At 37.8% G+C, this 57,671-nt stretch carries 54 protein-coding genes and 1 pseudogene (1 of these 55 running past the window's edge); 33 read left to right on the top strand and 22 right to left on the bottom strand.

All coding sequences use genetic code 11. The annotated features are described in order from the left end of the window. The 8 genes in view from gspD to FBQ94_RS04505 are tightly spaced (at most 44 nt apart) and all read left to right on the top strand, a layout consistent with a single transcriptional unit that may run on beyond the window. Window positions 1-1,431 carry the 3' portion of a type II secretion system secretin GspD gene (gspD, locus tag FBQ94_RS04540; protein WP_007223086.1) on the top strand. It extends 588 nt beyond the left edge of the window, so the window shows 1,431 of its 2,019 coding nt (coding positions 589-2,019); the start codon falls outside the window, past its left edge; its stop codon occupies window positions 1,429-1,431. Between the two features lie 32 nt (window positions 1,432-1,463). Continuing rightward, window positions 1,464-2,051 carry a type IV pilus modification PilV family protein gene (locus FBQ94_RS04535; protein ID WP_007223085.1) on the top strand — a complete coding sequence of 196 codons (588 nt, stop codon included), beginning with the start codon at window positions 1,464-1,466 and terminating at the stop codon, window positions 2,049-2,051. A gap of 44 nt (window positions 2,052-2,095) precedes the next feature. Next, window positions 2,096-2,818: a PulJ/GspJ family protein gene (locus FBQ94_RS04530; RefSeq protein ID WP_040544547.1), complete on the top strand. Its 723-nt coding sequence runs from the start codon at window positions 2,096-2,098 to the stop codon at window positions 2,816-2,818. After that, window positions 2,713-3,780 carry a type II secretion system minor pseudopilin gene (locus FBQ94_RS04525; RefSeq protein ID WP_083849329.1) on the top strand — a complete coding sequence of 356 codons (1,068 nt, stop codon included), beginning with the start codon at window positions 2,713-2,715 and terminating at the stop codon, window positions 3,778-3,780. Before FBQ94_RS04530 ends, FBQ94_RS04525 begins: the two co-directional genes overlap by 106 nt. Window positions 3,781-3,804: 24 nt before the next feature. Beyond that, window positions 3,805-5,091, top strand: coding sequence for a PilN domain-containing protein (locus FBQ94_RS04520; protein ID WP_007223082.1), 1,287 nt, complete (start codon window positions 3,805-3,807; stop codon window positions 5,089-5,091). Window positions 5,092-5,098: 7 nt separating this feature from the next. After that, window positions 5,099-5,701, top strand: a complete 603-nt coding sequence (locus FBQ94_RS04515; protein ID WP_007223081.1) for a GspMb/PilO family protein — start codon at window positions 5,099-5,101, stop codon at window positions 5,699-5,701. Between the two features lie 19 nt (window positions 5,702-5,720). Further along, entirely contained in the window at window positions 5,721-6,359 is a 639-nt protein-coding gene (locus FBQ94_RS04510; protein ID WP_285442006.1) for a hypothetical protein, read from the top strand. Between the two features lie 23 nt (window positions 6,360-6,382). Continuing rightward, window positions 6,383-7,585, top strand: coding sequence for a type II secretion system F family protein (locus FBQ94_RS04505; protein WP_007223079.1), 1,203 nt, complete (start codon window positions 6,383-6,385; stop codon window positions 7,583-7,585). A 20-nt stretch (window positions 7,586-7,605) separates the two neighbouring features. Here the strand turns inward: FBQ94_RS04505 and tsaB are convergent, their stop codons facing one another. Continuing rightward, the gene (gene tsaB / locus FBQ94_RS04500) at window positions 7,606-8,316 is read right to left on the bottom strand and encodes a tRNA (adenosine(37)-N6)-threonylcarbamoyltransferase complex dimerization subunit type 1 TsaB (RefSeq protein WP_007223078.1); all 711 of its coding nucleotides are present in this window, start codon (window positions 8,314-8,316) and stop codon (window positions 7,606-7,608) included. A 219-nt stretch (window positions 8,317-8,535) separates the two neighbouring features. Between tsaB and hsdR the strand changes: the two genes are divergently transcribed. The 9 genes and pseudogenes from hsdR to FBQ94_RS04450 all read left to right on the top strand — a co-directional run bounded on the left by hsdR (window position 8,536) and on the right by FBQ94_RS04450 (window position 19,053). Continuing rightward, the gene (hsdR, locus tag FBQ94_RS04495; protein ID WP_040544958.1) at window positions 8,536-10,941 is read left to right on the top strand and encodes an EcoAI/FtnUII family type I restriction enzme subunit R; all 2,406 of its coding nucleotides are present in this window, start codon (window positions 8,536-8,538) and stop codon (window positions 10,939-10,941) included. 38 nt (window positions 10,942-10,979) lie between these two features. Further along, window positions 10,980-11,360, top strand: a complete 381-nt coding sequence (locus FBQ94_RS04490; protein WP_007223076.1) for a GxxExxY protein — start codon at window positions 10,980-10,982, stop codon at window positions 11,358-11,360. A gap of 47 nt (window positions 11,361-11,407) precedes the next feature. Then, window positions 11,408-12,841, top strand: coding sequence for a class I SAM-dependent DNA methyltransferase (locus FBQ94_RS04485; protein WP_007223075.1), 1,434 nt, complete (start codon window positions 11,408-11,410; stop codon window positions 12,839-12,841). Beyond that, a pseudogene (locus FBQ94_RS04480) lies at window positions 12,834-13,885 on the top strand (virulence RhuM family protein). The gene FBQ94_RS04485 and the pseudogene FBQ94_RS04480 overlap by 8 nt, the downstream one beginning before the upstream one ends. Beyond that, on the top strand, window positions 13,878-15,242 hold the full coding sequence (locus FBQ94_RS04470) for a restriction endonuclease subunit S (RefSeq protein ID WP_007223072.1): 1,365 nt from the start codon (window positions 13,878-13,880) through the stop codon (window positions 15,240-15,242). Before FBQ94_RS04480 ends, FBQ94_RS04470 begins: the two are co-directional and overlap by 8 nt. A gap of 29 nt (window positions 15,243-15,271) precedes the next feature. After that, window positions 15,272-16,783, top strand: a complete 1,512-nt coding sequence (locus FBQ94_RS04465; protein ID WP_007223071.1) for a PIN domain-containing protein — start codon at window positions 15,272-15,274, stop codon at window positions 16,781-16,783. Then, window positions 16,761-17,129 (top strand): ASCH domain-containing protein, encoded by a 369-nt coding sequence (locus FBQ94_RS04460; RefSeq protein WP_040544545.1) that lies wholly within the window; start codon window positions 16,761-16,763, stop codon window positions 17,127-17,129. The genes FBQ94_RS04465 and FBQ94_RS04460 overlap by 23 nt, the downstream gene beginning before the upstream one ends. Before the next feature lie 384 nt (window positions 17,130-17,513). After that, a complete protein-coding gene (locus tag FBQ94_RS04455; RefSeq protein ID WP_007223069.1) occupies window positions 17,514-18,653 on the top strand; it encodes a DUF6119 family protein in 1,140 nt (379 codons plus the stop codon). Next, window positions 18,622-19,053 (top strand): hypothetical protein, encoded by a 432-nt coding sequence (locus FBQ94_RS04450; RefSeq protein ID WP_285442005.1) that lies wholly within the window; start codon window positions 18,622-18,624, stop codon window positions 19,051-19,053. Before FBQ94_RS04455 ends, FBQ94_RS04450 begins: the two co-directional genes overlap by 32 nt. A gap of 82 nt (window positions 19,054-19,135) precedes the next feature. Here the strand turns inward: FBQ94_RS04450 and FBQ94_RS04445 are convergent, their stop codons facing one another. Then, window positions 19,136-19,429, bottom strand: coding sequence for a hypothetical protein (locus tag FBQ94_RS04445; RefSeq protein WP_007223068.1), 294 nt, complete (start codon window positions 19,427-19,429; stop codon window positions 19,136-19,138). 170 nt (window positions 19,430-19,599) lie between these two features. Here FBQ94_RS04445 and FBQ94_RS04440 point away from each other — a divergent pair, with 170 nt between their 5' ends. Continuing rightward, window positions 19,600-21,081, top strand: a complete 1,482-nt coding sequence (locus tag FBQ94_RS04440; protein ID WP_007223067.1) for an aldehyde dehydrogenase family protein — start codon at window positions 19,600-19,602, stop codon at window positions 21,079-21,081. A 527-nt stretch (window positions 21,082-21,608) separates the two neighbouring features. On the opposite strand, the gene FBQ94_RS04435 is transcribed toward FBQ94_RS04440, so the two are convergent. Beyond that, window positions 21,609-22,529 carry a Lon protease family protein gene (locus tag FBQ94_RS04435; RefSeq protein ID WP_007223066.1) on the bottom strand — a complete coding sequence of 307 codons (921 nt, stop codon included), beginning with the start codon at window positions 22,527-22,529 and terminating at the stop codon, window positions 21,609-21,611. A 190-nt stretch (window positions 22,530-22,719) separates the two neighbouring features. On the opposite strand from FBQ94_RS04435, the gene FBQ94_RS04430 reads away from it, so the two are divergent. Further along, window positions 22,720-22,896 carry a hypothetical protein gene (locus FBQ94_RS04430; RefSeq protein ID WP_007223065.1) on the top strand — a complete coding sequence of 59 codons (177 nt, stop codon included), beginning with the start codon at window positions 22,720-22,722 and terminating at the stop codon, window positions 22,894-22,896. Between the two features lie 111 nt (window positions 22,897-23,007). Beyond that, on the top strand, window positions 23,008-23,643 hold the full coding sequence (locus FBQ94_RS04425; RefSeq protein WP_007223064.1) for an MBL fold metallo-hydrolase: 636 nt from the start codon (window positions 23,008-23,010) through the stop codon (window positions 23,641-23,643). A gap of 129 nt (window positions 23,644-23,772) precedes the next feature. Here the strand turns inward: FBQ94_RS04425 and FBQ94_RS04420 are convergent, their stop codons facing one another. Beyond that, the gene (locus FBQ94_RS04420) at window positions 23,773-24,462 is read right to left on the bottom strand and encodes a hypothetical protein (RefSeq protein ID WP_007223063.1); all 690 of its coding nucleotides are present in this window, start codon (window positions 24,460-24,462) and stop codon (window positions 23,773-23,775) included. Between the two features lie 385 nt (window positions 24,463-24,847). Here FBQ94_RS04420 and FBQ94_RS04415 point away from each other — a divergent pair, with 385 nt between their 5' ends. After that, window positions 24,848-26,362: a hybrid sensor histidine kinase/response regulator gene (locus tag FBQ94_RS04415; protein WP_007223062.1), complete on the top strand. Its 1,515-nt coding sequence runs from the start codon at window positions 24,848-24,850 to the stop codon at window positions 26,360-26,362. A gap of 93 nt (window positions 26,363-26,455) precedes the next feature. On the opposite strand, the gene FBQ94_RS04410 is transcribed toward FBQ94_RS04415, so the two are convergent. Continuing rightward, entirely contained in the window at window positions 26,456-28,186 is a 1,731-nt protein-coding gene (locus FBQ94_RS04410; RefSeq protein ID WP_007223061.1) for a tetratricopeptide repeat protein, read from the bottom strand. Between the two features lie 630 nt (window positions 28,187-28,816). After that, the gene (locus tag FBQ94_RS04405) at window positions 28,817-29,644 is read right to left on the bottom strand and encodes a hypothetical protein (RefSeq protein WP_007223060.1); all 828 of its coding nucleotides are present in this window, start codon (window positions 29,642-29,644) and stop codon (window positions 28,817-28,819) included. A 469-nt stretch (window positions 29,645-30,113) separates the two neighbouring features. On the opposite strand from FBQ94_RS04405, the gene FBQ94_RS04400 reads away from it, so the two are divergent. The 3 genes from FBQ94_RS04400 to FBQ94_RS04390 all read left to right on the top strand — a co-directional run bounded on the left by FBQ94_RS04400 (window position 30,114) and on the right by FBQ94_RS04390 (window position 33,804). After that, window positions 30,114-31,646, top strand: a complete 1,533-nt coding sequence (locus tag FBQ94_RS04400) for a 2-isopropylmalate synthase (protein ID WP_007223059.1) — start codon at window positions 30,114-30,116, stop codon at window positions 31,644-31,646. Window positions 31,647-31,757: 111 nt separating this feature from the next. Continuing rightward, window positions 31,758-33,236 (top strand): shikimate dehydrogenase, encoded by a 1,479-nt coding sequence (locus tag FBQ94_RS04395; RefSeq protein ID WP_007223058.1) that lies wholly within the window; start codon window positions 31,758-31,760, stop codon window positions 33,234-33,236. Between the two features lie 19 nt (window positions 33,237-33,255). Next, complete coding sequence (locus FBQ94_RS04390; protein WP_007223057.1) at window positions 33,256-33,804, top strand: shikimate kinase; 549 nt, start codon at window positions 33,256-33,258, stop codon at window positions 33,802-33,804. A 26-nt stretch (window positions 33,805-33,830) separates the two neighbouring features. On the opposite strand, the gene FBQ94_RS04385 is transcribed toward FBQ94_RS04390, so the two are convergent. From FBQ94_RS04385 to FBQ94_RS04340, 10 genes are all read right to left on the bottom strand, one after another. Continuing rightward, window positions 33,831-34,127 carry a hypothetical protein gene (locus tag FBQ94_RS04385; RefSeq protein WP_007223056.1) on the bottom strand — a complete coding sequence of 99 codons (297 nt, stop codon included), beginning with the start codon at window positions 34,125-34,127 and terminating at the stop codon, window positions 33,831-33,833. Window positions 34,128-34,180: 53 nt separating this feature from the next. Further along, window positions 34,181-34,663, bottom strand: coding sequence for a Na/Pi cotransporter family protein (locus tag FBQ94_RS04380; protein ID WP_007223055.1), 483 nt, complete (start codon window positions 34,661-34,663; stop codon window positions 34,181-34,183). A gap of 399 nt (window positions 34,664-35,062) precedes the next feature. Then, window positions 35,063-36,760 carry a YvcK family protein gene (locus FBQ94_RS04375; RefSeq protein ID WP_007223054.1) on the bottom strand — a complete coding sequence of 566 codons (1,698 nt, stop codon included), beginning with the start codon at window positions 36,758-36,760 and terminating at the stop codon, window positions 35,063-35,065. Between the two features lie 11 nt (window positions 36,761-36,771). After that, the gene (nfi, locus tag FBQ94_RS04370) at window positions 36,772-37,461 is read right to left on the bottom strand and encodes a deoxyribonuclease V (protein ID WP_007223053.1); all 690 of its coding nucleotides are present in this window, start codon (window positions 37,459-37,461) and stop codon (window positions 36,772-36,774) included. An 88-nt stretch (window positions 37,462-37,549) separates the two neighbouring features. Continuing rightward, entirely contained in the window at window positions 37,550-38,077 is a 528-nt protein-coding gene (scpB, locus tag FBQ94_RS04365; RefSeq protein ID WP_007223052.1) for an SMC-Scp complex subunit ScpB, read from the bottom strand. A gap of 24 nt (window positions 38,078-38,101) precedes the next feature. After that, complete coding sequence (locus tag FBQ94_RS04360) at window positions 38,102-38,830, bottom strand: RnfABCDGE type electron transport complex subunit G (RefSeq protein ID WP_007223051.1); 729 nt, start codon at window positions 38,828-38,830, stop codon at window positions 38,102-38,104. Between the two features lies 1 nt (window position 38,831). Next, on the bottom strand, window positions 38,832-39,863 hold the full coding sequence (locus FBQ94_RS04355) for an RnfABCDGE type electron transport complex subunit D (RefSeq protein ID WP_007223050.1): 1,032 nt from the start codon (window positions 39,861-39,863) through the stop codon (window positions 38,832-38,834). Window positions 39,864-39,865: 2 nt separating this feature from the next. Then, window positions 39,866-41,227 carry an electron transport complex subunit RsxC gene (rsxC, locus tag FBQ94_RS04350; RefSeq protein WP_007223049.1) on the bottom strand — a complete coding sequence of 454 codons (1,362 nt, stop codon included), beginning with the start codon at window positions 41,225-41,227 and terminating at the stop codon, window positions 39,866-39,868. Window positions 41,228-41,255: 28 nt separating this feature from the next. Continuing rightward, the gene (locus FBQ94_RS04345; RefSeq protein ID WP_007223048.1) at window positions 41,256-42,443 is read right to left on the bottom strand and encodes an aminotransferase class I/II-fold pyridoxal phosphate-dependent enzyme; all 1,188 of its coding nucleotides are present in this window, start codon (window positions 42,441-42,443) and stop codon (window positions 41,256-41,258) included. 84 nt (window positions 42,444-42,527) lie between these two features. Continuing rightward, window positions 42,528-43,490, bottom strand: coding sequence for a peptidylprolyl isomerase (locus tag FBQ94_RS04340; RefSeq protein ID WP_007223047.1), 963 nt, complete (start codon window positions 43,488-43,490; stop codon window positions 42,528-42,530). Window positions 43,491-43,618: 128 nt separating this feature from the next. Here FBQ94_RS04340 and FBQ94_RS04335 point away from each other — a divergent pair, with 128 nt between their 5' ends. Further along, window positions 43,619-44,194 carry a molybdenum cofactor guanylyltransferase gene (locus FBQ94_RS04335; protein WP_007223046.1) on the top strand — a complete coding sequence of 192 codons (576 nt, stop codon included), beginning with the start codon at window positions 43,619-43,621 and terminating at the stop codon, window positions 44,192-44,194. A 172-nt stretch (window positions 44,195-44,366) separates the two neighbouring features. Here FBQ94_RS04335 and FBQ94_RS04330 read toward each other — a convergent pair whose 3' ends face one another. Then, a complete protein-coding gene (locus FBQ94_RS04330; RefSeq protein WP_007223045.1) occupies window positions 44,367-45,248 on the bottom strand; it encodes a tetratricopeptide repeat protein in 882 nt (293 codons plus the stop codon). A 258-nt stretch (window positions 45,249-45,506) separates the two neighbouring features. Here FBQ94_RS04330 and FBQ94_RS04325 point away from each other — a divergent pair, with 258 nt between their 5' ends. The 3 genes from FBQ94_RS04325 to lspA all read left to right on the top strand — a co-directional run bounded on the left by FBQ94_RS04325 (window position 45,507) and on the right by lspA (window position 46,882). Beyond that, entirely contained in the window at window positions 45,507-45,698 is a 192-nt protein-coding gene (locus tag FBQ94_RS04325; protein ID WP_007223044.1) for a hypothetical protein, read from the top strand. 324 nt (window positions 45,699-46,022) lie between these two features. Next, the gene (locus FBQ94_RS04320; RefSeq protein WP_051006233.1) at window positions 46,023-46,397 is read left to right on the top strand and encodes a TraR/DksA family transcriptional regulator; all 375 of its coding nucleotides are present in this window, start codon (window positions 46,023-46,025) and stop codon (window positions 46,395-46,397) included. Window positions 46,398-46,405: 8 nt separating this feature from the next. Further along, window positions 46,406-46,882 carry a signal peptidase II gene (gene lspA / locus FBQ94_RS04315; RefSeq protein ID WP_007223042.1) on the top strand — a complete coding sequence of 159 codons (477 nt, stop codon included), beginning with the start codon at window positions 46,406-46,408 and terminating at the stop codon, window positions 46,880-46,882. Here lspA and ilvE read toward each other — a convergent pair. The 3 genes from ilvE to FBQ94_RS04300 form a co-directional block, all read right to left on the bottom strand. Then, on the bottom strand, window positions 46,879-47,742 hold the full coding sequence (ilvE, locus tag FBQ94_RS04310; protein WP_007223041.1) for a branched-chain-amino-acid transaminase: 864 nt from the start codon (window positions 47,740-47,742) through the stop codon (window positions 46,879-46,881). The genes lspA and ilvE overlap by 4 nt on opposite strands. Before the next feature lie 29 nt (window positions 47,743-47,771). Continuing rightward, window positions 47,772-48,467, bottom strand: a complete 696-nt coding sequence (locus FBQ94_RS04305) for an ABC transporter ATP-binding protein (RefSeq protein ID WP_007223040.1) — start codon at window positions 48,465-48,467, stop codon at window positions 47,772-47,774. 97 nt (window positions 48,468-48,564) lie between these two features. Beyond that, complete coding sequence (locus FBQ94_RS04300) at window positions 48,565-49,176, bottom strand: ribonuclease HI family protein (protein WP_007223039.1); 612 nt, start codon at window positions 49,174-49,176, stop codon at window positions 48,565-48,567. 439 nt (window positions 49,177-49,615) lie between these two features. Here FBQ94_RS04300 and FBQ94_RS04295 point away from each other — a divergent pair, with 439 nt between their 5' ends. Further along, the gene (locus tag FBQ94_RS04295) at window positions 49,616-52,237 is read left to right on the top strand and encodes a LamG-like jellyroll fold domain-containing protein (protein ID WP_007223038.1); all 2,622 of its coding nucleotides are present in this window, start codon (window positions 49,616-49,618) and stop codon (window positions 52,235-52,237) included. A 225-nt stretch (window positions 52,238-52,462) separates the two neighbouring features. Here the strand turns inward: FBQ94_RS04295 and FBQ94_RS04290 are convergent, their stop codons facing one another. Beyond that, window positions 52,463-53,449, bottom strand: coding sequence for a magnesium transporter (locus FBQ94_RS04290; RefSeq protein WP_007223037.1), 987 nt, complete (start codon window positions 53,447-53,449; stop codon window positions 52,463-52,465). Window positions 53,450-53,946: 497 nt separating this feature from the next. On the opposite strand from FBQ94_RS04290, the gene FBQ94_RS04285 reads away from it, so the two are divergent. The 4 genes from FBQ94_RS04285 (at window position 53,947) to rd (ending at window position 57,286) form a co-directional block, all read left to right on the top strand. Continuing rightward, window positions 53,947-55,341 carry an ABC transporter substrate-binding protein/permease gene (locus FBQ94_RS04285; protein WP_285442004.1) on the top strand — a complete coding sequence of 465 codons (1,395 nt, stop codon included), beginning with the start codon at window positions 53,947-53,949 and terminating at the stop codon, window positions 55,339-55,341. 80 nt (window positions 55,342-55,421) lie between these two features. Then, on the top strand, window positions 55,422-56,177 hold the full coding sequence (locus tag FBQ94_RS04280) for an amino acid ABC transporter ATP-binding protein (RefSeq protein ID WP_007223035.1): 756 nt from the start codon (window positions 55,422-55,424) through the stop codon (window positions 56,175-56,177). Window positions 56,178-56,818: 641 nt separating this feature from the next. Beyond that, complete coding sequence (locus FBQ94_RS04275) at window positions 56,819-57,007, top strand: ferredoxin (RefSeq protein ID WP_007223032.1); 189 nt, start codon at window positions 56,819-56,821, stop codon at window positions 57,005-57,007. Window positions 57,008-57,127: 120 nt separating this feature from the next. Then, window positions 57,128-57,286, top strand: coding sequence for a rubredoxin (rd, locus tag FBQ94_RS04270; protein WP_007223031.1), 159 nt, complete (start codon window positions 57,128-57,130; stop codon window positions 57,284-57,286). Window positions 57,287-57,366: 80 nt separating this feature from the next. Here the strand turns inward: rd and FBQ94_RS04265 are convergent. Then, window positions 57,367-57,671: hypothetical protein (locus tag FBQ94_RS04265; RefSeq protein WP_285442003.1), on the bottom strand; the 305-nt coding region annotated here is incomplete at its 5' end.

Genomic DNA, 57,671 nt, shown 5'->3' with positions numbered 1-57,671 from the left:
ATTCAAATAGTCCCCCTGGAGTATGAAAGTCCAAAAAATTTGCAGGCGACATTACGGCCCTTCATTTCCAGTATAGGGAATATCGTTACTCATAGTGAATCTCAATTTATCATCCTTATCGAATCTGCGTCAAATATGGAGAAACTCCTTACCCTGATAAAAACCTTTGATGTTCCCTTCTTTGCTGGCAAGGCGGTAAAGTTCTACGATTTTAAATATGTAGATGCAAGAAATATGGCGAAGGATCTTACGACCTTTGCACAATCACTGGGTGGAAAGGTAGGCGCTGAAGGTGGGTTTAATTTCATACCATTTTCGGATACAAATAAGATGTTAGTTATTACCAGGCTACCGGAGCTCTTGCCAAAAATTGATCTCTGGATAAAAAATGTTGATGTGGCGCCCACGGCATTAGAAGAGGAAACGAGGATATATGTTTATAAAATGCAGCATCAAAAAGCAGAGACAATAGTACCGGTCCTGACACAGATTTACGCTGAAAAAATGGCAGCACAACCGAAAGTAGTGGGGAAAGAACAGCTTGAGGCTATGAAAATTGTAGCCGATCCGAAAACAAATTCAATTGTGGTTAAGGCGTTACCGAGCGATTACCGGGGTATCAAAGCAATCATAGAAGCCGTAGATGCTACCCCGGAACAAGTTTTTATTGAAGCCTTAATCCTGGAAGTCAATTTGAGGGACGATTTGGATTACGGGGCAGAATGGGCAGTTGATGTAGGGAGTAGTGTAGAGTTACGGGGATTGGGCGATCTCCTCCCTACAGCAGGCCGGCCGTTTGTAAAGATTGATAGAGGGGATTTTGATCTTTTATTGCAAATCCTTGCAATAAATTCAAGGGCAAGGATATTATCCGCTCCCCATATCCTTGTACGGGATGAGCAACCTGCAAATATACAAGTTGGTAGTGAAGTGCCCATTCTTACAAGTTCAGGTCAGCAAACAGGAACCACGGTAACATTTGAGCAAGTTCAGTATCGTCCAACCGGTATTATTCTTACGGTAACTCCTCATATTGCAGAAAACGATTTTATTACCCTGGATATAAAACAAGAAGTAAGTGATGCACAAACAACCACGACAGGGGTTACTAATTCACCAACATTCTCTACCCGACAGGCAGAGACATCGCTTGTTATAAAAAGCGGGCATACCATTAGTTTAGGTGGTATAATTGAGCAAAGAAATGAAAAAACAGTGGAGAAGATCCCAATCTTGGGAGATATCCCTTTTTTAGGAAACTTGTTTAAAACTACATCTATTCGAAATAGAAGGACAGAATTATTAATGTTATTAACCCCTTATATTGCAGCTACTGCAGAAGAAGCGGATTCATTAACGGACGCCTTTGAAAAGAAACTCAGGGAGATAGAGCCATTACTAAGGGGAAAAGCAAACGATGTTGAAAGATAGGAGTATCAAATCGGTATTTACCCTACGCACAGATGAATAATCAACACGGCTATACCATAGGAGAAAAAGAACTATATTCTGCACGGCAGAATGAAAGTGATAGAAAGTTTGGGCAGGATATAAAATCTCGCCAAGAGCTTTTAACAGGGTTTACTGTTCTTGAAGTTATGGTAGCCCTGGCAATTATGGCTGTTTCTCTAAGTATTTTTTTTAGTTTAGTGGGAAATTCCTCAAAATTACGAGGAAGAATTGATGATCACATAAAGCTGGTACTGCTCGCCAGAACTAAAACGGAAGAAGCATTCCTGGGTATTCTGGAGAAGACCCCTATTAATCTCGATGAAAAGAAAATTTTTGAGGGTAAAACAAAAAACGGGATCCAATGGAAAGTAGTTGAAGTTGATACCTATAAAGAAGAGAAAGAAAAATTACGTTCAAATATATTGAGTAGAGAAGAAGATAACAAAGTATTTCTTCCGAAAGGGATTATATTATTGAATACAGAAGTTGGAGGGATAATTATCGATACCGTTTTTTCTTCTCCTGAATCTAAGGATATTGAATCTGAGGATAATAAAAAGATAACAAAAGATAAAAAAGAAAAATCTCTATCTGAATAAACCAGTTATTCACAAGAGGTATTTGTTCTGGAATAGAATTATACATGGAACGTAACGGAGGATTCACATTATTCGAATTACTTATAGCGGTTTTTATTGGTACAATTTTAATTATGTCCAGTGCTTACGCTATAAGATTGGGCCTATTTTCGATGGAAAGGGAGGAAATTTGGTTTAATAATTCAACAAAAGAAAAAGCTTCCTTCGATTTCTTCTGGCAACAAGTATCTTCGTTGTATATTTTAAAAGCCACAAGTGATAACACCAATGATAAGAAGAATACCCCTGCGCCATCTCTTATGGAAAGCAAAAAAAAAGAAAGTTTTTATTTTTCAGGAGAGAAAGATGTACTGATTTTTGTATCACCACTTTCTCTAAAGAAACATTATGGACAAGGAATGATAATTGCTACGTATAAAATTGTACTTCGCGAGAATGGTAAATACGATCTTATGTATACTGAGTCGAAGGGAAATCCGGCGCTTATCAAACTATTTGAGGAAATTGAAAACAAGTTAATTATGGATAGAGACACTACAACTTTTTTTAAGGATTGTGATACGATATCGTTTGAATATCTTGATAAAGAGGATAGCGATAACGAAAAAGACTTTAAAGCGATGGATCGGGACTCTGTTAGTATAAAAGGCACAGATTTAAAATGGAAAGAGAAAATAAGTGGAAAAATTCCCAAGGCAATAAAACTCAAGGTATCAAGATATGGGGAGGAGCAAGAGATTATATCGCCGATCATGGTTACGTACTAATTTTTAGCCTTTGGACAATAGTAATTTTGGGTTTTGTTGCATTAAGTTTTACACGAAATACGAGTGTTGCCATAAAAACAGAAATTACTTCTACAGAACGTATAAAAAATATTTACGCAGCACGAGGAGCATGTATTTATGCTACCCGGATGCTTGTGGGGACAGGAATCGAAGAAAAAGATACAGGGGATAAAGATGTCAAAAAGATAAAAGGGAATCGGTTGTTATATGATAATAAAAAAAATAAGAATATAGCTGGCAGACGCCCCTGGAAACCAAGGAGTAGACCCTATTCTGTAAAAATAGGAGAGAGAAATTGTGATGTATTTATTAGTGATGAGAGTGGAAAGATAAATATAAACAAAATAACAGATGATACGAAGGATACTTTTGTTAAATTTCTTACTTTTTGCAAATTAGATATACTTACTGCAGAAACGATAACAGATTCTCTCCTGGATTGGCTTGATAAAGATGATTTACACCATATTAACGGCGCCGAAAAAGATTATTATAGTTCTTTACCAGATCCCTATGAGCCAAAAAATGGATCATTTGAATCTATCGAGGAAATGGCATTGGTGAAAGGTGTTACTCCACACATCTTTGAGATGATAAGAGAACACTTAACTATTTACGGTGCAGGGAAAATAAATGTGAACTTTGCATCGAGAGAAGTTTTTTCCTCTGTTCCTATGTTTACTTCCGAAATTGCTGAAGCGATAATTCAATTTAGGAAAAAATGGGGGAGTGTTAAAAGGATAGATTCTTTGAAAGATCTCTTATCACAGTTTGGTATTGTAGGTAAGGATTATCAGAAGATTTTAAATTATTTAACAATCTCTGATTCAAATTATATGACAATTTATGCAATTGCTTCTTCAGATAAGATAAAAAATTCTTATAAAATCGTTATTCAGAAAAGTCTGGATAATTGTAAAGTTATTGCAGCGTATCCTTAACAGTAGTAGAGATTTCAAGCAAGTATGAATAGAATACCATTTGTAAATATGTTTTTTCAAAGGGCGATGGGATTATCGCTCAGAGGGGACGATCTTATTATAACGGTTGTCCATAAAAAACTCATTCATTATTCTCATGAGACTTATACCATCAAGGATTTTATGCTCAAGGATACCCAGCAACTGGAATCTCTATCGCTGCCATTGGAAAAATTTGAAGGAGAAATTATCTTCTCCTGGCCGAGAGAATATACGATTGTGAGAGAGATGAATTATCCTCATGCGAATCTCAAAGAGTTAAGAGAAGCGCTTGAATATCAATTAGACAGTTTTATACCTTTTAGTAATGAGAATGTTTATTTCGATATTCATTTCGATTCTTATTCAGTCTCTCAAACCAGGCAAGATACCAGAGTTCTTGTTATTGCAGTAAAAAAAATGGAATTGGATACTATTCTCTCTAAATTGCACATCTTAAAGATTAACCCTTCACGGGTTATTATTTCACCTTTTGCTTTTCTGCCTATACTGGAGGAAGAGGAAAAGGAAGATCTTACTGTGTTGATTGGTAAGAATACGGAAAGTTACAGTTATAATCTCTATGAAAAAGACCGTTTGATTTTATCAGCTATGATAAAAACAGAGGCTGAATTAGCCAATTGGCTGAAAGCGAATCCTCCCGAAGAGATATTGTTAACGAGCGCTAATAATGGGGTTTTCTCACTCGATAAATACAAAATTCCTTATCGATTGATGGATGATTATTCTGAATCCTATGGATGCGCGCTTTATGGTCTATCTGACTACTCATGTAATATGAGTCTTGTTAAGACACGCAAGAAACGATTAAATCCTCAGATTGTATTGATGTGTTTCATTATGGGTTTTTTACTATTTTTTGCATTTCTTGTTCCTTATATTCAAAAGATGAACAATATGGCAACACTAAAAACCATAAACGCTCAGGCTAAATCAATTAAAAAAGATGTGCTTGCTGTTGAGAAATTACAAGAGCGTATAACAATGCTAGAGGAATCCGTTACTAAGATAGATGAAATAAAGGGGAAATATGTATCAAGGATCGATGTAATCTTAGAATTAGCAAAGGTATTGCCAAACGATGCATGGGTAAAAGCCATGAACATTGAGAAAAATACTTTTGAGATAGAAGGCGATGCGGTATCTTCTACAAACCTGATACCGATTCTGGAAAATTCACCACTTTTTTTTGGAGTAGGTTTAATATCGCCCGTTACGAAGACACAAAGCGGACGGGAAAAGTTCCGCATAAAAGTAAATATTAAGATGTAGATAAATTATGGAAAAACTCTTAGAGATCTTTAGAAAATTCAAGTTAAGAGAAAGGATACTGCTGATTGTAGCTCTCAGCGTTCTTTTTTATATCGCTATTGATAAAGTTCTTATTACCCCCTTTTTTGAATCAATTCACGAAACGAAAGAGCGATTAGAGACGCAAAAGAACCTGCTGAAGAAATACTATTCATTTGTTTCCAATAAAAATTACTATGAGGGCAGGTTAAATGATCTGGAAGAATATTATACAAAACTCCAGGGAAAATTTTTGTCTGAGGAAACCGAAGAACTTGCTTTTGCAAAATTACAGGAGATAGTAAATAACCTTGCTGTCAAGAATGGATTAAGCGTTTCAAGAAGTACAGCCTTAAAGAAAGAAGTAATTAATAAAAAACCGTATCTCGTTACGGTATCAATTAATTTTGAAATAACCGAATTGGATAGTTCTCAAAAGTTACAAAATTTTTTATATGATATAGAATATAATGATGATAAATTCCTTTTTATAGATAATTTAAGGATCAAAACCTTAGGTTTTGATGTTATAAAAGGTGCAAATATTTCATCTACTTTAACGGCAGTTGCCTCTATAGAAAAGAAGCTGTGATTCCATGAAATTTATTCATATGAATACGAAATCAGTGTGGGTTGTTATAGAAATCTTTAAAAAAAAGATAAAACAGTGGAAATATTATTTACCCATAATAAATCTCAGTCTTTTTGTAAGTGTTGCCGTCCTTGCCATTCTTTGCGTATGGTTAGTGTATCGTCCAACTGAGGATGTCGTGAGATCAGAAAAATACAAAGAGGGACCGCCGGTTAATAAAAATATGTTGCCTTCTCTGGTTACAAATGCGAAAGAGATAAATTATTATGAGCATATACTATCAAGTAACCCATTCTCGCCGAACCGTGCCGCCTGGGTTTCTTCTGAGATACAAAAAGATTCAAAACAAGAGGTATATAAAGAAGAGGAGGACGATGATGAAGAAGAAGAAAGAATTGGACAGACTGTGGTGAGCCAGCAAAAGCCAAGAGGGACTCCCGCGAAAATAGTACTGCAAGGGATATTGATTCTGGGAAATACAAAAAAAGCATTAATCGAAAATCCAAATAAGGTGGCTAATAAAAAACCTTTTATTTTTGTTGAAGAAGGTGATGAAATAGCGGAATATAAAGTAAAAAATATAGAATCAAATCTCATTAAACTTGATTGGTATGGTGAAGAACAAACCGTTGTAATGAGACCAGGCATGAAAGAATAATTCCATAACATCAGCAATTATTTATGAGTACATTTAAATACAGATTATTGACTTCTTCCAGTAGTATTATTGAAGGGGAGAAAGAGGCTGCCAGTAAGGTAGACTTAATTAATGATTTCCGCAAGTCAGGACATATCATTTTACATGTTTATCAGGTAGATAAGAATAAAAAATTTGGCTTACTCTTAAATCGCGCAAATAAGAAAGCCGTTTTACCCTTTACTCAGGAACTTGCAACACTTCTTGAGGGAGGCATTCCTATCGATAAAAGCTTATCTATCTTAATATCATCTCAAAATAATAATAGCATGAAAGGTGTTATTGAAGATGTGCTCAACGGAATTAAGTCCGGAAAGTCTTTTGCTGAATCCCTCACAAATCATATTAAGATGTTTTCGAGTGTTTATGTAAATATGATACGTGCAGGGGAGGAAGGCGGGGTATTGCCGCAGGTACTCAAGAGATTAGGATCATATCAGGAAAAAATACAAAAAGTGAGGGGTGAAATCATTTCAGCGATGGTATACCCTTTATTACTGAGTGTTACTGGTCTCGTATCAATAAGTGCTCTTGTTATTTATGTTATACCTAAATTCTCTCAGATATTCGAGGGTATGGGAATTTCTCTTCCCTTCTCAACCCAGGTGCTTATCGGTATGAGTCATTATTCCATTCGATACGGTTGGGTCTTAATTATTGTAGCGATTGCCGTATTCTTCTTGTATAAGAGAGCTATGAGGGATAAGAAGACATCAATAAAAATAGATCAGAAAAAGTTAAAGTTGCCTGTTATTGGTAATCTTCTCTGGAAAGTACAAATATCGCGATTTGCCAGGACATTAGGTACATTACTGGAAAACGGTGTATCATTACTTAAATCTATGGATATTGTTAAAGACGTGTTATCGAATCACTATCTTGCCGATATTCTTGGAAGTGTAAAAGGTAATGTAAAAGAGGGGTCTGGTCTTACCGTATCACTTGCCAAAAGGGGTTTTCTGCCAGAGATTGCCGTGCATTTATTGAAAGTTGGTGAAGAGACGGGAAATTTAGACAAGATGCTTCTGAAAGTTGCTGATAATTTTGACGCTGACGTAGAGCAGCGTATGAAGAGACTTGTAACGGCAGTAGAGCCTGTGCTTATATTACTTATGGGTACTATTGTTGGTGTAATTGTCATCTCTATGTTAACGGCAATACTCAGTGTGAATGACCTGCGGTTTTGATACCGTTAGTAATCTGGAAGTTAAAATTTCTTATTTTCCAATTTCTCAGCAGCTTCTGCTCGTCGCAGGTACATTGGCAGTAATTGATCTGCTTCACATCGCCTTCCCGATTCGTATGCCATCTCACCCAAAAAAGCCACATACTTTGCCTTTGGTATTGCTTTCTCTTCTTCATCTATAAAAATATCCTTCTGTTGAAATATATCTTTATATGCCGAAACGCCATCCCCAAAAACAACCACAGGCCGCGGGAGGATAGATAAAAGTTCCTCAGGCTGCATTACCAGAAATTCGGATACCCTTTTCTTCTGAACAACTTTCACCCCATGATCAAGACGAATAGGGACTGGTTGATAGATACAGGCATAGACATGATTCCGTCTCGCATCGAGAATAGGGCATACAGGTATGGAATCCATGATATAGTTTTCAATGATACTATCGAATATGGGTACATCAATAACCGGTTTTTGTAATGCGTAAGCCATAGTCTTTGCACATGTTACTCCTATGCGCAATCCCGTATACGATCCCGGTCCTACGTCGACAGCAATAAGATCGATATCACTAAATTTCCAACCAATCTGTTGAAAGATATCCTTAATGGTTGGTACTAATTCTCTACCATGCTGCATACCAGCCTCTAAATCCCTGGCAGCAATAACATGCTTATTCTCACAAACAGCAACACCTCCGATACTTCCCGATGTTTCTATTCCAAGTACTTTCATAAGTTTATAGCGATTTCATAATGTTGTTACTCAAAATAATGATGGATTATCATGGTATTATTTGTAGGGGCGTATTACTCTATACGCCCTACCACACAAAATATCAGAAATAATGGAAAAAAGAAACATTTAAAATAAAGGAAAATGCCATATTTTTGTTTCTTGACAGGAGTAAATCATATTTGTAAAGTATGGCATCATTTTACAGATCAGAAACAAATGAGTAATAAAAAAGATTTGTCTGAAAGAGATATATGCACGCAGTTCATTCTGCCGGCACTGGTTAAAGCCGGATGGGATGTTGAGAAGCAAGTCCGGGAAGAGGTCTTTTTTACTGACGGACGAATCTTTGTCAAAGGTAACAAGACTGCCCGGGGGAAAAGAAAACGTGCCGATTTTATTCTCTACCTCAAGCCGAATATTCCTATTGCCGTTATTGAAGCAAAGGACAACAATCATTCCGTAGGAGCCGGATTACAGCAGGCGTTAGGCTATGCAGAGACACTTGATGTTCCGGTTGCGTTCAGCTCAAATGGCGATGGTTTTGTTCAACATGATCGCTCCGGTTTCTCTGAGCAAATCGAGAAAGAATTGTCTTTAGACGCTTTCCCTTCTTCTGCCGAGCTTTGGAAGATGTATAAAAGGTATAAGAAGATTGAAACGCCCCGGCAGGAAGAGATTGCTTCTTTTGATTACTTCTTTGACGGATCAGGACGGTTGCCTCGTTATTATCAGCAAATAGCCATTAACCGAACCGTGGAAGTTATCGCACGCGGGCAGAACAGAATTCTTCTTGTAATGGCTACCGGAACGGGAAAGACATATACCGCTTTCCAGATTATTTACCGTCTTTGGAAAAACGGACACAAAAAACGAATCCTATTCCTGGCCGACCGCAATGTGCTTATTGATCAAACCAGGCGCAATGATTTTAAGCACTTTAAAAAAAAGATGACTGTCATAAAAAAGAAAAAGATTGATAAGGCGTTCGAGATTTATCTTGCCCTTTATCAGGGATTAACAAACTACAATGAAGACAAGGATGCTTACAAAGAGTTTAGCCGTGATTTTTTTGATCTGGTGATCGTTGATGAGTGCCATCGTGGGAGTGCGGCCGCTGATAGCGCATGGAGGGCGATACTTGATTATTTTCGTTCCGCCACGCATATTGGCTTTACTGCAACACCGAGGGAGACAAAGGAAGTATCAAACATCACATACTTCGGTGATCCGATTTATACCTATACGCTCAGACAAGGCATTGAAGACGGATTTCTGGCCCCATACAAAGTCATTCGGGTTGGGCTTAATACCGATCTTGAAGGCTGGCGGCCTGAAGCGGGTAAAAAAGACAGGGATGGCAATGAGGTTGAGGATCATGTTTATAACATCAAAGACTTTGATAGAAATTTGGTGATTGATGAACGGACAAAACTGGTAGCCAAAAGGGTGTCGGAATATTTACGGAAAACAAACCGATTCGATAAAACGATAGTTTTCTGTGTGGATATAGAGCATGCCGAACGAATAAGGCAGGCTATCGCCAACGAAAATGCCGATGTGGTTCGGGAAAACTATAAATATGTCATGCGCATTACCGGTGATGATGAACAAGGTAAACGCGAAGTGGACAATTTCATAAATCCTGAGGAGCGTTATCCGGTTATCACTGCCACGTCGAAATTGATGACCACCGGCGTTGATGCACAGACATGCAAACTAATCGTGCTTGATTCAAACATCAAATCAATGACCGAATTCAAGCAGATCATCGGACGCGGAACTCGTATTAATGAAGAGTATGGCAAGACCTTCTTCGCCATTATGGATTTCCGTAATGTGACGGATCTTTTCGCTGATCCGGCTTTTGACGGCGACCCGGTTATGATCAAAGAAGTTACGGGCGAACAGGAATTAACGGATCAGGATATTTATCCGGAAGAAGACCAGGAAGTCATTGACCCGGAAACCGGCCAACCGGTGGATTTTGAAGAAGAAACATCGGTCGAATACCCCACACAACCGGAAATTATCCAGGGTGGTACAATTGTATCTGAACCTCGTCAGAAAGTATATGTGGCCGGAGTGGATGTTTCAGTGTTAAACGAACGGGTTCAGCATCTGGACGCAGATGGAAAACTTATTACCGAAAGCCTCAAGGACTACACAAAGAAGGGCATCTTGCAGGAGTTTCAATCACTCGATAATTTTCTTGCCCGATGGAACGGTGCTCATAAAAAAAAAGCAGTTATCGAGGAGTTAGAATCACAAGGGATTATTCCGGAAAACCTGATGGCAGAGGTAAAGAAGGATTTGGATGTATTTGACCTTATCTGCCACATTGCTTTGGATATGCCTGCACTTACCCGACGGGAGCGCGCGGAAAATATAAAGAAACGCAATTATTTCTCTAAATATGGGGAGAAAGCGCGGAAGGTTATTGATGCCCTCCTGGATAAATATGCTGATGAGGGTATTGAAAATATAGAAGACCTTACGATTTTGAGAATAGAACCATTTAATCAAATCGGGACACCCACGGAAATCGTGCAGATGTTTTGCGGGAGGGATCAGTATCTTCATGTTATTGAAGAACTGGAGCATGAACTATATACAGCAGCGTAAAGAGTTCTCACAAAGAACACAAAGCTCACGAAGAAAAAATGAATGAAAATGAATTAAGTGAAAAAATTATTGGGTTGGCTATTAAGGTTCATTCTGCCTTGGGCCCAGGTCTGCCGGAATCCGCGTATGAAAAAGCGCTTGTTTTTGAGTTGAGCAGAAATGGTTATAAAGCAGAGGTGCAAAAAAGTATTTCAATAAATTATGAGGGAATAATCATAGATGAAGGATATCGGGCAGATATCGTCGTAAATGATAGCGTTTTGATAGAGTTACAATCTGTTAAACAAATTGAAGATATTCATTTGAAACAACTTCTTACCTATATACGTCTTTCAAATAAGAAATTGGGTTTACTCATCAATTTTAATGAAATTTTACTAAAGAATGGTATTCGGCGAGTTATTAACGGGACTATTTAAAACTTTGTGATCTCTGTGTGCTTTGTGAGAGAAACAAGTGAAACAAGATGAAAAACATCGGGAATATTATAAAAACATTACAGAACATTATGCGCAAGGATCCGGGCGTGTCCGGAGATGCACAGCGCATTGAGCAGTTGGGATGGATGATTAGTCTCAAAATCCTTGATGACAAGGACAAGGAGATTGAGCTTCTCAACGACAAATATGTTTCCCCGATGCCGAAGAAATTGCAATGGCGCAATTGGGCGGCTGATGACGAGGGCATGACCGGTGATGAGTTGAAAAACTTCATTGACGGCACATTGATCCCGCAGTTAAAAAACCTCGATGTGAGTTCCGGCAATAAGCGCGCCCTCATTATCCGCGAGATATTCGATGGCACCAATAACTACATGAAGAACGGGACGATCATCCGACAGGTGCTCAATGAGTTAAATCAGATTGATTTTAATAGTTCGGAAGACCGTCATGTCTTTGCCGATATTTACGAAACGATCTTGCGTGACCTTCAAAGCGCAGGAAATTATGGGGAATTTTATACTCCCCGTGCCTTGACAGAGTTTATCACGGAAATGATCAATCCTCGCCTGGGAGAAAAAGTGCTGGACCCTGCCTGCGGTACCGGCGGGTTCTTAACCAGCGCTATAGAAAATATCCGTAAACAGGACATCAAAGGCATTGAGGATCTTAGGGCACTTGAAAAAAGCATTCACGGTATGGAATTCAAACCACTTCCCTTCATGCTCTGTGTAACCAATTTGATATTGTACGATATCGAAGTGCCGAATGTAGATTATACCGACAGCTTAAACCGTGAATATACCTCAATCGGACAAAAAGACAGGGTGGATGTCATCCTTGCCAATCCGCCTTTTGGCGCCTCGGTTACTGATGGGGTAGAGACTAACTTTCCCCAAAATTTCCGCACGACGGAAAGCGCTGATTTGTTCTTAATGCTCATGGTGCGGTATTTGAAAGAAGGAGGTCGTGCCGGTATTGTTTTACCGGATGGATCGATGACCGGCGACGGCGTAAAACAGCGTATTCGCCAGCATTTGTTGGAAAATTGTAATCTGCACACCATCGTGCGGTTGCCAAATTCAGTCTTTCAGCCGTATGCCAGCGTTGCAACGAATCTGCTTTTCTTTGAAAAAGGTAAACCGACCAAAGAAATATGGTACTGGGAACACAAACTGCCCGAAGGCGTTAAGGCATATAGCAAGACGAAACCGATACAGAAAAGCGAGTTTGACGATCTTAAGAAGTGGTGGAAGAAGCGAAATGAGAATAAACAGGCGTGGAAGGTCTCTATTGATACGATTGCCTCCAATGGCTATAATCTCGACATAAAAAATCCGCATACACCTGAAGAAAAACACGCGTATTCAAGTGTGGAACTGGTGACGATGATTCACGAATCATTTCGAAAGAGTGATGAGCTTCTTCAACAATTGAGAAAGGAGTTGGAGCATGGATAACGCAGAAAATAAATCCCAGCTCATTATTTACCAGGCGGAAGATGGACAAACAAAGCTTGAAGTACGGTTGGAAGATGAGACCATCTGGTTAACTCAGGCGGCTATGGCGGACTTGTTCCAGACGACACCGCAGAATATTACGATTCATCTCAAAGAGATTTACGCAGAAGGAGAATTGCCTCAAGAATCAACTTGTAAGGAAAACTTAAAAGTTCAAGTCGAGGGTGGGAGACAGGTCAGCCGCGCGCGGAAATTTTATAGCCTTCCGGTCATTCTTGCAGTTGGCTATCGTGTCCGTTCTCATCGGGGTACCCAATTCCGCCGGTGGGCTACGGAACGGCTTAATGAGTACTTAGTCAAGGGCTTCACGATGGATGATGAACGGCTTAAGCAGGCCGTAAACATCGGCTCTGATTATTTTGATGAAATCCTTGAGCGTATTCGCGACATCCGTTCCAGCGAGAAGCGGTTTTATCAGAAAATCTGGGATATTTATAAGCTGGCAGTGGATTATGACCCGAAGGCGGAAGAGACCCTGGAGTTTTTCAAAATAGTTCAGAACAAACTCCATTTCGCTGTCTCCGGCAAGACGGCAGCAGAGATAATTTCCGAGCGGGCAGATGCATCAAAACCCAATATGGGTCTTACCGCATGGAAAGGCGTCAAGGTGCGTCAGGGCGATGGACCACTGCTAAGAATTACCTCAATGAAAAAGAAATGGAACAGCTTAACAGAATCGTGATCATGTACCTTGATTATGCTGAAGACCAGGCGAGACGCCACCGGCAGGTCTTCATGCGCGACTGGCGCAAAAAGCTTGACGCGTTTCTCAAGTTTCATGAACGTGATATCCTTGAGCATGCCGGAACCGTAACCAAAGAAGTTGCTGATGCACTGGCTTTGGAACATTATGAGGTTTTTAATAAAAATCGTTTGAAGAGTGAGGCTGAAGCAGAAACGCTTGCCGATGATGAGGCTTTAAAAATGATAGAACAGGAAGCGGCAAAACACCTTCCGAAGAAAAAGGGGCGGAAGAATGGGTGAGTGGAAGAAGGTAAAAATCAGTCAGTTTTTGAAAGAACGGGAAGGCAGATATGACCCGGATGATGAAGCTGTGCAGGGCTTGAAAAGGCTGAATAAGATCGACTTTTTCGGTAAAATTCACCTTTCTAATAAAGGTTCAAAGACAGATATGATCATTATCGAACCCGGAGATCTTGTTATTTCTGGGATCAATGTTTCAAAGGGTGCTCTTGCTGTTTATCATGGAGAAGAACCGATTACGGCGACTATTCATTACTCGTCCTACATTTTTGATGAAAGGCAAATAGATATAGATTACTTTCAGCGATTTGTCAGGAGTCAATCTTTTGTACAAACACTTAAAGATCAGGTTAAGGGCGGTATAAAAACAGAAATAAAACCTAAACATTTTCTGCCTCTTGAAATTTACTTGCCGGATATTGAGTTCCAAAAAAAGGTCGTTTCCTTTTTCAAAAGAATTGAAAATGAAATGGATCATTTGGGCAGTGAGATAACTCACCAGCAGTCTTTTCTCAAACAACTTCGCCTAAGAATATTGCAAGAGGCTATTGAAGGAAAGCTGACGGCCAAATGGCGCGAGCAACATCCTGATCTTATCAGCGGAGATAATCACGCCTCAAAATTGCTTGAGAAGATCAAAGCCGAAAAAGAGCGACTGATAAAAGAAGGAAACCCTTCGACTTCGCTCAGGATAAGAATTAAGAAAGATAAACCGATTGCACCGATTGCTGAAGCAGAAAAGCCTTTTGATTTGCCCGATAGATGGGTATGGTGCCGGGTGGTAGAGATATGTGAAGAACTCTCTACAGGGCCGTTTGGCTCAATGCTTCATAAATCAGACTATGTTAGCGGTGGAATACCCGTTGTCAATCCTATGAATATTCTTGATGGGAAAATATGTGCAGATGAACGGATGTGTATCTCACAAAAAACCAAAGAGAGATTGGAAAGATACTCCCTAAAACAAGGCGATTTAATTATTGCCAGACGTGGTAACCTCAGCAAATGTGCGATTGTTCAAGAACTGCAAAATGGGTGGTTATGCGGTACGGGCTCTTTTTTCCTTAGAGTTTTATGTGTAGATAAAGTGTATTTTCGAATGGCGTATTGCTCCACAAAATCGCAAGCTTATCTGTTGCAAGATTCAGTTGGTCAAACAATGGATAATCTCAACCAGAAGCTCTTATGCAAATTGCCGGTAGCTCTTCCCCCCATTGCTGAACAAAAAGCTATTGTTGAGCGGGTGGATAAACTTATGACCATGATAGACGAATTGGAAAAACGAATATGCGAACGCAAGGAACAAGCCAAAATGCTGATGCAGTCTGTTTTGCGAGAGGCATTTGTTAAGGGATAATTTTAGATTTTAAATGGAATAATGAGTTGATGAAAGTGTTACTGGACACAAACATAGTTATTCATAGGGAGGCAGGAAATGTAGTAAATCCCGATATAGGCATTTTATTTAAATGGCTTGATGACTTGCATTATCAGAAATGTGTTCATCCAGTGACAGTCGAGGAAATAAACAAGCACAAAGATCCGAAAACGGTTGCAACGTTTAATATTAAGTTGGGTAATTATCACCAGCTTAAGACCAAAGCCCCGATAAATCACACAGTACAACAAGTATGTTCGAAAATTGACAATGACAAAAATGATTTAAGTGATACCACCTTGTTAAATGAATTGGTTAATAATCGGGTTGATATTTTGATTAGCGAAGATAAGCAAATTTTCCACAAGGCTTTGCTTCTGGGTGTATGTGATCGCGTATTTACTATCGATTCCTTTCTCGAAAAAGTTACGGTGGAGAACCCCAAACTTCAAAACTATAAAGTCCTTTCGGTCAAGCAAGAGCATTTTGGCAATTTAAATCTTGCTGATGAATTCTTTTCTACATTAAAACAAGACTATCCCGGTTTTGATAAATGGTTCAATAGGAAAGCAGATGAAATAGCCTATGTTTGTAAGCAAGATAATAAACTACTGGCATTTCTGTATCTTAAAATAGAACGGGGGACTGAAGATTATTCAGATATTATCCCTGCTTTTTCTAAAAAGAAAAGGCTTAAGATCGGAACGTTCAAGGTTGATTATAACGGTTTTAAACTTGGCGAACGATTTCTCAAGATTATTTTTGATAACGCAATTCAAGCAAAGACTGAAGAGATATACGTTACCATATTCAATAAGCGTCTTGAACAGCAACGTCTGATTGCTTTGTTGGAAACTTATGGTTTTGTGTTTCATGGGCATAAAAAATCCGGTTCTAATGAAGAACTGGTTTATGTTCGTAATTTTTCAAAAAAAGCAAACAGAGATGTTCCCAAAGTAACATTCCCTTATATTTCAACAAAGGGAAGTATATTTATTGTCCCAATATATCCGGAATATCACACCAATCTGCTTCCCGATTCTATCTTAAAGACAGAATTCCCCGCCGATTATGTAGAAAATGAGCCATTTCGAAATGCAATAAGCAAGGTGTATATTTCCAGATCGATTGAGAGAAATCTTGAATCGGGGGATATGATTGCTTTTTATCGTACGGGAGGACTTTATAAGGGCGTAGTGACAACTTTAGGTATCGTTGAAAGTGTTATAACCAATATTAAAGATGAACATGAGTTTATACATTTGTGCGGAAAACGAAGCGTCTTTTCGATTCAGGAATTATTAGAGCATTGGAATTATAAACGTAATAATCGGCCTTTTATTGTTAATTTTTTATATGCATATTCTTTTCCAAAAAGGATTACGTTAAACGATCTGATTAATTTGAAGATTATCCCCAACGTTAATTCTGCTCCTAGAGGTTTTGCCAAGATAAGTTTTGATGATTTTAAATTAATAGTAAGGGAGACAAAGACGGATGAAAGTATTATTGTCTATTAAACCAGAATTTGTGGATAAAATATTCTGCGGAGAGAAAAAGTACGAATTTAGAAGATCGATTTTTAAAAGGCAAGAAGTTAAAAAAATAGTGGTATATGCCTCGGCGCCAATTAGCAAAGTTATCGGAGAATTTGAAGTAGATCATATCTTGGCTGGGGATATATTTGATCTATGGGAGCAGACCAAAAAGTTTGCTGGCATTACAGAAGAGTATTTTTTTAATTATTTTAGCGGGCTTGAAAACGGGTATGCAATAAAGATAAAAAAATACGTAAGATATTTGAAGCCATATTGTATTGAAGAGCAGTTTGGTTTAAAACCACCACAGTCATTTGTTTATATTTAGGATGAATCAGATGTGTAAATACAAAGTTAAGTAGTATGGGTTAATTGGAGCGAACCTATCAATGCCTTTTTTGTTGGGTATACTTCCAGACTGGGTCAAATGGACATTTTTTATTCATATATAGTAGTTATTAATTCATACACTACAATATACTGTATAGAAAATGCCGTTAAAAGTTCATTTGACCCAGTCTGTTCGCTTCACCCAACCTTACTACTTTACTTAAAATATCCTTGTTATCGAGGTAAAGTGAGAAACCAGCCAAGTATCATGAAGTTACAAATTTAATCTTTTAACCCTTTTGGCTAATTTAGCCATCAGTTGAGCTGGTGGTATAATAGAGACTTTTCTAGTATTAGAGGTTATTGGATTTTAACTGAAGGTATGGCCAAATACAATATTTACAAAATCGAAAAGGTCAAAGAGTCGAAATTGCTTGAAAAACTACAAACCGTCGGCCTCTCTCTTGCCGGACAGAAAAGTGTTAACGGCTTTACCCTTTCATTTTATTTTTCAAAAGAACCGGAGGACATTGATATTTGGTGGGCCGATCTGTACGAAGGTTATTTTGGTTTGGATAGTAAACCAAAGAACAAGGTTTATTTTGGAGTATTTTTGATCTCAAATTCATCGTTGTCTTATGCAATCAGCATGGGAAAATCGCACTTTTATCTCAAGGATTTTTGCGATACAGATTTTGGGATCAATCTTGCCGAGAGGATAGCTGACAACAATCTCAAGCTCAAAAATTCGAAATTGTTTGGTGGCAAGAAAAGCAAAACAATCATTTCTTATCAGGAAAATAGCGAGTTTGAATATGATAGCGGAGAATCTATACACTATGTTAAGGCCAAGACGATTGATAAGGATAAATGGGGAGAGGTTGCAAGTTTTGGCAATTCGGCACAGTTGCATTTAGAAATATTGCCAGATGATCTACCTGAATTAGTCCAGGCTATTGATGAAGAACTACTGAAAAGCCCTAAGATAATTTTACCCAGAGCAACAGCTATTGCAGATAAGATAAAAATAGCAGAACTGGATCAAATACTTGTGCAAGAAATTCTAAACAGTACGAACGCTGGTCTACAGCCAGCAGAGGCGACAGTTTCTGGTGTTGATTTTGTTTTTCTGGGTAAAAATCAGTATCGCTTTATACTTGACCGACAAGGGCAGGATGTAGAAGGAGAACTCAATTTTTCTGTTCTTCACGATTTTATAAACCGACACAATATTGATCTTGCGACTAACATTAACAAACTCAAAATTAAAGTTTCAGACGAGCATAACAAGGGTTATACAAAACCACTGAAATATTTTCTTGATTATGTCGATGACGAGAGGCATTTTCTCCGTGATGGCGATTGGCATATTTTCAACCAAAACTATATTGAATTTCTGAAGAAACAAATTGATGATAGAATTGTCTTTGAAAACCCAAATATCAACTTTTCTAATTCGGTATTTAAGCAGTGGCGAAACGACCTTTCTGATGAAGAAAAGGGGTGCTCACGGTTATGCTGAATATCATTTCAACTCTTTGAGAGAAAATGATGGCTACATGAATTTAGATAGGCATGTAACCACTTTACAACAGTACAAAATAGAAAAACTGGATTTGTTCAAAGACAATACAGCGTTTTTTGTTAAAATTGGTACTCCGCAAAAGTTTGCCTATGCAATAGATCAGGCAGTTGCGACAGTTAAAATTTTACAAACTCGAACCTCCTCAATCCAAATCGACGGACAAGACATCAGACCAAAAAAGATATGCCTTTGGCTTATTTTTGAACGAAAAACACAATTCACAAAGATTTCTGAAATCAAATCATTGATTTTCTTGATGAAACTTGCTGAGTGGCAAAGACAATGCTCTAACGCTGGATATGAGTCAATTGTTCGTGTGGGATATAGGCAGCACTAGGCTCTATCGAGTTAGCAAATTGGCCTATTCAGCAGCCATTTTGCTTGTGTTTTATAAGTCAAGTAAGATAGGTTATGCGGAGCTAACCCATCAATGTTTTTTTGTTGGATGTGCTTCGCTTCTCATAGCCTAATTCTTTTTCAATTCGCAGCAGTGGGAGAAGAATCTCACGCCAATCATCAATTGAGCCGTTCACCCCGTTTATTTCTAGTCCTTCTTCATCGTAGTATATCTCGAGCTTTCCATCGCAACAACCACACTTCAAAAGATAGCGTGGCATTTTCTTCCCTGCCCCTTTTTTATGGTGAACCCTGATTTGAGGATAACCATCTGGTCTTGTATAATAAAAGCGATTGATCCTTTTTTGTATATGCATGTATTCTCACTCCATGTCTCTGATAGACTTCCTTGATATTTAATTGATAGTTTAGACAGAATTTGCTAAATAATACTATATCAAAAAAACTTGGAAGTTAGTATACTTTTTAATGTCTGCCAATTTGCAAGGTAAAACCTCTATAAATTTATGAGGGAGGAAGAAGGACTATGGAAGGGAAAAATTATATTAATGGGGCATTTGTTGATGGGGCATCTGGTGAACGGTTTGAAAGCAGAAGTCCCGCTAGTTTTGATGAAGTGTTGGGGACATTCCCGCTTTCATCTGAGAAAGATGTAAATGATGCCGTTAACGCTGCACAAGCGGCTTACGATGGTTGGAGGCATCTATCGCGGATTAAACGGGGTGAATACCTTGATGAGTTTACCCAGTTAATAAAAAAAGATCGAGAAGAGATTGCCCGCTTAATGGCAAAAGAGTGTGGAAAAGGAATCGTAGAAAGCCGTGCAGATGTAACAGAAGGTATCCACATGGCCCAATATGTATTTGGTACCGTTCGGATGCCTCACGGTGATGTGGTTGACTCTGAAATTCCGGAAAAAGATTCTTTCATGCGCAGAAAGCCGAAGGGGGTTGTTGCGGCGATTACTGCGTGGAATTTTCCTTTTGCTGTTCCCCTGTGGCTGGTCTGTCCATCAGTAGTAGAAGGGAATACGGTTATTCTTAAGCCTTCCCGGGAAACGGCATGCGTAGGTAATGTGATTGCCGAATATGCGCATAAGGCTGGTTTTCCACCAGGTGTGATTAATATCATACATGGGAGTTGTGGAGACCTGTTAGTGAAACATCCGGATACCCATGTCGTGCTGTTCGTTGGTTCTAATGCTGTGGGAGCAGAAATAAAGAGGACTGTCGCCGGGTTTGATAATAAAATGGCTGCCTGTGAGATGGGAGGAAAAAATGCACTCATTGTGCTCGATGATGCCAGTCTGGATATTGCTGTGAATGCGGCTGTTATCAGCGCCTTTAAGACCTCAGGGCAGCGATGCACCTCTGCAAGCCGGTTCATTGTACATGAGAAGGTGTTTACAGAATTTGAAAAGAGGTTTATTGAAATAACAAAGAGGATAAAGATCGGTGATCCTCTGGATGAATCTGTATTCATGGGCCCTGTAATCAATCAGGCAGCAACGGAAAAGATTGCACAATACAACGAACTTGCTAAAAAAGAGGGTGCAAAGGTGTTGTTGGATGGTGGAAGGCTTATGGACAATCCGTATAAAAAAGGTTATTTTATGTCTCCTTTTGTATATCGCATGCAGAATAATCCGAAAAGCCGTGTACTCCATGAGGAGGTTTTCGGGCCACATGTTGCCATTATTCCGGTAAAAGATGTTGACGAGGCTATAGAGGTTCATAATGATACCGGTTATGGTCTTACCTGTGCCGTAATTACCGAAGATTATCGAAAGGCGAGAAGGATCCGGGAAGATTGTGAATACGGACTTGGCTATGTGAATTTGCCTACTATTGGAGCAGAGGTGCATTTACCCTTTGGCGGTGTTAAAAAGAGTGGAACGGGATTGCCATCGGGCAGCACACTCATTGATGTGGTGACGCATCGCACGGCCTGGACAGTTAACCATGCTATGGAGATTAAGATGGCTCAGGGATTAACCGTGAAATTATAAATCAATAGTAAACGCTCATGTCATATTAGTCCTTACATATCAATACCTGATTTTTCGCATTGTGCATTCTCGAACGGCATGATAAGCACGCGCTTCTTTTCCGCCATGTCGTTCGGTTTTCAATCATTAATTACTATACTTCAAGCCCGAAGGGCTGTCATGATTATAGGCATGGAACAACCATAATGAATAACCCTGAAGGGGTGAAATGATGCTAATAGAATATTACCATACCATCAAATCCTGAATGATATATCAACACAGGTTTTTCCTATGTCACCCCTTCGGGGTTTAAGGGTTTTTTTCTAATTTTTGCTATAATCATGACATCCCTACGGGATTATAGTGTGCAAAGGATGAAATCGGACATTATTATGATAAGGTGGCACGAACAAACCCAGTCTCATTGTGTTCAGTTTTATTTTTGGATTACTATAGTTTTTGAAATAACCCCCATAGGGGCATATGCGTTACCGTAAGAAGTAAAATAAATCTTACCTTGGGACTATAACCGCATCTCTATTGAATTAATTAGTATTTTTAAAGACACTGTCTATTGCTTGTTCGAGATCGCTTACCTCAATTATACATATATTACCGGGAATAGGAATGCTCAATAATGAACCCTTAGGGATGATGATCTTGTCTATAAAATGTAACTCCCTTAAGACTGTTTCTATTTTGCTATCCAGCGATGCTCCTGGTAATACCCTTCCTTGACCGTCCAATCCACCTGTTACCGCTATATTCTCCGGGATTAATGATTTTGTAAGTACGGCATAGTAGCATAAAGCGGTTGCAAGCCCTATATCGTTTCTATCACACTTTTCTAATATTTCATTCATTTCTTTCTCAAGACAGTACTTTATATGATTTATCGCAGGGGGAATTATAATGTCGGTATGTCTTCTTTGTGCAAATTGATTTACCATCATGGTATTATTCGGGATAAACCCGCAGTGCAAAGTCTTTAATGTCTCTGGCACGATGTCATTATTATTTGGATAGAGGCATGTTAAGTAGATAGAAAAACTAATGTTGGCGTTATAGGTAAGTAATGTCCGGATTTTCCCTATTTTTGCTTCAGGTTTATAGAATTGATTGGCAAGCTTTTTATCAAGTAATATATTGAGAATGCTATTTTCCCAAATGTCTCGTTCATGAATAGGCGATTCAGCTATATAGTTTTTGATATGTGTCCTAAGATTCTCCCTCTTGTCAGGGTTTAAAAATCCAGGGATTTTATTAAGAGCATATTGAATGGCAGTCAGGATATCTGATACGGTCGAACCTTTTAGTCCGAAGTCATCTTTTTCTAATTCTGCGCATACAAACTCGTTAGGACATATCTTACAGTACTCAATTCCTTTATCGCATTTATGAAGAATCTCGTCTATGTATTTTATATAATTGCCAATTTCCAGATGTTGTTTTGGAATAAAGTTCATAAAAATTATCTTAATTTTTTGCCTTCTTGCTTCGTAATTGGTATAATGACTGTTTATTTGTAAAAATAAACAATACGTTAATTGGATTTTATATGTTTTTTTCAGAATAATTTTTATTTTACCTTAGTATAATTATAGAAATCCAGGAGATTATAAATACTATTATTCTTAACAAGTAGGTAAACATTTTATGATTATTATGAAAAATTTGAAAACTGCTGGTTCTGAAATTTGTACGTATGCTCGTGCTTTAAATATGGAATTTCAGGAGTTTGAGATATGGATAAAAAATATGAATTATAAGTTATTTCTGGAACATACTCATTCAAGTGAATATTATAAGCGAAAGCAGGTGCCTCTCAGTTAATAGAAAAAATCTTCACAAAAATAATGTAAGCTAGTGAGGGTTTTTCTATATGATAAGGATACAAATTGATTTATTAATATTAGTATTGAGGAACAAATAGTTTTTTGATCAATGAAATTACAGAATATCATTTTTGAGACGCTGACAGTCGGTCCCCTTGAAGTGAATTGTTACATTCTTGGTTCCAAAAAGGACCATAATGCAATAGTAATAGACGCTGGTGGTAATCCAGAAGAAATTCTCGATTTCTTAAAAAAGCACAATCTTACCTTGCAATATATTTTGAATACCCATGCACATTTTGATCATGTGGGGGGAGTAAGATCTTTACAAGATTCGACCGGTGCAAAATTCCTGCTTCATTCAGGGGATATACCCCTGTTAAATTATTTGGATGATCAGACACATACATTTGGAATGCCCTCTATTCCCCTGCCAACAGTAGATAGGCCACTGGTAGATAATGAAGAAATTCCTCTTGGAGACGAGGTCTTACGGGTTATACATACTCCAGGGCATTCTCCTGGCAGTGTATGTTTCCTCATAGATAATGCTGTATTTGTTGGCGACACGCTCTTTGCAGGCTCAATTGGCAGGACAGACCTCTACGGTGGTTCTTATGTTAAGATAATTAACTCAATAAAAACTTGTCTGTTTACTTTGGGAGACAGCGTAATTGTCTATCCGGGGCATGGATTACCTACTACTATAGGTGAAGAAAAACAGCATAATCCCTTTTTCTCATAGAAAATTTTACGATAAAGAGAATCAATAATAAAATTTACCTTATGAGCTGGTTCTCAGTATCCTGTAGTAAAATCCCCCCTTGTTGATTTTATAAAGGGGGATTTTACTATTTTTTCAGATTAAATTTGTTTATTTGGTTTCCTGGATTACCAGATCATCAAAAAGTGTAGAGGAGTCGGACTTTGTCCACATGCCTACATTTCCACTATCAAAGGTATCATCTGTTATTTCTATTACCTTTGTATTATCAAGAAAACATTGAATCTTATCTTCCTTACAAACAGCTTTTAATAAGTGCCATTCACCCAAAGTTACTTTTGTATTTTTACCTCCAATTTGCTTCCGGCTTCCATTAACAACTTTATATAGTCTGACATTATTTTCCAAAGCGTTTGCCCCGAGTACATAATAGTTGTTGTTGTCTTTATATCTGAAGACCAATCCACCTGCCTGATCAACTTTGCCCGTTTCAGCTCTGAATCTTACAAATACCATGAGATCTTTATAGGATAGGTTATCCAGTATCAAAAGTGGAAAATGATAATCTGTATCATCTGTTCCGGTTTGTACAACTACATTATCAGGCGAAGTTGCTTTTTCTGTTTTCATAACCATCCAACGTCCTGCTTTACCCTTGCCTGTTAGAGTACTTTGAAATCCTGCGGGCATTTCATCAACTTTATCATCATCGAAATAATATTCCCTTCTTTCCCCAAGGATTTCTGAGGGTGTAATTTTTTGACCTTGTTGTGCCAGGGCATAATGAGAAATTGACGGATACAATAAGCAAATAGAAATTGTAATAAGCAGTTTTTTCATACATTTGACCTCATCTTGTAAAAATACCTGTTAATTTAATTACATGCGAATTAATATCTCAATACAATCTTAAATAGTAAACCCTCCTTTCTCCAAATGTTATTTAACCGTGTTCATATTTTTATTAATAATTTGACTAAAACTTTATTGTTAATTATAAATATTCAAGTTTACCAAATACTTAATTTTACAAACAGTTGTATTTAAAATAATTTGTAAATTTTGGTCTTGATACTATAATAATTACTTATATTTATACGGGAAATTGATACGCTCCTTAATGAAAACGCTAGTATCGGCCGGGGTCTTGTGATGTGAACTCATCTATATCAATCATAAAAGATTGATTTTAACAAAAACTCATTATTACAGAAGGGTAATTAAAATGGGTAAGCCGCTTCGCGTTTTAATTGTCGATGATTCATTACATGATGTTGATTTAGTGCTTTGTGAATTAAGACGAGGTGGCTATGATCCGATATTTGAAAGGGTCGAAACAGCTTCAGCGATGAAGATGGAACTTGAAAGGCAAGTATGGGATATTGTCCTTTCTGAACATTCCATGCCATTTTTCAGTGGAATTGGTGCACTGATACAATTGCAATTAAGTAAAATGGATCTGCCATTTATTATCATATCAGGTGTTATAAGTGGGGATGTAGTGGTAGAATACATGAAAGCTGGCGCTCAAGATTATGTGAGAAAGAATAATCTGACATCGCTAGTTGCTTCCATTGAGCGGGCATTAAGCGAGGCAGAGGAACGGATGAATCAAAGGCAAGCAGAGGAATTACTCCGTATGAATGAGAGTAGACATAGATTGTTACTTGAAAATCTTCCCCAAAGGATATTTTATAAAGATAAAAATTTAATGTATGTATCCTGTAATGAGAGTTTAGCTAAGGATTTGCGCATCAGACCAGATGAAATCTATGGAAGGACAGATTATGAGTTTTTTCCTAAAGAGCTTGCTGAAAAATACCGGGCAGGAGATAAAAGGGTTATAGAATCAGGACAGGCTGAGGATAGAGAAGAGAAATATATCAAAGACGGGCAAGAATTGATCATCCGTATGGTGGAAACCCCTATGAAAGATGAAAAGGGTGATATTATTGGAATATCAGGTATTTTTTGGGATATTACTGAAAAGGTATTATTATCAAGGGAGGCTGAACGCTCCAGGCATTTGGCATCATTAGGTGAACTGGCGGCAGGGGTAGCTCATGAGATTAATAATCCTATAAATGGTATTATCAATTGTGCCCAAATATTGTTTAATGAGAGCAAAGAAGGGAGTAGCGAACAAGATCTTGCCAGGCGAATTATCAAGGAAGGCGATCGTGTTGCCGGCATAGTGCACAGCCTCCTTTCTTTCTCCAGGCCAAGTGATACAAAAGAAAAAAAGAGTGATGTTTGCATGCATACAATCCTGTCTGATACGCTTATACTGACAAAGGCTCAATTGCAAAAAGAGGGTATTCAGATAAAGGCGAATGTTCCAAAGAGCCTGCCAAAAATAGTTGCAAATCCACATCAAATACAACAGGTCTTCTTAAATACCATAAGTAATGCACGATATGCCCTGAACCAAAAATATCCGAAAATACATGATAACAAGATTCTTGAAATCCTAGGTGAAGAGATAATGTTAAATAATTATCCTTATGTAAAAATCACGTTTTATGATCATGGTATCGGCATACCTGCTCATATCGTGCATAAAGTAATGGATCCATTTTTTACCACAAAACCGAGAGATAAAGGAACGGGATTAGGTTTAAGCGTAAGCCATGGTATTGTTACTGCTCACGGTGGCAAATTTATTATTGATAGTGTAGAGGGAGAATTTGCGAAATTTTCAGTAGTTTTGCCGGTAAAGCCTGTTGCAGATAGCTTGTAAATTTTAGATAAACTGTAGTGAGTTTTACCTATTGCATTGCTGCTCCATCGCTTTCGATTGAGCCAGCGAATTATTTACCGGAAAGATGTTTCTTTATTCGTATTCAGGTATGCTTATGGATGAACGGGTAGATTTTAACATCTTATAAATGGCAAATTCTGATTCGGCCTCAACGTGCATATCCTTTTCCTTGTAAAGGAGTCCTAGATTTCTGTGTGCATCAATATCATCTGCGTTAATATCTAAAACTTTCTTATATGCCTCAATAGCATCATCCCATTTGCCAATCTTTTGGTAAGTGAGTCCGAGGTTATAATAAGCGTTCACAAGGTTAGGGTCGATCTCTATTGCCTTTTCCCACTGGACAAGGGCAGTGTTATACATATTTTTCTTTGCATAGGCATTGCCTAATTTATAGTATAACCCTGCATGGTTTGGATAAACTTCGGTAATCTTCTCCCATGTTTGTATAGTTTTGTCTAATAAACCTTTTGCATTATATGCATCTGCAAGATTTATCAGGGCATCATAATCATTTGGATTGATTTCAATAACCTTGATCCACAAAGAGATAGCCTTGTCAAGATCTCCCTGATTATAGTACGCTATTCCCAGATTAAAGTAAGCATCAGTATTGTTAGGATTTAATTCAATAGTTTTACTCCAGGCAGCGATGGATCTATCATGCATCCCCTTTGTAGCATTAAGTTCAGCATAATTGTAATACGCCTCCGCATAGTCAGGTTTGCTATCAATAGCCTTTTTATATTCGGATAATGCCTCTTCCTGCATATCATTTTTTGTGTAAATCTCTCCTAAGGTGAAATGGGCTTCAGCAATTTTGGGATTAAGTTTAATTGCCTGTTCCAAGGAGGATACAGCATCTTTAGTTTTATTTTCTTCACTGTAAATGAGACCAAGATTGAAGTAGGCTTCAGCAAAGTCCGGTTGCAGTTCCAGTGTTTTTTTAAAGGCATCTATTGCATCTTTGGTATTATTTTTTGCATAAAGGGCAATGCCTAAATTATTATAAGCGTCGGGGTAATTTTGATCCGAAAGGAGTGCGGCCTTGTGCTCAGCGATCGATTCTTCAAGATCTCCTTGTTGGTAATAAAGCAAGCCGAGATAATTGTGCGCCTCTGCATCCTTGGAATTCAATTCGATAGTTTGTTTAAACTCACTTGTTGCTTTATCATAGAGACTTTTTGTGTAGTATACCAATCCGAGTGTGAAATGGGCGTCTGCGTTTTTCAGATCAAGTTTGATCGACTTTTTAAGATAGGTAATGGAATCATCAAGCATATTTTTCTTATAGTAGAGCAATCCCACATGATAGTTTGTATCAGTAGCTGAAGGGTTCAATTCGAGGCTTTCTTTAAAAGCTGTGAGAGATTCTGAGAACGCATTCTTATCTTTGTACGCTAAACCGAGGTCATTGTAAGCATCTGCCTTTTCTGCCGTCTGCGTTATCTTATAGTAAGAAACGGCAGCAAGGAGCTCTGCAATTGCTTCATCTGGTTTGTTATTATCATAATAGATCTTTCCCAGGTAATGATGCAATTCAGCATCTTCTTGTATTTTCTCAGAAGCAAGTTTCAATTCCTCCAAAGATTCATCTATCATTCCTTTCTTAAAATAAGAAATACCTATTACCTTATGTTGTTCTGGCGTATTTGCACCTGCAATCTTATCAGTAGCTGAAGTCAGATATCCCTTTTTTGTTTTATTCTCAACCTCTGTATAATGAGGGGTTCTGCATGCTAACGGAATAGTAGCTAGCAATGAAAGTATCAGGAAATGTCTTTTTATAGGTATATTGAGCAATTTTAAACCTTACACGAAAATAATAGATGAATACTAACGATTTATAGTCTTATGTATCGGGGCAAATAGTATTATAAAGTAGTAAAATCTATCAAAGTAGTATCTGAATGTCAAATAGTTAATTTTCAGGGTATTTTACGTTTTTCAAATGCATTGATTTTAGTATTTTCCAAAAAATATTGTATAGGAAGCGGAGGTTTAGATATTTATGAATACTAATAAAATTAAAGTGACAGGGAAGAGGTGTAGAATGTATAGATTCGTTGCGATCAAGAGGAAAATATGAGTTGAAGATGGGCAGCAGAAAATAGAACCAAGGCGCCAACAATACCTAATGATCTCATAGTCAAGAGAACGGCGCTTTCCTGGGGTAACAGGTTAAAGGGTTTTAAGTAGACGGAGAATGAAGACCAAGTTCGTATATAGAACACCAACTTTTAAGCGATTGCTTTAAGGGGTAATAGGTGAGTATAGATGCGAAGTTAAGAATGTAGCGAGTAAAAACTAAAAATTGTTCCAGATAAGTGGAAGATTTACCCAGGTCTTCTGTTAGAGAGAAGCCGAACAATCTTCACAATTTTTCCCTGTGTTCCTTTAAAACCCTTCCTGTTAACCTCATTCAAAAGTTCATTATTTAACAGTTGTCAGCAGCTCTTTCTTCTTTCCATCTTTGGCTTTCGTAACGAGTTCTTTGTCTCTGGGCGCATAGGTATCCAGACATTTATGATGCTTGCTCCAGATATTTTTCAAATGTGGCAGTGATTCAGCGCCCCGGATTTTCCTTACAAGCTCAGATGGTGTGAGGGGTTTAATTTTATCTGTATTGGTATAACTCGTAGGATTTACCGTTTTGTAAGGGGTAACTTCTTTTTTTCCTTCTGATTGAGTCAGAGGTTTTTTTCTCCAGAACTTTCTTCTCTTGCCATGTTTATCGGTATCCCAATACGATTCTGCATATTTCTCTTTCCAGGCATTCACAAATGATGGTTTCCATAACTCCAGGCTTATTCCTATGCCCTTACACAGCCTCATCAGGGCGTTACTCTTTGCACCTTCACATGCATCACTCCAACTCATATATGCATTATCTGGGTTATATTCCTGTTCTCCAATTGCAAATCCGGCCAGCTTCCCCTGGATAATAAGATGAAAGCCCCACACAAGGTAATCTCCATTATGTTTGGGCATTCCCTGAGGTACAATTGCCCAATTAAGGCCGAAAGCTTCCTTGAGCCTTGATACATATTCGACCCAAGGCAAATAAATCAGGCCATCGGGACGAATTTCGATGTCTTGTTCGTTTACCGGTCTGAATAATGCTTGCTTCTGCTGTTCCGTAAGCTCAACTGTTCCACAGGTAGGAATGAGTTTTTCGATTTCTTTGTCAAAATCATTAAGTTGTATTAATTGTGTGTCACCTGTTTCAGGTGAAATATTTTCTTCAGTTTTTTGAGTCATGATGCGTATCTCCTTACTTATTTTTTACTCCATTGAGTATTTCTTGTAATAAAACTCACTGATGTAGATCTCAATCTTAGATTTCCTATTTGGCGTTTTCAGAACTATAGTCCTTGCATTAACTTCCAAATTTGGATTTTGTGGACAATCATTATTTGTTATTGTCATGATTACTTTACCTCCAATTGTTATACAGGATTTGGTATTTTGAGAATTGGAATGATTCAACCAATTCCCTCACATATAGTTATAACAAAAATTGTATAGGTATGGTTTCATTTTTTTTCATAACATGAAGCAATACTGTTATAGACAGATGAGGTGTGATAAATTTATTTTATAGAGTATTATTCTATAAAGACTTAGAGAATATAGGCAAATAATAAATAGTTATTGAATGTGATAAGGGCATGTAGTAAAATTTATCGAATTGTACCGGGAACTAAACTTTTAGATACAAAAAATACTTATGGCTAATAATATCATTATTTTCGATACGACCCTTCGTGATGGAGAACAATCACCAGGTGCCAGTTTAGATATCAATGAAAAGGTCCAGATTGCCAGGCAATTGGCTTTGTTACAGGTAAATGTTATTGAGGCAGGGTTTCCCGTATCTTCTCAGGGTGATTTTGAATCAGTTAAGAGGATTGCCCAGGATGTACGGGGGGTTTCTGTAGCAGGTCTTGCCCGTGCAGTTGAAAAGGATATTGATAGTGCGGCGAGGGCGCTTGAGAAAGCGGAGAAGCCACGAATCCATATCTTTCTGGCGACTTCTGAAATACATAGGAAATATAAATTACTCAAGGCAAAGGAAGAAATTATTCATTTGGCAGTTAAGGCGGTCAAATATGCCCGAAAGTATGTGGATGACATAGAATTTTCACCTGAAGACGCATCGCGGACGGAACTGGATTTTCTCGTTCAGGTTGTAGAGGCTGTCATTGATGCTGGCGCAAAAACGGTCAATATCCCTGATACCGTGGGCTATGCAGTGCCGGATCATTATGCCTCTCTTATTCGTGGACTCAAAGAACATGTTAAAAACATTCATAAGGCAATAATCAGCGTACATTGTCATAACGATCTTGGACTTGCTGTGGCTAATTCTCTGGCTGCTGTGAAGGCTGGCGCACAACAAGTGGAGTGTACTATAAACGGTATCGGTGAAAGGGCGGGGAACGCAGCCCTGGAAGAGATTGTTATGGCTCTTAAGACGAGACAGGACTTTTATCATTGTTCCACGCGCATTGTCACTAAGGAGTTAATTGCTACCAGCAAATTAGTAAGTACTCTGACAGGGCTGAGAGTGCAGAGGAATAAAGCTATTGTCGGTGAAAATGCGTTTGCACATCAGTCGGGAGTACATCAGGATGGAGTACTCAAGGAGCGTACTACCTATGAAATTATAAAACCGGAAGATGTCGGACATCTGAAAACCAGGCTTGTACTGGGAAAGCTATCAGGACGGCATGCCCTTAAAGAACGAATAAAAGAGCTGGGATACGAGTTGTCGGAAGAAGAATTTGAGAGAGCTTTTAAAGAGTTCAAACATATTGCGGACAAAAAAAAAGAGGTATTTGATGAGGATATTGAGGCTATTATTGGTATCGAGAAAATGGAAGTTCCTGCTATTTTCCAATTAGAAGGTCTTAGCATCAGTTGTGGACCAAATACCGTGCCAACTGCAGGGGTGCGGCTCAAATTGCAGGATGGTAGCACCGTGGATAATGCTACCATCGGTGATGGTCCCATTGATGCACTTTTTAAGGCTATTGATCTATCGACAGGAATTCCTGGTAAATTACAGGATTACAATATTCAAGCTGTTACCAGTGGAAAAGATGCTATGGGTGAGGTCTATGTAAATATTGATGTGAATGGTAAATCCATAGCAGGGCGCGCGGTAAGTACCGATATCATTGAAGCCAGTGCAAAGGCTTATTTGCATGCGATTAATAAAGCAGCAGCAAATAATCCAAAATACACGATTCATCCTTAGAAATACTGGAAAAGAGAAAGCATTCCTTAACGTACCGGAAAGTGAAGAGGTACTTCTGCATATGAAATAAATTTCTTACATCCATGTCAAATAACATTTTCTTATAACTATATGATTTGTGTACCTATTATTGCAGATAACCTTGAAGATGCCCTTAAGGATATTGCAGAGGCATCAGAGGTTGCAGATATTGTCGAATTACGCATTGATTATATAAAAGACCTGAATTTAAAACGGCTGTTAAAAGGATGCATAAAGCCGGTAATTGTTACAAACAGGCCTGTCAGGGAAGGTGGTAAATTTACCGGGAGTGAAGAAGATAGGATTTCACTCCTAAAGCTTGCTGTCGAATTACAAGTTGATTACATAGATGTCGAGCATGATAGTATTCAAAAGGTAAACAATACCGGCAAAACAAAGCGAATCGTGTCTTATCATAACTTTGATAAAACACCCGATGACCTTACAGGTATTTTTCAAAGACTTAAGCAAAGTGGCGCTGACATTATAAAAATAGTTCCTTATGCGAACGGTATTACCGATAATGTTAAGATATATCAATTGCTTCAGCAGGTTGATATGCCAACAATTTCGTTCTGTATGGGTGAGTATGGCATTATTAGCCGAATATTATATAAGAAATTTGGCAGCTATTTGACCTTTGCTTCTCTTCAATCAGGAAAGGAATCAGCTCCCGGACAGGTTAGTATTCACGAACTTCTTAATACGTATCACGTGAGAAGGCAGGATAAACATACATCGATTTATGGATTAATAGGAAATCCGGTTTCTCATAGCATCAGTCCCGCTATTCATAACACCCTTTTTAAGGAGATGGGTTTCCATAATATATATGTTCCTTTTAAAGTGGATACTATTGGGAATTTTATAAGAGAATTTAGAGGATTAGATATAAAGGGTTATAGTGTAACAATTCCTCATAAAGAATCTGTAATGGGTCATCTGGATGGAATAGATCAAATAGCAAAGAAGATTGGAGCAGTTAATACGATTGTAAACAGAGACGGACGATTAATTGGTTTTAATACAGATTGTGAAGCTGCTGTTAGAGTATTAGAAGATATAAATAACGTATCCGGAATGGCAGCAAAGGCGGGAAGTTTACAGGGAAAAAAGGTTACGTTGTTCGGGGCAGGGGGGGTAGCCCGTGCGATTGCTTTCGGATTAAAGGAACGTGAGGCACAGATAACGATTTTCAACAGAAATTATGAACGGGCACAATCACTTGCCTGTGAAGTTGACTGTTTTTACAGGAAATTCAGTGATCTCCCGGCACTAGAAGCGGACATAGTAGTTAATGCAACTTCTGTGGGTATGTTTCCTTCAGTTCATGAAACCCCAATTGATAAAAACTATCTAAAACCCAACATGATTGTCTTTGATACTGTTTATAATCCTCCGGAAACGAGATTATTACGCGATGCCAAAAGTCTGGGCTGTAGGACTGTAGGCGGTTTGTCAATGTTTGTACACCAGGCAGCAGCACAATATAAATTGTGGACAGGGCAGATGCCATCACTTGAATTAATTGAGAAAATTGCCTATAAAAAACTATATCATGGGGAGTGACGGAGATCACTTTTAGTACATGAATATTATCTTAATTGGATTTCGTGGCACTGGTAAAACAACCATAGGAAGAATACTTGCCCAGCGGCTTGGTAAGGTGTTTATTGATGCGGATGAGTATCTGGAGCAGCGTGAGAAGAGGACAATTCAAAATATCTTTGCTGAAGGTGGAGAAGATCTATTTAGAGATATTGAGGTGCGGATTATTGAAGAGTTGTGCCGTTTAAATGATACGATTATTGCTACAGGTGGAGGGGTAATTCTTAGAGAAGAGAATGTCAGGAGGCTGAAAAGAAATGGAATTGTAATCCTCCTGGAAGCTGATGTGAATACTATATACAAGCGAATTTATGAGAATATTCAGACACAACATAAAAGACCGAATCTTACGAATTTGAACGGCTATCAGGAAATTGAATATCTTTTAGCATACAGAAGATCACTTTATGATAAAGCAGCAGATTTTGTATTTGATACAACCGTTCTACCCATAAACGACACAGTAAATAAAATAATTGCTTTTACTCAAAATTATACAGTAGCTTTAAAAAATTGTAGTAATGTATGAGATTCCAGCATCTTACCTTTCTCTTTCTATCGTCTGGAATTATTAATTTCCCGCACCATCTTACAGATTAATTTCTCGTAAGATTTAATGATCTCTGCCTGTTCCTTTTTCTCAAACGATTTTATAGGTTTCTCTTCTATTTTATCAGCAATTTCATGAATCTTTTTTACAAATGATGCAGCAGATTCTGCATCGGGGAGGGATTTTGTCTGGATGTCTGGTTTTGTTTGTTCCTTTTTGGGCTTTTTGACAAGAGGTTTTTGGCGTGATGCAGATTTCTTTGGAGATTGTCCTTCAAGAGCAGTATTTTTTTCTTCACTCATATTTTCACTCCTATAATAGTAGTAAGGTAAGCCTTGACACGAAATAAATACCTCTAATCATTCTCCTCTAAAGAATCCTGTATCTGTTGCATGATATCTAATACCTCTTCATTCATATCTTCGATTTCACAAACATCATTTTCTATTATTTCAAGGCTTGATTTTAACAATTCAAGGTTCTTTTCCATGATTTTCGACCTTTTTGCCACATCTTCCATCTCTTTATTCCTGGTGATAAGCTCCTTAATCCCGGACCCTATCTTTTTTTCTAATTCCAGAAAATTTTTTAACGCAGACTCCGTTTGTTTTTTATTTATCTCAAGGGTTTTGATTGAAGAATGTGAGGTCTTTTCCATGATGTCTATTCGTTTTTCAAGGGTATCAATCTTTTTTACAACAGTATCAAAATTCTTAACCAAAGATGAGAAACCTGCTAGTAAGACCTTAATTTGTTTATCAAAATTTTTTAGTTCTTTTTCTAATGATACTATGGCTTCTGTGGGGTTAGACATCTGCTTCGCATTTGATTTTTTCATATTTATTTTTTTCTTTTCTCTATAAACAGATATTCTTATGCCTCAACATGCCTTAAAAGGCATTGAAGCATGCCTGGATAAATATGATTTGTCTAAATTATGAATATATGTATACAGATAATTATAATCAAAATCAATGATATTTTTTCGTTGCAATTACCTGTCAGAGTATTTCTTTTCACCTATCGGGGTTACTGCTGTTTATTCTCTTAACTTTGCTTTATTTGACCTATAAAACTTTTTGTCAGGAAAGAAAGAGTAAGATATGAAACGAATATTCAATGCGGCGTAAATACATTTGGGATGCTTTGAGTATGATACAGAGGTAATCTTTTCTTTACAAAAAACTCAGATTTGTTGTGTTTTAAGTCTTGTTGTTGATTGATGCTTTGCAAAGTTTTATCTTATTGTTAATAATGGTAAATTGGCATATACTCTGCAAATCGAATCAGCAAGTTTGTCAGGATCATGCCGTATTAGGTCTTGTTTCTCCCAAAGAATGCGTTTTTGGTTAATGTCCTCAATCAAATCGGCCTTCTTAATATTCACATTCAAATTATAAACGCCCTCATCCATTAAAGCTAATTCAGCCCCTTCTTTTTGATATTTATCAAGGATGTCTTTACGGGGGATATTATTATTCACAATGACATAATCGAGCACACCATCCCCAAGATATTTTACAACAGCATTGATATGATCAGAAACCTTGTAGTGATCAGTTTGTCCAGGTTGAGTGACAATATTGCAGATATAAATCTTTTTAGCTTTGCTATCTCGGATGGCATTTCTGATGCCTGAGACCAGGAGATTTGTTATAAGGCTTGTATAGAGGCTGCCTGGTCCTATCACAATAATATCTGCTTTTAGAATTTCTTCTACAGCTTCCGGGAGAGGTGTCACATCTTTGGTTTTCAAAAAGACATTTTTAATGGGTGCTTTTCCCAGGGCACGTACATTAAATTCTTCCTCTACCTTGGTTCCATCTTCTAATTCTGCACAAATATGAGTGTTTGTAAGGGTTGAAGGAAGTACCTTACCCCGAATACTCAATATCTTACTTGCCTTTTTAATCGCCTGTTCGAAACTACCGGTAATATCAGTCAATGCAGCCATGAGCAGATTTCCAAGACTCATGCCTTCCAATGATCCTTTGTTGAATCTGTATTGGAACAGTTGATACAAGTCTCGCTCCTGTTCTTCCGTTTCAGAGAGCGCCGCAAGACAATTTCTCGCATCTCCTGGCGGAAGTATTCCAAATTCTTCCCGCAGAACACCGGAGCTTCTGCCTGAATCGGTAACGGTTACGACAGCGGTAAGGTGTTTACTGTATGTTTTTGAACCTTCCAGCATAATGGGAAGTCCTGTACCTCCTCCAATAGCAACAATTTTTAGCCTGTCGGGTGTCCTTCCTACATTGTTGAGCTGTAGAATGGTAGGGACCTGGAAGATGCGTTTAATTTTATAATGAGGTCTATCATATTCATTCATAGAGGGCTCATTCTTATACCTTCCATGCAGCATTTGAATAGTGATCATGCCTAAGGATTTTGCAATTCGCAATTCATCCCGTATCTTGTCACCGACCATAACCGTTTCGCAAGGGCTGATAGTATATCTTCCAATAAGATTACGGATGCAATCCTCCATAAGGGGACCAATCTCCTGATCGTTAATTACAATCTCATCAAAATATGGTCTTAATCCAAGAATGTTTATCTTATTCTCCTGACGTTCGTGAACGCCTACAGATAAAAGGAAAAGATAGTAACCTCTGTCTTTTAATTCTTTAAGCGTAGGAATAACATCGGGGAATGGTTTGATCTCAGAAACCTCGCTGCTGTTGTATGCCTTGTAGGCAATATTGATTAACGTCGTATTTGCACGATATTTGTTTACGATTTCGTTGAATACCAGATGATATGGGCCGTATTTATCGGAAAGTTCTTTTTGTAACTGATAGGCTTCTTCTTCTGTGCATGGTAGTCCTGCTTCGACCATCGCTTTAGCTGCGCGTTTCCTTGATGCATCGATAAGCAGACCTGTACAATCATATAGGGTATCATCCAAATCAAAGATTACAGCCTTTATTTTCATAACAAAACTCCTTACTTCTGTAAATGTGATTCTTTCCTTAATTTATTTACTAATAAATGGGCCTGTCTTATAGGTTCGGGAATACGGTATCTGTAGCAGCTTGCCATAACAATACGGATCGCAAATGCCAGATTTGTTTTATGTCCGGGAGATATAAATACAGGTTTTGTATTTATCTTGGTTCGAAGTGCAGCCCCTACAACCTCATTTTTGTATAGAAGCTTTGTGTATGAGCCTACCGCATTTTCAACGGGACTATATTCTCCTACCAATCTACTCTTTGCGCACCCAATGGTTGGTTTATCGAGAATCAACCCCATGTGAGATGCCAGGCCAAGATGCCGGGGATGGGCAATTCCTTGCCCATCAAACAGAATAATATCGGGCTCGTTTTTGAGTTTACGAAATGCCTTAAGCAGGATAGGCGCCTCACGGAAGGAAAGCAGCCCGGGAATATAAGGAAATCTTGCCTTGCCTATTGCTGTAGCTTCTTCAATCTGCTCTAAATATTTGTTCAAGGTAAATACAATCACACCTGCAAAGAAATAATCACTCTGTTTGTCGTAGGAAACATCGGCGCCTGCTATCGTATCTATTTTCCCGGATGATTTTTTTATAATTAATAAATCCCTTAGCGTTTGTTGAATTTGAATGGCTTTTTTATAATCTACATTCCATGCGTGTAATTTGTTGAATTTCATATCTATTTTCCGTGGTGTTCGTCATTGAGCAGAGAAAACACGCTTCATGCAAAAAATATGTATATGCGCCGGGAAGTATTTATCCTTACTAAGGGGCTTCTAATTCTTCAATTTTAGGTAAATCTTTAATATCTTTTAACCCAAAATATTCAAGAAATTTTTTTGTGGTGCCATAGAGTAAAGGATGTCCTAATGACTCATCCCTTCCTACGACCTTAACAAGGTCTTTTTCCATAAGCAATCGAATAATTTGGCCTGATTGGACTCCACGGATGGATTCTAAATTTGCCCTTAAGATAGGTTGTTTATAGGCAATTATAGCGAGTGTTTCGAGAGCTGCCTGTGAAAGTCTCGTTTCTCCCGATTTCTTTCTTAATTTGGTTATCCATTCATAATATTCAGGTTTTGTATATAACTGATAACCGCCGGCAATTTCTTCAATTTGAAATGATCTTCCTTGTATCTCATAGTCGTTCTTTAATTGTGTAATGGCCTCCTGAATTTGAGTGCTATCAATATCTTCAATGATATCCTTCAGTTTTCGTAGCGTAATAGGTTCTTCGGCTGCAAATATCAATGATTCAACAATAGGTTTAATTTCTTCTATTTCTCTCATATACAAAATGCCGTTTACAAAAGATCATTTGATTTCCCAGTCCACAGGTTGAGCAATGTTCTTGATTTTATCTATGGCATTCCGTACAGCATTGATTGCTGCTTTTGTAGATATGGTAGCTCCTGTAATAGCGGTAATTTTATCAGCATCTTTTACTTTTGAGACAACAAGCTGATTATACATTTTTTGCTTGAATTGCTCCTGGAACCACGGTTGAGTTTTATTTTTTACCTTTTTTGATAATCCAAATTTCTTAACTCTTTCCGGTTGTTTAAAGAACGGTAATTTCCATGATTCATTGCTATCCCGGTCTAGCGGTTTCGGTTCTTTGCCAAAAATTATACTCCAAAGTGTAGAGGTACTCTCGATATCAGTCATTTTTGTTCCCAAACCAGGAGTTTCATTTTGTGCAAGAATGTTGATACCGAGAATTTTTTCAAAGCTGGGATCGATTCCAACCATGATTTTAATCTTACTTGAATATCCTTGCGCTTCCCCGTACGCTGCATAGCCAATAACCTGGCCTTTCTTGTTGATACCTTTATAAACATGGTCCTGGTCAGTTGTATTTGGGGAAGTAATTTCTATTGGACTTTCCAGGCCAGGTAACACGGTATACAATGCCTCCATCCGGGTAGCCAGTTCCTTTTTTTTGATGGTACTCTTGGTAAGCAAAAAGGTTGATGAGACTCCAAGAGAAGCCAAAAGGGAAACGAGAGTCAGAACAACCGTGTATTGTGTCTTCTTTTGCATCTTAAGCTTTCTTTATTCTGGTACCGTATAGCCGGGGTTTTGTGAATCGATCAATAAGAGGTGTTGCTGTGTTCATAAGCAATAGAGAATAACACACACCCTCTGGGTAGCCAGAATAAAAACGAATCAGTACTGTTAATACACCTGTACCAACAGCAAAAATGATAAGCCCTGATTTTGTTAAGGGAGAGGTAACCATATCTGTTGCCATAAAAAACGCCCCAAGAATCAACCCTCCTGCAAGAATGTGATAAAAGGGATTATTGGCCCATGGTGTTTTTATTTGTGAGGGTAAAATTAAAACCATAATAAAAACCGTAGCTATATAATAAGCTGGTACATACCAGTTTATGTAACGTTTATAGATTAGATAGGCGCCACCCAACAATAAGGCAATTGTGGAAGTTTCACCGATACAGCCTGGTACGCTTCCTATGAGGAGTTGCATGAAATGGTATGCTTCTGCCCCTGCCTCTTTTGCTAGCGGTGTTGCTCTTGTTACAGCATCTACCATATTTCCTTCAGGGTCAATTTCTGTTATGTTATGAAAAAGATTGCCAATTCCATGTTGTAAGACACGCCAATCTGAATTAAGAGCGGCAGGATAAGCAGTTTGCAGGAATGCGCGTGCTGCCAACGCCGGGTTCCAGATGTTATTTCCAAGTCCTCCAAAAGCATGTTTTACAATGGCAATTGCAAAGAAAGAGCCGATTACAGGTATATACCATGACACGCCAGGAGGTAAGGTATATGCTAATAAGATACCCGTAACAACAGCGCTACCGTCCTTCAAGGTACTTATGACTGATATCTTTCGCATCCATAGAATAAGCGCTTCAGTGAAAATAGCACTTACAATGCTTAATAAAATGACGTACAGACAGTAATATCCGAAGGTAAAGATACCGGCGATCCCGGCAGGAACTAAAGAGAGTACCACGGCCCACATTATCCGTGGAATACTGTCTGTATCACGAATATGAGGGGATGCGCTAGCAATTAAAATACTTTTATCTTGAACTTGGTTTAACATTTTTATTTTCGTTCGACCGGCGTTGCCTTCTGTGCCTTTTGTTTAGCAATCTCAGCCTTTGCAAATTTAATGAGGTGGACAATGGGTCTTTTTGCTGGACAAATATATGTGCAGCAACCACATTCTTTACATTCCATTACGTTATTTTCCAACGCCAGATTAAACTCTTTTGCTTCACTTTGGATACTTAATATGCTGGGATTAAGTCCATACGGACAACTATCAATGCAACGTCCACATCGAATGCATGCATGGGAGTTCCGTTGCTGAGTACCTTTGAATGCGAGAATACCTCCCGTTCCTTTGATGGTAACGGCGGTATCTATATTGCCTTGTGCAATGCCCATCATAGGGCCACCAAAAATAATCTTATCGATATTTGAAACGACCCTTGCTTCTTCCAGTAAATGTTTGATCGGTGTCCCTAAACGAACGAGGAAATTTTGCGGATTTTCTACCCCATTCCCGGTAACGGTAACTATGCGCTGAATGAGAGGCCTTTTAAATTTTACTGCTTCATACACGGCAAAAGCGGTGCCTACGTTAATTACAATAGCACCTACCTCTAAAGGTAATTGCGTTGGTTTAAATTCCCTGTTCAATAATGCCTTAATAAGTTGATGTTCGGCTCCCTGTGGATATTTTACTTCCATAAGATCTACTTTAATATCCGGCTCATCTGATAGAATATCTCTGAAAAGGGTATAAATATCTTCTTTGTTCGCCTCAATGCCGATATGCGCTTTTTTGCATCCGATACACTTCATAATAAGCTTTAAGCCCTGGATAATTTCGCGTGATCTATCAAGCATAAGCCGATAATCACAGGTAAGGTAGGGTTCGCATTCAGCACCGTTCATTACAACGGTATCGATAGGTCTATCTTTCGGCAGGGTAAGTTTTACATGAGTAGGGAAAGTGGCGCCACCTAATCCCACAACTCCTGCTGATTGGATACGCTGTTTAATTTCATCAGAAGAAATGAGATCTATATCGGTTTCGACATTGGTACCTTCCGTCCATGAATCTTCATCAGTTCTTTCGATAATAACCGACGGAGATTTTATGCCAGTAACTGGATGTGGCCATGATACAATATCGGTTACTTTACCCGAAATAGAGGCGTGTACATTCGCAGATATAAAACCTTGCGATTCTCCAACCAATTGGCCTTTTGTTACATAATCCCCTTTTTTAACAATGGGTTTGCAAGGAGCGCCAATATGCTGGCTCATAAGTAAGTATACGATCTTTGGAAGCGGGGCAAGTACCTCTTTTCTATCCTTCGTAAGAGATTTTCCATCCTCAACAGGATGGATACCGCCAACAAAGGTTTTTAATTTTGATTTGACAAGGGTTATCATGTTTACAGATCTTACTTTTGTATGTAATTTATCTTAATGCACGATCAATTTGACGTATGGCTTGTTTTAAACGCAATTCATTTTCTACTATTGCAAGCCTCAGATATCCCTCACCATTCTCTCCAAAGGCAGCGCCAGGTGCAACGGCTACTTCAGCTTCATTAATAAGTTTAAAGGCGAAATCTACCGAACCCATAGAACGATATTTTTCAGGAATAGGCGCCCAAACAAACATAGATGCCTTAGGTTTTTTTACATCCCATCCGATACGGTTAAGTCCATCACAGAGCACATCCCTTCTGGATTGATAAATTTTTGCCTGCTCTTTTGCATATTTATCACATTCCCGGAGTGCGATGATTGAGGCAATTTGTACTGGCTGGAAGATGCCGTAATCGTAATAGCCCTTAACCTTTGCCAGGGTATTGACAATTTCCTTGTTTCCCACGCAAAAACCTAGTCTCCAGCCTGCCATGTTAAATGATTTTGACATGGTATTAAATTCTACACCTACCTCTTTTGCATGCTTAACCTGTAAGAAGCTAGGGGCCTTGTAACCATCGAAGGTCATCTCACAATATGCGAAATCATGGACAATGATAATGTTATGTTTCTTGGCAAAGGCTACAATTTCCTCAAAGAAACTTAATTCAACTGTAGCTGCTGTAGGGTTATGAGGAAAGTTTAAGATGATTATTTTGGGTCGGGGAATAAGACTCTTGGCCGTATTGATTAAGTTAGGTAAAAATTTTTCATCTTCCGTGAGTGGTACACTGATAACACTCCCTCCAGCAAGATTCACTGCATGAATATGGATAGGAAAGGCAGGATTGGGTACAAGAGCCATATCACCTGTTTCCAGTAAACCTAAACACAAATGGGATATCCCTTCTTTTGATCCAATAGTACAAACCACTTCTTCCGGGTCTAAGGATACTCCAAACTGTTTTTCATAGTATTTAGCAACCTCTCGACGGAGATTAAAAATACCATTAGCAGAGACTGTATATCGGTGATTTCTCGGATCCTGTACAGCTTCGCATAATTTCTGAATAATTGGTTCGGGGGTAGGATCGTTAGGGTTCCCCATGCCCAAATCGATCACATCGATGTTATTACGTCTCTTTTCGTATTTTAGTGCATTTAATCGACCGAATAAATAAGGTGGTAACCGTTTTACTCTATTAGCAACATTAATTATAAATTCTTCAGGCATTTGATTTCTTCAATGGACTCACATTGTGATGGTAAAAAATTTTTTATAGAAAACATATGAAATAATATAAAAGTGTTTTTCATTTTAATTACGGTTCAAATTTTTTGTGATTGAAGCATTTTCTACAAGGCTAATAAGCCAGGGTCCAATTCTCTCCCGGTATCGTTGATTTTTAACTACTTTTTCCAATTCCCCTCTGACGGCTTTGTAACTCTTATTGCTGGCTGCCTTCCTATTCGTAACCTTCATAATATGATAGCCGTAGTCTGTTTTTATAATATCACTGAGCTCTCCGATCTTTAAAGATGCTACCTCTTTGCCTACAGTGTCCTTTGGACTAAAAGGTTGCATTTTGCCGCCTTTAATAGCAGAGGCGCGATCAATTGACTCGTTTTTTGCAAGGGTTTCGAAATCCGCGCCTGCCCGTAACTTTTTCAGTGCTTCTTCGGCGTCTCTGCGGCTTTTAAAGACAATTTGGCTTGCTTCTATCTTCTCGCCATATTCCAGATCATAGGCTTTTTGCAGATCTTCTTCTGTAATAGCGATTGTTTTTGTCATAATCTTTTCTGCGAGAATCTCAACTTCCGCTTGTTTTCTCATCTTCTTTAATAGTTTTTCTTCAAATTGTTCAAAACTGGCGCCAACTTTTGCCAATTCCTTTTCAAGATCGGCTTTATCTTTTATCCTATTGATTCGCATAAGATCTTCAATTTCGGTGCTGACGAGCTTTTTTAATTTTTGTTCAACCTCTGCAGCCGTAACGTTGATTCCTTCTTTCTCTGCTTCCTGATAGATTAACGATCTCCGGATAAGCACTTCCAATGCATCCTCTCCATAGGTATCTATTAAAAGATTCGAGAGATCCTGCCTTGTAATTTTTTGCCCATTTACAATGGCTACTACATCTTTATCAGTATCAGCAACCGTTTGTTGTTCATTCTTTGTGATTTTTTTGGTATTCGATTCTTTTCCCAATGTTATCTTGGTGAAAAATGCTCCTACAAAAACGAATAAAGCGAAAAGATACATTGTTACATAGATTTTCATTACGATACTCATTCGATAAAATTAAACAGATAACGCTTATTACAAGAAGTATAAATTGAAATTTAATTATATCACAGTTAAAATTAAGGTGTCAACGTTTTTTAACTTTAAAAAGTAAGGAGAATAGAGTGACGGTAATTATCATGGCAGGTGGTAGAAGCCGGAGAATGGGCTTCAATAAATCGTTTCTTAAGTACGGAGATAAAACATTTATTGAGCATCAAATAACTAAACTGAATAAAATCTTCCATGAAATTATTATATCAGCAAATGATCGTAGTATTTATGATAATTTACATTTACCCATAGTGCCCGATGTGATACCAGAGAAAGGTCCGCTGAGCGGTATTTGCGCAGGGTTGATGTATACAAAAAATTCTCATGCCTTCGTAGTTGCTTGTGATATGCCCTTTATTAATGAAAAGGTGATTCTTTATCTCAGGAGATATATCGTTGGCTATGATGTGGTTGTGCCTCAGACTAACCGTGGGTTAGAACCTATGCATGCCTTTTATTCCACGAATTGCATACAGCCGATGTATCGCTGTCTTGAAGAAGGTAAGTTACGAATTGTTGATTTTTTTTCAGAAGTGAGGGTAAAGATTGTGGATGAAAAGGAATTCGGAGGATTGGATGCATCTGGGCAATCCCTTATTAATTTAAATACCCCTGAAGAATACAAGAAATATTGTGGTAACAATTAATGAGGGTTGTTGGTGGACTGACTTAAATCAAATTTTGCACGTATAAATGCTTAAGAATTTGTAAATAAGTAAATTGCTCATACCATTATATAAGGATGGTTTGTACCATCCTTATATAAAATATGCTTTTGATAGTTTTGAAAATTATAAGCTCTTAAGAATTCGCTGTAATTTAGTTGGTTTGCCCTTTAAGACGTTCATATTCAGCGAACGCTTTCTCAGATTCTGAAATCATCCCCTTTTTCTTGTATGCAAGGCCCAGATTGTAATGAATGTTAGCCATGCCTGGTTCAACGGTTGCGACTTTTTGAAACTCTTTTATCGCCGCGTCATACATTCCTTTCTTGCCGTATTCAATACCTTTTTCGTTAATCTTTTTAATGTCTAATTCACTAACAGTCTCAGCCTTTCTTTCTTCAGATATATTTGCTCTTGGGGTTACTGAAGGATAGGATGGTACAGGAGAAGTATCTTCTCCCTTTTGAGTATCATTCAGAGATACCTTCTTATCAACAGATATCTTTTTATTGGCAGTTTTTTGTTTTGTGCTCTTGAGTTTTGTATTGGCTTGATTTTTTTGTGCCATCTTTTTCTTTGAAGCCTTTGAAGTCTTTTTTACTACTGGTTTTGATGCGTTAGTATTTTTGGCTACTTTTGTCTTGTGAGTGAGTTTGCTGTATGCAACTTCTAAGGACGTAGTTTTCTTCTTCAGTTTAGTATGTTCTTTCTCCAATGCAGATTGTTTCGTTCTCATCTGCGCATATGCTTTATTCAATTTATCCTTCTCAGATGCAAGCATATTAATTCGTCCTTCCAAATTTTGGTTCATAGTATCAAGGTTATCCACTTTTTGGTCTAATCCATCAAAAGTTTTTTCAAGAGTGGTTTGGAATTGATGGAAGGAACTCTTTTGGTATCTTGCTTCCTGCTTCTCGTATTTATACCGATTTTCTACTCCCAATGTTGTTTTGTACCTGGCAGTTATTACGAATGACGCCATAAGAAAAATTTTAAGCGATTTCTTTATTATTGTTTTCTCCTTTTGCATAATCATTGTTTTTTCCTCCTACAAAAACAGTAATAATACGGAAGTAAAGTTATCCAAAATTTAAAGTTATATATTATACCTAATAGTGTAAATTTCAAGAGATTTTAATCGTTTTTTACAAATAAATTTATACCTGTTTGACATACATCAACAGGAAGCAATATTATTCTTTTTTACATTGACTTCTTTTGTAAATATCAATATTATTACTTTGTAAGGTGAAGTGCTTATATTCCTGCTAACCCTTAATGGAGTAATCAGTAGATGAAAAATAAGAAAAATAGTAAGAGCATTTGTTTTGGATGTAATTATGCCATTATTTTAGATGCAAAAATTGCCTTTTGTAATATCCTTATGCGTGATGTATCATACAAATCTTGTACTGCCTTTGAACGGAATTGGCAAATAAATGATATTGTTCCGGAAAAGACTAAAGAAAAGAAAAAAGGGCAATAATAAAGATACTATATTTTAAGTGATTATTAATAAGGGATAATGCGGGTCGTGCGGCATTATCCCTTTTTTGTTTATTAGGGCAAAGTTTGCTGAAGATCAATCTTGTGATACTCTTTTTATCAGGAATTATCTATTTTATTGACTATTTTTTAATATATGCTAGACTTTTTAGAATTTAAGCTTATAGTATGTTGTGTGTGGAAAAACGAATCCTTTTAACTATGACAGATTCTCCAGTTTGTTTTAAAAAGTCGTGTCGCATTCGGGTAATGATGTTATAACTTTAGGCATGTTATTTCGTGATTTTAATTGATGGAGAAGGAAATGAAAGAAGAATTTACTCAGTTCAAAAAGCTTCTGCTTTCGTTGCGTGAAAGATTAGTAGGCAAAGTTGATTCTATGCAAGGAGAGGCGTTAAAAAGATCCAGACAAGATGCGTCTGGTGACTTGTCTAACGTTCCAATTCATATGGCAGATGTGGGTACTGACAATTATGAAAGAGATCTTATGATCGAGCTTATACAGACAGGAGAACAAAGTCTGCGTGATATAGACACTGCTTTAGAAAAGATTGAAGAAGGTACCTTTGGTATTTGTGAGTTATGCGGGAAAAAAATAAATAAAGAGCGACTAAAGGCTGTGCCTTATGCAAAACTTTGTATTGATTGCCAGAGGGAAGAGGAAGTCGATCACGCCTAGTATATTCCATGAAAAACATACCCGCATTTGTTATTACTACGGTGAGTGGAGTAATTCTCGATATTATATCAAAGTGGTTTGTTTTCTCCCGGTTAGATGCCTTTGAAAAAGTAACCATAGTTCCTGGTTTACTAAATATATTAAGAACTGAAAATGAGGGTGTTGTTTTTGGAATGTTCCCTGGTAGAACGAACGCTTTCATCGCTTTTTCAGCTATAGCAATTATAATAATTATATGTATTTATATCTGGTCAGATAAAACATTCTTTGTATCAAATGTAGCTTTGGGACTTATTCTGGCGGGTGCTATAGGAAACCTATGGGATAGAATATGGTTCAGCCATGTAAGAGATTTTATAGATCTCCATATTAAAGATAAATACCACTGGCCTACTTTTAATATAGCTGATAGTTTGATTTGCGTTGGTATATCTATCATGGTTTTTAGCTCCTTTTCCTTAAAGAAGCAGAATGAGCATGCCTAAAAACTGTTTTTTGTAAGATCCTGATATTTTTTCAGTAAGCTCAGAGTTACTTTTCCTGGTTTCCCTGTACCGATTATCCTTCCATCAATTCTTACAACAGGAATAATTTCAGCAGCAGTTCCGGTCAAAAAACATTCATCGGCAATATACAAATCGTATCGGGTCATTAATTCTTCTTTAACCTGGATTCCGATTTCAGTGGCTAATTCCATTACAATATTCCGGGTAATGCCGATTAATATTCCGGCGTTTTCCGGAGGAGTTAAAAGGGTATTATTTTTAACAATAAAGATATTGTCCCCAGCACACTCTGCTACATAACCATCCTTATTGAGCATGAGCGCTTCTCCGGCTCCTGCTTGTATGGATTCTAATTTTGCTAAGATATTATTCAGATAATTAAGCGATTTTATTTTGGGGTCGAGGGCAGAAAAATGATTTCGAATCGTTGTTACTGTTACAATATCCAGTCCTTTTTCATAAAGTGTTTTTGAATATAGTTCAATGGTATCTGTGATAATAATGACCTGCGGTGTTGCGCACTTGTTGGGATCTAATCCAAGTTTTCCAACGCCTCGGGTAACAACGAGGCGAATGTAAGAATCCGTTAGATTATTAGCCTCCATGGTTTTTTTTATAGCATGCGCCATTTCATCCTTTGTTAAGGGAATTTTTAGCGATATGGCTGTTGCTGAATCATACAATCTATCAAGATGCTGATTTAATGTAAATATTTTCCCATTATAGGCACGTATTCCTTCAAATACTCCGTCTCCATAGAGCAGCCCATGGTCAAAGACAGATATTTTAGCATCTTCTTGAGGAAGTATTTGACCATTTATATAAATCTTTAATCCCATTAATCTACCTTTTACTCCTTTCTTTCCTTCTATTCTAAAATACGTCCGTCGATAATTCTTACAATGCGTCCGGCATGTTTGGCTATTTCTTCATCATGAGTGACGATTATCAGTGTCTGGTGTGATGTTCTGTTCAAATCCCAAATTAATTCGAGAATCTCATGACCTGTCTTTGTATCTAAATTACCTGTAGGCTCATCACACAGCAATATTTCAGGGTTATTGATTAATGCCCGTACGATAGCGACTCGCTGTCTTTCCCCGCCGGAAAGTTGCGATGGTTTATGCGTTACCCGGTTTCCCAGTCCGACTCTCTCCAACAGTGAGAGTGCCTTACTTTTGTAGTTTTTATCCGGTATTTTTGAATTTGAGAATCCACTTCCTATCAAACTTGGCAGTAAAACGTTCTCTAATGCAGTAAAATCGGGTAAAAGGTGATAAAACTGGAAGACAAATCCGAAGGTGCGATTTCTTGTCTCTGCCTGTTTTTTTGCACTTAATTTCGTGAGATTTATACCCTTGTATAATACTGAACCAGACGTAGGTGTATCTAAAATTCCTAAAATATGTAATAGCGTGCTTTTCCCTGCTCCAGATGCGCCTACAATTGCTACAATTTCATTTTTTTCGACAGAGAGATTTACCCCATGTAAGACAGGTAATGTGCGTTCACCGCTTGTGTATTCCTTAAATATATTTATAGCTTGTAATATACTGCTGCTCATGATATTCACATTACCATTTATCTACACCGTGAACAAATATTTTTAGCCTGCAACTATATCACACGGGTAAATATTAGTCAATTTTAATTTAACGTTACTACCTTTCCAAAGAGTCATCAATTCCCTGATTGGCCAAAGCGTCGGCATGGATGTTTTCTTCTCTGCGCACATGCTGAATTTTCCACACAGATATCTTGTGTAGAAGCGCCATAAGTTCATTATAGAGAGGCAGAATACTGGCGCTTTTTACACGGTATATACCATTCAGTTGTCTTACGAGAAGTTCGCTATCCGTTTTAAAGATTACTCTTTTAGCGTTATGATGAATGGCTTTTTGAGCTGCCAGTATCATTGACCGGTATTCAGCAACATTATTGGTAGATTTTCCGATATACCTGCATGCCTCTTCAATAATATGATGTTCTTTATCGTATATAACTATGCCAATGCCTGCTTTGCCGGGATTTCCCCTTGATGCACCGTCGGTATGAATAATAAGTTCATCCAATTCGCTTGTTTTATGTTGCATACCTGAATGCAGTTGTAATCTTTCTTCATCAGATTTTTTCCCTTTTTTTTGATGAGAAATTTCCTGAATAAAGGTATCGATCATCTCTTCAGTTATAGAGGGATTCTCTTTGATTAATTTTTCTTTATCAAGGTATTGAAATATTAGGGGTAATAACTCTTGAAAGGGCGTATCTTCCATACTATATAAGCTCCCTTTATAAAATATATTAAAAATCCATTGTATTACATTATATTCTAGAGATCAGACTTCTGAATAGCAAATATTTTTAGAAGTATCAAACCTGATTTTTTCTTAATAAAGAACGATATTTTGGCAATAATTCTCTCCAGGTATGCATCCTTTTTGATGCCCTTCATACCTCATGTGACATGCCGCATTTTGTAACAGCACACTTTTGTGATATGTCACACACTTTATCAAATGTATCATAGATGTATTTCCTTTTTCTTTCCAGGAGAGGTCTGTTTTGCCGCAAAAACGCAATTAAATTAAATTTTCTCCTCTATGGTATATTTTTTGATATTTTTGTATGAATGATCAGTTCTTAAAGGATTGTGTACTGTCCAATACTATTATTAACCATTCCTTAGTAATATCTTGAGGAGGAAAGATTTGTATGAGAAAAAGTATATGGTATTTTATCGCTGCAGTTTGTATATCCATGCCCTCTTATACGGTTTTGACTTATGGTCAGTCAAATATTGTATCTGATGATTTCAGGGCAACAAATCTCAATAAAGATATATGGACATTTATTAATCCTCTTGGAGATGCAAGCCTGATCATGACAGGAACTGGTATATCAATATCTGTTCCTGCGGGGATATCACATGAGATAAGGAGTGGAGGAAATACTGCTCCGCGGATTATGCAGCCTGCTAATAATACCGATTTTGAGATTGAGGTAAAGTTCGGGTCTCAATTAAGCAAAAAGTATCAGATGCAAGGATTAATTATTGAACAGGATAGTAAAAATTATCTGCGCTTTGATTTTTATTCTAATAGCACAGATATTACAATTTTTGCTGCAAGTTATGCAAATGGATCTTCCACCACCAAAAAAAACCGTATTATAATGGATGATACTCCTAGTCCTGTTCCTTTATATATGCGTATTAAACGACAGGGAAACCAGTGGACACAATCGTACTCCTATAATAGAGTGAAATGGTTTACTAACGTTAGCTTTAGCTATGGTCTAACAGTAAAATCAGTAGGGATATTTGTGGGGAATTCTGGCAGCAGCAGTATACCGGCATATACCGGCCTGATTGATTATTTCTTCAATACATCATCTCCTATTAATCCGGAGGACGGCGGGAACACAAAACCACCTGTAGTTAACGTTTGGTACGGTAATTATCAGCGTTTTGGATATCTTGGAATACCACAAAGATGGATAAATATCCTGGGCAGGGTATCAGACCCTGACCTGGATGATATTTCCTCACTATCATATTCTCTGAATGGAGGACCAAAGTATCCTCTCTCTCTTGGACCAGATGAAAGACGTCTTACTTCGTTTGGCGATTTTAACATAGATATAGCATACACAGATCTTTTATGCGGACAAAATCAAGTTGCAATTACGGCAACTGATACTTTTGGTAACACAGCTCTTAAGACTGTGGATATTAAATACGATTGTGGGAATATATGGCCTGAAACATATTCTGTTAACTGGAGCTCTGTTACGAATATACAAGATGTGGCGCAGGTTGTTGATGGTATCTGGGTGTTAGGGACAGGTGGCGTTCGTACAGCGATAAAAGGGTATGATCGTTTGATTGCAATTGGTGATGTTTCCTGGGATGAGTATGAGGTTACCGCCCCTGTTACTATTCACAAGCTAGGATCTTCAACACACCGTGGTTCTGTTGGTTTTGTGATGAGGTGGAAAGGTCATTACGATTGGGATGGCAGCCGTCCGAGGTGGGGATGGTATCCTTTTGGAGCTTTTGGAGGATATGATTGGGTATGGAATGGAGAGTCAGGAGATTATATATTACGTATGTTTGGAAATAAAAGTTCAATTGCAGAAGACAAAAGTGGCCGGCATTTAAAGACAGGTATAGAATATTTATTTAAAATGCGGGCGGAAACGGCTGGAGGGAAAAGTGTTTACTCTTTAAGAATATGGGAAAAAGGTACATCCGAACCTTCAGAATGGGATTTGAGAGGACTAGGGGTAGAAGGAGAGTTACAACAGGGTTCATTGTTGTTATTAGCTCATTATGCAGATGTCAGTTTTGGCAATGTAACAATAACGCCCGGTCCTTTCTATAATAATACAACGCCGCCGGTAATCAGTAACATTCAAGTGGTATCCAATAATACAAAAGCAACAGTAACCTGGACTACCGATAAACCTTCGACAAGCAAAGTAGATTACGGACCAACATCTGCTTATGAGAATGGTTCTGTGAAGAATGCTTCTCTGGTGACTTCCCATACTATCGTACTTACTGAACTAACCCAGGGTGCTTTGTATCACTATAAAGTTACTTCTGTTGATGGATACGGGAATAGCTCAAGTTCTTCGGATCTTGTCTTTACGGCAAGTTCTAGTCTGAAGGCTCTCTATAGTTTCAACGAAGGAGTAGGGACTGTTGTGAATGATTCATCTGGCAACGAAAATAATGGTACAATTAATGGCGCTACATGGACAACCGGTAAAATTGGGGGAGGATTGAACTTCGATGGGATTGATGATTCTGTATCAGTTCCTCGCATGAACTACGATGAGGTCTCAATTACCGCGTGGTTCTATAAAAATGCCAGTGATGCAACCTATGCTGATGCTATATTTGGCGCATATAAGTGGAATTTGAATTCTCAATATCGGCAAGGTTTTGATGTACGATTTTACAAAAGTACCCCTGATACCCTTGAATTTATATTAGTAACACAAAATGGGAGTGGAACGCGATCGACAAGAACTGTTCAAAAGGATTTGGGAAATTCGGTTGGCAAATGGTACCATGTTGCAGGCACTTACAATAAAATAACAGGAGAACAGAAGTTGTATGTAAATGGGCTGTTAGTTAATACCCGAACTCATCCGGTAGGAAATACTATAGTCCCAATGACAGCTTATCCTGATATGAGAGTAGGTTACTCAAGGGTTAATAAGGGGTATTTTAGTGGTATTATAGACGATGTACGCCTTTATAATCGAGCTTTGAGTAGTCAGGAAATACAAAATTTGTATAATAAGGTACAGGGATTGTATAATTAGCGGCTTTCAAGATAAAGAAAACCACTAAGGAATTCTTCAAATGCTTTTCGAAAAATAGATTTCTTTGACTATATATTTCTTTGGTTCCATATACATTATCTTTTCCGCAAGGAAGATCAAAATGATAGGAGAGATATTAAATACTCTGGTGGTTAAACAATCAGATGATAGAGCAAGAATCTCAAAGTATTATCGTGCTTTTTATATCTACATCAATTATACAAACTAATTGAGGAGATATGTTCCAAGAGAAAAGTATGAAGTTAATGATACAACATCGGCGATGGCTAATACAAAGGGGCAAGAGGCATGCGTTGGATTGATACCCATCTTTTTAAAAAGGATCGGCAGCATGCATCCAAGAAAAGAAGCCGTAAGAATGGAAAATAAGATAGTGAGGGATAAAGCGATAGAAAAGGCTTGTTCCCATAACCACAAAAAGGATACAAGATACAATATTCCCCCACATAGCATACCTATTTTTGCTCCGACCAGTGTCTCATAGAGAACAAGTCTTTTCATCCTGATTGTTTTCTCAAGTGAAGAGAGAGTGACCGCAACAGCTTGAGTACCTATACTCTCTGCAAGGCCTAAAATTATAGTTATAAAGAAGGCTACAAAAACAAACTTATCTACCGTGCTGCTAAATAGATTGGTAATAAAGGCACAGGTGAGCCCACTCAAGATATTAAAAAGCAAATAAGGAAATCGTAAAAAGGTGCTTTTAAAGATAGAAGGTTTTCGAAACTCTTCCAATTTTATACCGATTATTTTGAGCAGATTATCCCGTGCTTGCTCCATTTTTTCTTCGATAGTTATTGTATCTTCTATAAAATCGTTCGCTCGTGCAATACCGATAAGTTTTCCTTGTTCATCGACAACAGGGAAAGCAAGGAATTTATATATTAAAAAATATTCAAGAACCGTATCAAAAGGAGTTTGCATAGTTAATCGAATTGGATTACGTACCATAATATCAGAAACCATGGTTCCCCAAGGTGCCGTTATAAGTTTTCTTAAAGGTATAATACCTGTTAATTTCCCATCTTTGTCTATAACATAACAATAAAAAATATTACCGGAAAGGTTACTGCCACGCAGTAATTCAAAAGCGGTTTGAGCAGTATTATCTTCTGAAACAGCAAACATCTCGGTGCTATATTTAAATTCAGAATGTTTTTTAATTATTTTATGTTTATTATGAAAGTGCATAACTGATCTGCTACTATTTTTGATAGATATTAAAATTTTAAGTATATAATAATTTTTTATACATTCAAGGCAGATTTGGAATACAGTTTGAGTCTTGAGCGTTTAAGGAACATGGAAATAGCTTTTTATATCTTCGCTGACAATACCATGACTTTTTCTTGACCTCAGATCAGTTACACAGTAATATTGCGTAAATTATTTTGTTACAGAGATGTCAAAATACGTATGTTTACTATAAGTATTGTAAATAAAACCTGGATAATCTCCCTTGATTTCTTCCTAGAAGAATGAAAATATCCGAAGTGTTTATCAGGGAAAAATTCTGAAATATCCAATAAGAGGAAATACTGAAATTCCCTTTTTCTATGAGCTATAAACCGATAATAATTCGTATTATTTTGTTATTACAAATGTGTTTTTCCATACTATATATTTCTTCTACTCCTGCATTTGCATATCAAAATACTCTTGAAAAAATTAAATCTACCGGGGTATTAGTGTGGGGGTTTGATGCAGAAGGGGGGGCCCCGTATGTATTTTATGATCTCAAACATCCTTCGAAACTTATTGGCTTTGAGGTTGATCTTGTAGAGGCTATTGCCAGGGAGATGGGTGTGAAGGTGCAATATTTCCAAAATGCGTGGGACAGCATCTTGCTTGCACTTCAGCGTGGAGATTTTGACATTGCATTGAATGGTATCGAGATAACACCGGATAGAGAACAGGCTGTATTATTTAGTCGTCCGTATTTTGCCTACGCAGAACAAATCGTTACCCGTGCCTCGGAAATCCGCATTAATTGTCTGGAAGATCTTCGGAAGAAAAAGGTTGGCACCCTGTATAATACGGTAGCCAAACGAATGCTGGACGAAATGGGGGATATACAAGTTAATAGTTACAGCGGGCAGGTGGAACCTTTCAAAGATCTCTTATTAAGCCGTATAGATGCCGTTTTTGTGGATATGCCCGTTGCCTTATACTATGCTATGCCAAATCCACAGTTACGCTTAGTCGGTGAGCCAGTGGGAGAAGGATATTATGGCATTGCTTTCAGGAAAGAAGATACAGCCCTGGTTGAGGAGATAAATACAATTCTTGAGAAGTTATTGAGATCGGGTGAATTAAAGAAGATTTACAGCCGATGGGGATTGTGGAATACCTCTCAGGAAAAACTCTTCTTACATGATGAACTCTTACAAAAATATACAGAAAGTCCTCCTTCTGTTTCTCAAAAAGTACCTCTTCGGGTGACTACATTTTTACCGACCTTGCTAAAAGGAGCATTGGTCACAATCGGTATTTCCATTTTGTCTATGATGCTGGCGGTTGTTTTAGGTTTGATACTGGCAATTATGAGGCTATACGGCAATATATGGTTACAAAAAATTTCTACGGCCTATATTGAAATCTACCGTGGTACACCCCTTCTTATTCAGCTCTATATCTTGTATTATGGTTTACCTAACATTGGTATTACCTTAAGCGCACTTGCCGCTGCTATTCTTGGATTAGGTATGAACTACGCTGCGTATGAGGCTGAAATTTATCGTGCAGGTATACAATCTGTTCCTAAAGGGCAAACTGAGGCGGCTTTATCTCTGGGCATGTCAATGCGTTTGACCTTAAGGCGAATTGTCTTACCACAAGCATTCCGTATCACGATACCACCGATGACGAATGATTTTGTTGCTTTATTTAAGGATTCGTCTTTAGTTTCAGTTATTGCTATAGTAGAACTCACAAAGAGTTATAGTATGTTAGCTGCTTCATCAATGAATTTTTTCACCTTGGGGATTATCACAGCCCTCCTTTATTTTGGTATGAGTTATCCTCTTTCCTTGTATGCAAGAAAATTGGAAAAAAAACTAACACGATCATCGTCAAGTCGATAAAAAGTTAGGAAGGTAAATAAGAATCTGTATAATTTACAGATTCTGCGGATATTTTTAAATCAAATGGATAGTAAAATCACATGATTAAAATCCAGAATTTATTTAAACACTATAATTATCAGCCTCTGTTCAGAGGGTTGAGTGTAGACATAGCAAAAAGAAGTGCTGTTACTCTTATTGGGCCATCGGGAAGTGGCAAGAGTACGCTCTTACGGTGTATAAATGGATTGGAGCCTTTTGGTGGAGGGTGGATTTCTATTGATAGCCAAACACGGTATGGTGTTAATGAATCAGATTACCATAAGGCACAAGAAGAACTTGCTTTAAGAAATATACGCAAGAAGGTGGGAATGGTATTTCAACAGTTCAATCTCTTTCCCCATATGACAGTTCTTCAAAATATTACTGAATCTCCAATCCATGTATTAGGTATTGGTCGGGCTGAAGCTGAGTTAAATGCTATTTCTTTACTCCGAAAAGTAAACTTAGAGGAAAAAGCTCAGAATTATCCTGAACAATTATCGGGTGGAGAGCAACAGCGGGTTGCTATTGCCCGTGCCCTTGCTATGAGACCTGAAGCGATGCTCTTTGATGAACCGACATCCTCCCTTGACCCGGAAATGATTGATGATGTGCTCAAGGTAATAAAAGATCTCGTGTCAGAAGGAATGACAACAGTAATCGCAACACACGAGATGAGCTTTGCAAGGGATATTTCTACACACGTAATCTTCATAGAGAAAGGCGATATTGTAGAGCAGGGGGGGCCGCAAGATATCTTTTACAATCCAAGAAATGACCGTACAAAGGTATTTCTCAGCCGTTTTATGAAGTAAGCCTTTTGTGTTTTAATCCAGAACTGCAAAGTCATTTCTCTATCTCAACTGCTATCGATCTACCCCTGTTGTCGATTCTTCCCGCCCAATATAAATATTCCTAAACAAATATTCTTGTCTATCGCTTATGGAGTTGTCTAATGATTATGCTCATTGGTGCACTTTTTTTGCATTAGGGTTGATCGCCAAGTTAGGATTCATGCGCAAGAGATTATGCTTCCATTTCCTACCTTTGTTGTTTTTTTATTTTCATTTTTAGATTGATATAAATCCAAAACCTGCTAAAAATAAAGTATATCACGATAAAGGTAAACTGTAAGTGATCAGAAGGTATCAAGTAAAGAGTTGTTAAAATCGTTTTATAATAAAAGAGAGTCTTATTGCTGAAGATATTTTCAAATAAATGTCTTTGCAATTGGACTCTTTTTGTTTTAAGGATGCATGATGGAGGTGAAGGATATGTGTATAACCATGATTATGGTAACGAGAATAGTGTTATGAGTTCTGATAGTATTCCAGGAAAAACTTTTGAGAAGCAGTAAAGGATTCTGATATAACAAAGAGGTATGTAGTGGGAAATACTTTTACACTTCTCAAGAAGTTGTTAGGTAAAAACTGAGACTTTAGATAAGGAGTCGATTATGAAGGCAAAGGTGGATCAAGATGTCTGTATCGGTTGTGCCTTATGTACTCAAATCTGTCCTGAAGTTTTTAGGATGGAAGGCGATAAATCAGTAGTGTATGTTGATATTGTTCCTAAAGAAGTTGAGGATGCCTGCAGAGAAGCATCTGATGAATGTCCGGTGTCGTGTATATATATAGTAGAATAAAAGTATTTCTGATAAGACTTTCAATAACTACTTCAATGGTTTAATCACAATTGAACTGAAATAGAAGGGTTTTCAATCGGGTGTGTTTGGAAATATTCAAAACGAAAGGAAGGTTTAAAAATGGAAAAGTACAGATGCATAGTTTGTGGATATGTCTATGACCCAGAAATTGGCGATCCTGATTACGGGGTAAGTCCCGGTACTAGTTTCAGGAATTTGCCAGGAGATTGGGTTTGTCCCGTATGCGGTGCACCACAGGATCAGTTTGAGAAAATTTGATAGTTATGCAGAGTCAGACCTTTACAGGCTGCCCGAGAATAGATATTTGGGTAAATTCTCATGTCGTAAGTCCTCTAATATCAAAATTTATTTTTTTTAAATTTTGCATTCTCGGACAGCCTGTGGAAGTATGTACCCATTGTGTTCTGTTTATTCTTTTCTATTTTTTCTGATCGCTGTATTACGCAATTTTCCAACCGGGCAACGCTGAACAAAAGACTGGAATCTTCTTCATTTTTCTGTTTTACTATAGTTGTATGGGAAAAAAAGCAATTTCCTAGTGCGTCAAGCGAAGCTTGACGTTTTCTGATGAGGTGAAAGTCCTCATAGGTAAAGGCATAGCCAGCCAACCATACTGAGTGTTGCGTGATTGGGAAGGAGAGAC

It is taken from the genome of Candidatus Jettenia sp. AMX1 (assembly GCF_030263775.1).
GTDB lineage: Bacteria > Planctomycetota > Brocadiia > Brocadiales > Brocadiaceae > Jettenia > Jettenia caeni.
The sequence above is the reverse complement of the archived record's forward strand: the minus strand, read 5'-3'. Positions and strand labels throughout refer to the sequence as shown.

Bases quoted from the DNA above. Each gene is read 5' to 3' on its own strand.
- FBQ94_RS04535 (WP_007223085.1), top strand. From the start codon at position 1,464: ATGAATAATCAACACGGCTATACCATAGGAGAAAAAGAACTATATTCT.
- FBQ94_RS04530 (WP_040544547.1), top strand. From the start codon at position 2,096: ATGGAACGTAACGGAGGATTCACATTATTCGAATTACTTATAGCGGTT.
- FBQ94_RS04525 (WP_083849329.1), top strand. From the start codon at position 2,713: ATGGAAAGAGAAAATAAGTGGAAAAATTCCCAAGGCAATAAAACTCAA.
- FBQ94_RS04520 (WP_007223082.1), top strand. From the start codon at position 3,805: ATGAATAGAATACCATTTGTAAATATGTTTTTTCAAAGGGCGATGGGA.
- FBQ94_RS04515 (WP_007223081.1), top strand. From the start codon at position 5,099: ATGGAAAAACTCTTAGAGATCTTTAGAAAATTCAAGTTAAGAGAAAGG.
- FBQ94_RS04510 (WP_285442006.1), top strand. From the start codon at position 5,721: ATGAATACGAAATCAGTGTGGGTTGTTATAGAAATCTTTAAAAAAAAG.
- FBQ94_RS04505 (WP_007223079.1), top strand. From the start codon at position 6,383: ATGAGTACATTTAAATACAGATTATTGACTTCTTCCAGTAGTATTATT.
- tsaB (WP_007223078.1), bottom strand. From the start codon at position 8,316: ATGAAAGTACTTGGAATAGAAACATCGGGAAGTATCGGAGGTGTTGCT.
- hsdR (WP_040544958.1), top strand. From the start codon at position 8,536: ATGAGTAATAAAAAAGATTTGTCTGAAAGAGATATATGCACGCAGTTC.
- FBQ94_RS04490 (WP_007223076.1), top strand. From the start codon at position 10,980: ATGAATGAAAATGAATTAAGTGAAAAAATTATTGGGTTGGCTATTAAG.
- FBQ94_RS04485 (WP_007223075.1), top strand. From the start codon at position 11,408: ATGAAAAACATCGGGAATATTATAAAAACATTACAGAACATTATGCGC.
- FBQ94_RS04470 (WP_007223072.1), top strand. From the start codon at position 13,878: ATGGGTGAGTGGAAGAAGGTAAAAATCAGTCAGTTTTTGAAAGAACGG.
- FBQ94_RS04465 (WP_007223071.1), top strand. From the start codon at position 15,272: ATGAAAGTGTTACTGGACACAAACATAGTTATTCATAGGGAGGCAGGA.
- FBQ94_RS04460 (WP_040544545.1), top strand. From the start codon at position 16,761: ATGAAAGTATTATTGTCTATTAAACCAGAATTTGTGGATAAAATATTC.
- FBQ94_RS04455 (WP_007223069.1), top strand. From the start codon at position 17,514: ATGGCCAAATACAATATTTACAAAATCGAAAAGGTCAAAGAGTCGAAA.
- FBQ94_RS04450 (WP_285442005.1), top strand. From the start codon at position 18,622: ATGAAGAAAAGGGGTGCTCACGGTTATGCTGAATATCATTTCAACTCT.
- FBQ94_RS04445 (WP_007223068.1), bottom strand. From the start codon at position 19,429: ATGCATATACAAAAAAGGATCAATCGCTTTTATTATACAAGACCAGAT.
- FBQ94_RS04440 (WP_007223067.1), top strand. From the start codon at position 19,600: ATGGAAGGGAAAAATTATATTAATGGGGCATTTGTTGATGGGGCATCT.
- FBQ94_RS04435 (WP_007223066.1), bottom strand. From the start codon at position 22,529: ATGAACTTTATTCCAAAACAACATCTGGAAATTGGCAATTATATAAAA.
- FBQ94_RS04430 (WP_007223065.1), top strand. From the start codon at position 22,720: ATGATTATTATGAAAAATTTGAAAACTGCTGGTTCTGAAATTTGTACG.
- FBQ94_RS04425 (WP_007223064.1), top strand. From the start codon at position 23,008: ATGAAATTACAGAATATCATTTTTGAGACGCTGACAGTCGGTCCCCTT.
- FBQ94_RS04420 (WP_007223063.1), bottom strand. From the start codon at position 24,462: ATGAAAAAACTGCTTATTACAATTTCTATTTGCTTATTGTATCCGTCA.
- FBQ94_RS04415 (WP_007223062.1), top strand. From the start codon at position 24,848: ATGGGTAAGCCGCTTCGCGTTTTAATTGTCGATGATTCATTACATGAT.
- FBQ94_RS04405 (WP_007223060.1), bottom strand. From the start codon at position 29,644: ATGACTCAAAAAACTGAAGAAAATATTTCACCTGAAACAGGTGACACA.
- FBQ94_RS04400 (WP_007223059.1), top strand. From the start codon at position 30,114: ATGGCTAATAATATCATTATTTTCGATACGACCCTTCGTGATGGAGAA.
- FBQ94_RS04395 (WP_007223058.1), top strand. From the start codon at position 31,758: ATGATTTGTGTACCTATTATTGCAGATAACCTTGAAGATGCCCTTAAG.
- FBQ94_RS04390 (WP_007223057.1), top strand. From the start codon at position 33,256: ATGAATATTATCTTAATTGGATTTCGTGGCACTGGTAAAACAACCATA.
- FBQ94_RS04385 (WP_007223056.1), bottom strand. From the start codon at position 34,127: ATGAGTGAAGAAAAAAATACTGCTCTTGAAGGACAATCTCCAAAGAAA.
- FBQ94_RS04380 (WP_007223055.1), bottom strand. From the start codon at position 34,663: ATGAAAAAATCAAATGCGAAGCAGATGTCTAACCCCACAGAAGCCATA.
- FBQ94_RS04375 (WP_007223054.1), bottom strand. From the start codon at position 36,760: ATGAAAATAAAGGCTGTAATCTTTGATTTGGATGATACCCTATATGAT.
- nfi (WP_007223053.1), bottom strand. From the start codon at position 37,461: ATGAAATTCAACAAATTACACGCATGGAATGTAGATTATAAAAAAGCC.
- scpB (WP_007223052.1), bottom strand. From the start codon at position 38,077: ATGAGAGAAATAGAAGAAATTAAACCTATTGTTGAATCATTGATATTT.
- FBQ94_RS04360 (WP_007223051.1), bottom strand. From the start codon at position 38,830: ATGCAAAAGAAGACACAATACACGGTTGTTCTGACTCTCGTTTCCCTT.
- FBQ94_RS04355 (WP_007223050.1), bottom strand. From the start codon at position 39,863: ATGTTAAACCAAGTTCAAGATAAAAGTATTTTAATTGCTAGCGCATCC.
- rsxC (WP_007223049.1), bottom strand. From the start codon at position 41,227: ATGATAACCCTTGTCAAATCAAAATTAAAAACCTTTGTTGGCGGTATC.
- FBQ94_RS04345 (WP_007223048.1), bottom strand. From the start codon at position 42,443: ATGCCTGAAGAATTTATAATTAATGTTGCTAATAGAGTAAAACGGTTA.
- FBQ94_RS04340 (WP_007223047.1), bottom strand. From the start codon at position 43,490: ATGAAAATCTATGTAACAATGTATCTTTTCGCTTTATTCGTTTTTGTA.
- FBQ94_RS04330 (WP_007223045.1), bottom strand. From the start codon at position 45,248: ATGATTATGCAAAAGGAGAAAACAATAATAAAGAAATCGCTTAAAATT.
- FBQ94_RS04325 (WP_007223044.1), top strand. From the start codon at position 45,507: ATGAAAAATAAGAAAAATAGTAAGAGCATTTGTTTTGGATGTAATTAT.
- FBQ94_RS04320 (WP_051006233.1), top strand. From the start codon at position 46,023: ATGAAAGAAGAATTTACTCAGTTCAAAAAGCTTCTGCTTTCGTTGCGT.
- lspA (WP_007223042.1), top strand. From the start codon at position 46,406: ATGAAAAACATACCCGCATTTGTTATTACTACGGTGAGTGGAGTAATT.
- ilvE (WP_007223041.1), bottom strand. From the start codon at position 47,742: ATGGGATTAAAGATTTATATAAATGGTCAAATACTTCCTCAAGAAGAT.
- FBQ94_RS04305 (WP_007223040.1), bottom strand. From the start codon at position 48,467: ATGAGCAGCAGTATATTACAAGCTATAAATATATTTAAGGAATACACA.
- FBQ94_RS04300 (WP_007223039.1), bottom strand. From the start codon at position 49,176: ATGGAAGATACGCCCTTTCAAGAGTTATTACCCCTAATATTTCAATAC.
- FBQ94_RS04295 (WP_007223038.1), top strand. From the start codon at position 49,616: ATGAGAAAAAGTATATGGTATTTTATCGCTGCAGTTTGTATATCCATG.
- FBQ94_RS04290 (WP_007223037.1), bottom strand. From the start codon at position 53,449: ATGCACTTTCATAATAAACATAAAATAATTAAAAAACATTCTGAATTT.
- FBQ94_RS04280 (WP_007223035.1), top strand. From the start codon at position 55,422: ATGATTAAAATCCAGAATTTATTTAAACACTATAATTATCAGCCTCTG.
- FBQ94_RS04275 (WP_007223032.1), top strand. From the start codon at position 56,819: ATGAAGGCAAAGGTGGATCAAGATGTCTGTATCGGTTGTGCCTTATGT.
- rd (WP_007223031.1), top strand. From the start codon at position 57,128: ATGGAAAAGTACAGATGCATAGTTTGTGGATATGTCTATGACCCAGAA.